Source organism: Cupriavidus lacunae (genome assembly GCF_003353055.1).
GTDB classification, from domain to species: Bacteria; Pseudomonadota; Gammaproteobacteria; order Burkholderiales; family Burkholderiaceae; genus Cupriavidus; species Cupriavidus lacunae.
The window spans coordinates 1-56,587 of sequence record NZ_QKWJ01000044.1 but is presented as its reverse complement, the minus strand read 5'-3'; the positions used below and the strand labels follow the sequence as shown (position 1 = coordinate 56,587).

Here is a 56,587-nt window from a genome sequence, read left to right as displayed (position 1 = left end):
TTGCCGTTCGCCGCCTACCCGGAAGACCTGGCCGCGCCGCTCTCGCGCCGCCATGCGCGCATCTTTGCCGAGCATGGCGCAGTCTACGTCGCGGACCTCGGCAGCAAGAACGGCACGCGCGTGAACGGCGCGGCGGTGGCGCGCCTGCCGGCGCAGCTCAGCGATGGCGACGAGGTGGCCTTCGGGCCGGCGCTGTCGTTCCGGGTCCGGCTGTCGCCGCGCGCGCCGCAGCCCGAGCCGCCGCGGGTGGCGCTGACGCTGGTGCCGGAACGCGATGACGTCGGGCTGCAGCCGCTGCACGTGGATCAGTTCCCATACCTGATCAGCAAGGCCGACGATGCCTTCGCGCGCTATCGCGACAGTTATCCGCACCAGGTCAATTACCTGTCGCGGCGCCACGCGCATGTGTACCTCAAGGGCGGCGTGCCCTTCGTGGAAGACCTGGGCAGCACCAACGGCACCTTCGTCAACGGCAAGCGCCTGGCGGACCACGGCGTGCCGCTGGACGACGGCGACCTGATCGCCTTTGGCGGCAACCACTTCGTCTACAAGGCGCAGGTCCAGCGCACCGGCGATGGCGATGTCACGGCGACGCGTTCGATGCTGCAGCCCATGGCCGCGCCGGACACGCCGCCCGCGTCGCCGGCACCATCCGCGCGCGACGAGGACGACCGCACCACCTTTGTCGGCGCACCCGATTCCTTCCTCGACATCTTCTGCGTCGACTACGCGGCGCATCAGGATGACGAGGTCAACGCCGAGGCCGAGGCCCTGGCCGCGGCGGCCACGGCAGCACACGAAGGCGCGCAGGCACGCGGCAAGCGCAGTCGTGCCGCGCTGCTGCTGGCGGAGGGAGCCAGGCTGTTCGGCCTGGACGATCCGGCGCGCACGCGGCGCGCGGCGCGATGGGGTGGGGCGTTGCTGCTGCTCGCGGTACTGGCGGGCGCGGCGGTCTACTGGCGTGGCGCGCCGGAGCGCGAGGTGCAGGCATTGTTCGCCGCCGGCGACCACGCGGGTGCGGCGCAGGCCGCCGACAGCTACCTGGCGCGCCATCCCGACGATACCCAGATCCAGGGCATCGGCACCGAGGCATTGCTGCGGGCTTACGTGCCCGACTTCGCCGCCAGGCTGAAGTCCGGCGATTTCACCGGTGCCGATGCCGCGCTGGCGCAGATGCGCAAGCTCAGCACGCACAATGCCGATGCGCGGCCGCTGGTGGCAGAGCTCGACTGGATCGGCAGGCTCGAACGCTTCACCGCGCAGCGCGGCGCCGACGCGCCGGTCCGCCTCTACACCGACGAGGCGCCGATCCGGCAACTGCTGGCGTACTGGAACCAGGACACCACCGCGCACCAGCGCGCGCTCGGGCGCATCGCGGGCGATGTGCCGGCCTTCCGCGATCTCTATGCCGATGCGCTCAGCGATGTGCGCCGGCTGCAGAACGACGCCTCGGTCTACCTGGCGGCGATCGACCGGCTCAATGCCACCATCACTGCCGAACTCGGCCGCGACCGCCCGGAGGCCTTGCAGCCGGTCATCGCCGAGTACCGCGAGAAGTACCCGCGCCTGGCGGGGCTGGACCGCGTGCAGTCGGACCTGGACCGCTACACCGCGCTGATGCAGGCGCTGCGCGCGCGTCGGCCCGGGCCGCTGGTGGCGCGGCTGGCCGACAGCCGCTTTGCCACGCCGCCGTTCCAGGCACAGTTCGCCAGCCTGGCGGCGCGCCTGCCGCCGCCGGAGATGGCAAGCCAGTATGCAAGTGTGGCCAGGGCGTGGCAGCAGGGCGACAGCACTGCGGCGATCGCGGGGCTCAGGCAGATCGGCGGCGGCCGGTGGGCCGACGACCTGGCGCGCGACCTGGCGCACAAGCAGAGGGTGGTTTCGCAGTACGCGGAGCTGCAGGCGGCGCGCGGCACCAAGGGCTACGAAGACCGGTTGCTGGGCTTCTACGCCATGCTCGATGCCGATGAGGACCGCTATTTCGCCAAGGCAGTCGAGGCCGACGTCAACGGCGTGCGCGACAGCGCCCTGCGGCGCGCGCGCGAACTGATGACGAGCGCCGTCGCGGCGTGGAAGCAATACCGCAGCAACGGCGTGATCGGCGGCGAGCAGCGGCTCGAGGCCGGCATCTCGCCCAAGTTCCGCGCGCAGGCACGGCTGCTGTCGCAGGCGCAGGACGACGCGCGCCACGGCATGCGCATCTTCACGCAGCTGCGCGCGGGGGAAAGCGCCGACCTGGCGCAGCTGGCCAAGGTCGAGGAAGAAATCCGCGCCGAGGCCGACCAGCAGCGGCACGCCCTGCGCGAACTGCGCACCGTGCTCGATCCGGCCGTGCTCAAGACCAAGCTGGAGCTGATCGGCGGTGAAGACACCGGCAAGGCGCCGGAGCCGGCTGCAGCAGCCGCACCAGCCGCGGCGCCAAAGGAAGCGGGGAAGCCATGAAGGACGATGCCCGCCAGGGCGGTCTCAAGCCACTTTCCGAGGCGCTGGAAGATCATGGCGCCGAAGGCATCGGCCTGCTGAGCGCCGAGCCATCGCGCCTGGGCATGCTGACCATCGTGACAACCTTCGCACTAGTGCTGTGCGGACTGGTATGGTCCTTCGTCGGGCATGCCGATGTCATTGTCACGGCGCCGGGCACGCTGGCGCCGGAATCCGAGGTGCGGCGCTTCTATGCCCCGGTTGACGGCGAGCTCGCCGACCTCTACGTGGCCGAAGGGCAACCCGTGTCCAAGGACGACGTGCTGGCGCGCCTGAATGCGCGCGGCGCGATCGAGGCAGCGGCCAATGCGCTGGAGGCGCAGCTCAAGCTGGAAGACTCCGAGCGCGAGTGGAAGCAGTTCCCCGACAAGAAGGCGCTGATGGAACGCCGCGCGGCGGCGCTCAAGCAGCAGATCGACGTGGCCACGCGCCAGCACGAGACCCGCATCGCCGAAGGCACCACGCGGCTCGCCGAACAGCAACGCGCCCAGTTGCAGGAAGCGCGCAGCAACCTCGAGAACGCCCGCCGCGCGCGTGAGTTCGCGCGCCAGGAGCAGGACCGCTATGCGCGCCTGCTGGCGCTGCCGGGCGGCGGTGGGGTTTCGCAGTCGCAGGTGGACGCCAAGCGCGCCGCGGCGCAGGACGCGGAGAACAACCTGCGCGTGGCGCAGTCGCGGCTGACCGAGCTGGACGCACGCCTGGGCCGCGAGCTCACGCAGGCCAGTTCCGAGCTTGAAAGCAGCGGCCAGGACCTGGCCGGGCTGCGCGTGCAGTACGACGCGGCCCTGCGCGAGATCGCCAACACCGAAGACAAGCTGCGCCTGCAGGTGCAGACCGCCCGGCTGGTGGCGGACGCGGCGGCGCGCATCCGTTTCGAGAATATCGACAAGGACAACTTCCTGCTGATCCTGGCGCCGGTGTCGGGCGTGATCACCGATGTCACCTCGACCCAGCGTGGCGACAAGGTGCAGGCCAATACGCCGCTGGGCGGCATCGCCCCCAAGGATGCGCGCCCGGTAGTGAAGATCGTGATTGCCGAGCGCGACCGCGCCTTCCTGCGCGAGGGGCTGCCCGTCAAGCTCAAGTTCAATGCCTTCCCGTACCAGCGCTACGGGATCATCGACGGCACGCTGGAGTTCATCTCGCCCGCCACCAAGCCGGGCGGGCCTGACAAGCAGCCGGTCTACGAGGGCCGCGTGCGGCTGGCACGCGACTACTATGCCGTGGCCGACAACAAGTATCCGCTGCGCTACGGCATGACCGCCACGGCGGAGATCGTGGTGCGCGAACGCCGCCTGATCGACCTGGGGCTGGACCCCTTCCGCGAGGTGGCTGGCTAGCGTAGCGGGGAAGACTAGAACAGCACGTCTGGACAGCCTGGCCGCGCAACCGCGCCGGGCGTCAAAGGAGCCGAGAAAATGACTGGCATTGTGCGTATCGACGACGAGGTGCTCGGCGTCGAGGAGTTCGTGCGCATGCTCAAGCTGACCGGGCAGTTCGAAGGGCTGGTCGAGCAGATGGTGCGCGACAAGCTGACCGTGCACGCAGCCAGGCGGCAGGGCCTGGCGGTCACGCCGGAGGAGATCCAGGAGCGCGCCGACCAGTTCCGCCGCGTGCAGGGCCTGCACCGCGCCGCCGACATGAATCACTACCTGGATGCGCTGAACGTCAGCCTGGACGAGTTCGAGGCTTTCATCACCGACAGCCTGTACCAGGAACGGATGATGGAGCAGGTGTGCAGCGAGGCCGCGGTGCAGGAGTACTTTGCGCTCAACTCGCCGCGCTTCGACAGCATCGAGGTCAGCCATATCGTGGTCGACAGCGAGGGCAAGGCCAAGGAGCTGATATCGTACCTGCAGGACGACCCCGAGGCCTTTGCCGAGATGGCGCGCGAGCATTCCATCGCCGACACGCGCGAGCGCGGCGGCGAGATCGGCAAGGTGCTGCGCGGCTCGCTCAAGACCGATATCGAGGCCAAGGTCTTCAACGCCGAGCCCGGCGACCTGCTGGGGCCGTTCCCGGCGGCTGACCGCTCGTTCTTCGAGGTCTTCCTGGTGCGCGACAAGCACCCGGCCACGCTCGACAGCGACGTGGCGGTGGAAGTGCGCCGCCTGCTGCGCGAGGACTGGCTGATGGCCAGGGCGCAGGAACATGTCATCGAAGCCCGCTAGCGAGTCCGGCGTGCCCGGCGACGGCGCCGCCGCGACTGCCGCGCAGAAGCCGGAGGCAGGCGGCCCGACCCTGGCCGCCTTCCTAGCTTCCGTCGAGATCCTGTCGGTGCTGGCGCCGGAGGAACTGGCGCGCCTGGCCGACGCCGCGCAGGTGCTGACCTTCGGCTTTGGCGACACCGTCTGCAATGCCGGCGAAGCGGCGCCGGGCCTGTTTATCGTCAAGTCAGGCTCGGTGCGCGTGTTCAACGAGGAGCACGGCAAGGAAATCAGCATGGGCGTGCGCAAGACCGGCGAGGTCTTTGCCGATATCGCGCTGCTGCGCGACTACCGGCATGAGTCGTCGGTGCGCGCCTCGGGCAAGACCGAGCTGCTGATGATCCCGCGCAGCGTGAGCGAGCCCGTGGTGGCGGGCAATCCCGCCGCGCTGGCCTTTATCACCAGCTATGTCGCGATCAGCTCGGCCGGCGGCTTTGTCGCGCGGCTTTTCGACCTGCGCGGCAAGCTCGACAAGCAGGAGTTGGAAGACGCGGTGCGCAGCGTCGGCGTCAAGCGCGTGGCGGCCGGTAAGGAGATCCTGAAGCAGGACGGGCGCGAGGACCGGCGCCTGTACGTGGTGCGCCAGGGCACGGTGCGGATCGTGCGCAGCGAAGAGGACAGCGAGTTCCCGCTGGCCACGCTGGGGCAGGGCGATATCTTCGGCGAGCGCGCCTGCGTGATGCGCCAGGAGCAGCTGGCCTCAGCCATTGCCGAAACCGACGTGCGCCTGCTGGTGATTCCCGAGAAGACCGTGCAGCTGATCCTGGAACGCAACCCGCGCCTGCGCGAGGTGCTGGAGGAGCGGATCCGCGTGCTGGACCGCGAACTGCATCGGCAGAAGAAGCTGGCCGAACGGCGCAAGCGCCCGGTGCTGCTGGACCTGCATTCCAGACCGGAGCTGGGCGAGAAGCTGATCCGCCGCTTCGCGCTGGTGGAGCAGGCCGAGGAAATGGATTGCGGCGCGGCCTGCCTGGCGATGATCTGCCGGCACTACGGCATCCCGATGACGCTGGGCAAGCTGCGCGAGCTGGCCAACGTGACCACCCAGGGCGCCACGCTCGACAGCCTGGCGCGCGCGGGGGAATCGCTCGGCTTCACCACGCGAGGGGTGCAGTGCACGCGGGATTCGCTGATGGGCTTCGAGATGCCCTTTATCGTGCACTGGGAGGGCTACCACTACGTAGTGGTGTACGGCATCTCGTCGCGCTGGGTGTGGGTGGCCGACCCGGCCATCGGCTTCCGCAAGATGAGCGCAGAGGAGTTCGAGCGCGGCTGGAGCGGCACCTGCCTGCTGTTCTCGCCGGGCGAGAGCATGACCCAGCTGTCGGTGTCGCGCTCGCCGTGGCTGCGCTTTATCGGCTATCTCGCCCCTTACAAGAAGATCCTGGCGCACCTGTTCCTGGCCACCTTCGTGATCCAGATGCTGGGGGTGGTGCCGCCGCTGATCATCCAGAACATCCTGGACGGCGTGGTGGTCCACCAGAACGTGGGGCTGCTGCACCTGCTGATCGCGGGGCTGGTCATCTCCAGCGTGTTCTCGCAGCTGATGTCGACGATCCGCGCGTACCTGGCCAATTTCATGGTGCGCAACATGGATTTCGCCATGATGTCGCACTTCTTCAAGCACACGCTGTCGCTGCCGCTGTCGTTCTTTGCCAAGCGCAAGACCGGTGACATCTTTGCGCGCTTCCAGGAGAACCAGACCATCCGCGCCTTCCTGACCGAGTCGACGGTGACCACGGCGCTGAACCTGCTGATGGTGTTTATCTACTTCACCATCATGTTTCTCTACAACGTCAAGCTGACACTGCTGCTGATCGCCTTCGTGATCCCGATCGCGGCACTGACGGTGGTGGTGACTCCCAGGGTCAAGACCTATGCGCGCGAGGTATTCGCCGCCTCGACCGATGCCAAGGCCTACCTGATGGAGACCCTGGGCGGGGCCGAGACCGTCAAGGGCATGGGCATCGAGCGCCCGGTGCGGCTGCGCTGGGAGCGCAAGTACACGAAAGCGCTGGAGGCGCAGTACAAGGCCCAGGCCTTCCATATCCTGGTCGGGCTGGCAAGCCAGCTGCTCAATGCCGCCACCACCATCGCGGTGCTGTGGGTGGGCGCGACGCTGGTGCTGGAGCGCGAGCTGACCATCGGCCAGCTCATTGCCTTCAACGCCTTCATGGGCAGCGTGCTGGCGCCGCTGATGGGGCTGGTGGCGCTGTGGGGCCAGCTCAATGACGCCGGCGTGGCGATGGAGCGCCTGGGCGACGTGCTCGACCTGGAGCCGGAGCAGAAGCCGCAGGACGTGCTGTCGCGCGTGATGCTGCCCGACCTGCAGGGCGAGATCGTGATGAAGGACCTGTACTTCCGCTACGGCGGCGAAGACACGCCCTACGTGCTGGAGAACATCAGCTTCGCCATCCGGCCGGGCGAGATGGTGGCCATCGTCGGGCGCAGCGGCTCCGGCAAGACCACGCTGGCCAAGCTGCTGGTGGGCTTCTACAAGCCCACCGAGGGCTCGATGACGGTGGACGGCTACGACCTGAACGTGATCGACGCGGCCTTCTACCGCGCGCAGGTGGGCTACGTGATGCAGTCCAACCTGCTGTTCTCGGGCACCATCGCCGAGAACATCGCCTGCGGCGACGACAGCCCGGACCGGCGCCGCATCGAGGAGGTGGCGCGCATGGCCGACGCCCACCCCTTTATCAGCAAGCTGCCGCTGGGCTACGAGCAGGTCGTGGGCGAGCGCGGCATCGGGCTCTCGGGCGGTCAGATCCAGCGCCTGTGCATCGCCCGCGCGCTATACCACGACCCGCGTCTGCTGGTGTTCGACGAGGCCACCTCGGCGCTCGACACGCAGTCAGAGAGCAACATCCTGGCCAATATGCAGGAGATCCTGCGCGGGCGCACCGCGGTCATCATCGCGCACCGGCTCAGCACCATCATGCAGGCCGACAAGATTCTGGTGCTGTATGAAGGCGCCATCGTCGAGCAGGGCCGGCACGAGGAGCTGATCGAGCGCAAGGGCATGTATTTCCAACTGGTGCAGAAGCAACTGAGCGCGGCATGAAGCTATATAACCAGGGTGCCACCCCCGCCTCGGTCACCTCGCCGGTGTCGTTCGCCGGGCTGATCGAGAAAATCGAGATCCTGCGCTCCACGCTGCGCTGGTCGTCGCGGCTTGACCGGCCGGAGATCGAGAAGCTGCTCAAGCAGGCCACCACGCTGCGCGACGAAGTGATGGGGCTGTCGCACAAGGAGCGCTTCGTGCAGGCGGCGTCGGCCGAGGCCGCGCCGCCGCAGCCGGAAGTCGAGCGCATGCCGCGCGAGCGCCGGCAGGCGCTGATGGAGCGCAGCTTTATCTTCGAAGGGACCTTTGGCGACAATCCCAAGCTGTTGGAAGCCCTGGAGATCGCCGAGAAGGCGGCGCCGACCGACCTGCCGGTGCTGATCGATGGCGAGAGCGGCACCGGCAAGGAGCTGATGGCCAAGGTGATCCATGCCAATGGCTCGCGCACCGACAAGCCATTTATCTCGGTCAACTGCGGCGCCATCCCCGACAGCCTGCTCGAATCCGAGCTGTTCGGCCACAAGAAAGGCGCCTTCACCGGCGCCAGCAACGACCGGCGCGGCAAGTTCGAGAGCGCACATACCGGCACCATCTTCCTGGACGAGATCGGCGAGCTGCCGCTGCCCGGGCAGGTCAAGCTGCTGCGCGTGCTGGAAGCGCACGAGATCCAGCGCGTGGGTTCGGACGAGGCGATCTCGGTCGATACACGCATCGTCGCGGCGACCAACAAGGACCTGCGCAAGATGAGCCAGGCCGGCACCTTCCGCGAGGACCTGTTCTATCGCCTCAGCGTGATCCACGTCAGCCTGCCGTCACTGCGCGAGCGGCGCGACGAGATCCCACTGCTGGTGGCGTACTTCAGCGACGAGGCCGCGGGCATGCTCAAGCGCGCGCCGGTCAGGCTGACGCCGCGGCTGCGCGACTTCCTGCTGCACTACGACTACCCGGGCAATATCCGCGAGCTGCGCAACCTGCTCTACCGGCTGAGCTGCCTGGCCGGCGACACCGCCGACCTGGCCCACCTGCCACAGGACATCCGGCCGAAGCCCGCCGCGCTGGCGGTGGTGGGCGCGGGCACGGCAGCGGTGGACATCACCATGGCGACCTCGCTGAGCGAGGCCAAGCGCGCCGCCAGCGACGAGGCCGAGCGCGCTTTTCTCGAACGGGGCTTGCAGGAAGTCGGCGGCACCGTCGCCGAGCTGGCGCGGCGCTTCGACATGAACCGCTCGCACCTGCAGATGCTGCTGAAGAAGCACGGCATCCACTCAAAGGACTTCCGCGCCAACCGGCAGGCTGAAGGCGGCAAGGGGTAGGGCGCCGGCGCTGCCGACGGTGCCTCAGGCGTCCAGCTCCGGATTGACCAGGGTCTTGTCCGAGCCGTAGGGATCGGCCGCGCGGAGCACCACGACCGACACGTTGTCGCGCCCGCCGGCATCCAGCGCCATCTGCACCAGTGTCGTCGCGGCCTGCGCCACGTCTTGCTGCGTCAGCACCGCCGCGATATCGTCGTCGTCGACCTCGTTGCTCAGGCCGTCGCTGCACAGCAGGTAGACGTCGCCGTCGGCGACGTCGGCGAGCAACTGCTCCGGCGCCAGCGTCGGGGCCGCGCCGACGGCGCGCGTGATGGTGTTCTGCGCGGGATGGTGGCGCGCCTGCTCCGGGGTGATCAGCCCGCGCGCCAGCAGGCGCTCGACCTGGTTGTGGTCGCGCGTGAGGCGGACCAGCTGGCCGCCGCGCAGCCGGTACAGGCGGCTGTCCCCGGCCCACAGGCAGGCGCAGCGGCGGTCTCCGGCCAGCAGTACCACCACGGTACTGCCGATGCAGCGCACGCCCAGGCGCGCGGCCTCGTCGACCAGCGCCAGGTTCACGCCCTGCAGCGCCGCGCGCGTGGCGTCGACACGGTCTTCCAGCCGGGCCTGTGGCGGCAGCGCGGCCAGCGCCTGCACCACAGCCTGGCTGGCGAAGTCCCCCACGGCATGGCCGCCCATGCCGTCGGCCACCGCCCACAGGTCCTGCCCGGGCAGGTCCAGGCAAGCGTCCTCATTGCGCTCGCGCACCCGCCCGACGTCCGTGCACGCCGCCGAGGTCCACTGGAAATGCGAGTCGAAACCCAATCTTGTCTCCGGTCCGCGTAAAGCCCCGGACGAGCCGGGGCGTTGCCACGGCGGCACTGGCGCATTCAGATCCGCATCAGATCAGCCGGCCGTCGTTCCTTGCGCCCTGGTCGCCACGCACATTGATATTGGCGTTTGGCGCGTTGTTGCGGATATCGATGTTCTGGAACTGGTTGTTCATCTGATCAGCATAGAAGTTGTTGGTGATCTCGTAAAAGTTGATCACCGACCCGAGCGGCAGCGGGGACGACGGCACGAACGGTCGGATCCACCCGAACACCCACTGTCCGCCGGCGCCGCGCACGCGAGCCATGGCGGCGGGAGCAAGTTCGCGGCAGCTGGCGAGGTCGTTGATTGCAAGGGTGGCCATGTTCGGTCTCCGGTGGAAGCGGCGGGGCGCCCGGGGGCGGTACCGGTATTGAGCAAGGCGCGTGCCACCAGGGCGTGCCGGGTATGGGGATGGCTCTAATCCAAGCGTTGGCGCGGCTTTCCGGGTGAGGCGGGGGCAATGCGCCGCCCGCTCGCGGGTCAGCCGCGTTGGCGGCCGCCCGACACCCTTGCGAGCGGGTGTCGGGCCACACCCACCACAGCGTCTCCACGGCGTGAGCCCGCCCGTCGAAGTGCCGAGGCCTCGCGGCAAGCCGCGAATGGTGGCCGCATGCCAACAGACCGGCCGCCGCACGGTTGGCTGGCAGCCGACAGTTGATCCCTGCCAAAACCCTCGGATTTCCCCGGAACCTTTGAGCCGCCGTGGCTCGGTGGCATTGGCATGGTTGATGCGGTTGGGCTGGCATGAAGCAGCAATGCCTGCAGCCACCCGACATACCGAGACCAGCCATGAACATCCAGAACCAACAAGAACGCGAAACCGGCAGCGACAATCGTTTCGCCGACCCGCTGCCGCTCGGCGCGCACCTGGTCACCGAACGCCACGGCTACGCCCACCACGGCATCTATATCGGCGCCGGCCGCGTCATCCACTACGCCGGCTTCGCCCGCGCCCTGCAAGCCGCCCCGGTCGAGGAAACCACGGTTGAGGCCTTTGCTGCCGGCTTCGGCATCGCCGTCAGGCCGGAACCCTGTGCGCGCTTTACCGGCCGCCAGGCCGTCGAACGCGCCCGCTCCCGCCTGGGCGAAAACGCCTACCACCTGCTGACCAACAACTGCGAGCACTTCTGCTCATGGTGCCTGTCCGGCGAAAGCCGCAGCGAACAGGTGGAAGCCTGCCTGCGCCGCCCGCGCGCCGCGCTGCAAACCGCCTGGCTGCTGCTGGCCGCGGTGCTGCAGGCGGAACTGGGCGGCCTGAACCTGACCCTGCGCCTTGCCTGAGCGCACGACCGCAACCGAATCAAGGAGACTGCCATGTCCGGACTGATTGACTGGGAACTGCGCTGCAACCTGCGCGGAAAAGCCTGCCACCGCAGTTGTACCACCGCCGCCAGTTGCGCCCGCGGCCACCACCGCCCGGCGCGCCGGGCCCTGCGCCACGCCGGCCAGCCGGCGCGCCTGCCATCATCCGGGCGCAGCACGGGGCGAGGGCGCCAGGACTGATGCGCTACCGCCGCCGGGCCGGTCGGGTGCGGATTTTGATATACTCCGGCCCGTCTCCAGGATTACCGCGCCCGCGGTTCCCGATCCTGGCAGTCCTGTCCCTCGCCGTAGTTCAATGGATAGAACGAGCGCCTCCTAAGCGCTAGATACAGGTTCGATTCCTGTCGGCGGGACCAGCCCCACTTTCCCTGCATCCCTTCATTTCACCGCAAAGTACCGCAGCGTAAGGCTTGCCGAGGACTTCAGCGCTTTCGGTCACCCGAAAAATCCCACTGTTTTCGATATATTCCTCGCCGCCGTTACGCCGGATTTACGCCTGTGGCGGGCGACCCCCTTGTCTCGCGAGTCGGGCTTTTCCCGTCCAGCAGGCCGCCTTGCGCAGCCCGCACCGCCGCCTCCACTGCCACGCTGAGCAAAAGCGGGCATCGAGCCTGTCGCCAGGATGGCGATCGCGATCAGGGAAAGTAAGCGGGTCTTGCTCATGGGATCCTCCTTTATTCGGTATGTGTTGGCATCGTCAGGCGCTCGCGGGCCCCGCGCCCGCTTGGCCCTGCCAGGCTGGAGGTTAGGGCGCTTTGTACCTTGAGCACTGTAATAACTTGTAATCCGCCGAGGCCTCGCGTTGTAGGAGAAATCCCCTGTTGTGGAAGAACCCATGTCCTACATCCGTCCGTCAATCCAATACATATCCTGAAAAAGACGAAGGTTGAACAGGAGAGCCTGATGAAGCCCAAGCTTGTGCTGCTTGCCACTTCCATTGCATTGCTCAGCGGCTGCGTTGTGGCGCCCTATGGAGATGGGTACCGGGGCGGTGGCGGGTACTATGGCGGAGATGGCAGAGGGGACCACGACCGGGACCACGGCGATCGCGACCGGGGCGATCACCGGGACTACGGTGGCGACAGAGATCGGTGGCAGGGCGGGCAACGATACTAGCGCTTCGCTAGCGAGTGTGCGGGGCCATGTGATGCGAACGCATTACGATTTCGTTACTAGTGGCCTCCGGAGCCCGGAATAGACTGAACAATAAGGCCCTTAATCACATGGGCTTCTGGAGATCGAGATGCGGAAGATCAAGATGATTGCCAGCCTGGCGCTAGCGGCGTGCACGGTCACTTCGGTTGCAGCCTATGCCCAGGACAGGGGCCCTGGCGGCGATGATCGCGGAAGGCCCCCCATGGGGCATGATCAGGGTCAAAATCACGATGACCAGCACGGCTACAACGACCGCGGCCGGGACGGTGACCACGGCCGGCACGGTGACAGAGGTTGGGAAGGTGACAGGAGTAGGGACGGAGGGTACGGCCCTGACCGTCGCGCTGATCGCCCGGGCCCCGGCCATTGGCAAAAGGGTGAAAGGATCCCGTCGGAATACCGACACCGTCAGTACGTGATCGATGACTGGCGCGCCTATCGGCTGTCGCCTCCGCCGCGCGGATACCAGTGGGTGGGGGTTGGCGGGGAATACTTCCTGGTCGCCGTTCCGACCGGCGTGGTCTTCCAGGTGGTCATCGGGCGCTAGATACCGGGCAAAAAATAGCCCACAGACCCCACGCCTGCCGCGCTATCGCCGGTTGCCGCTGCGCAAGCTCAAGTGCCGGTGCGCTCGGCAATCAGCACTTCAGCCGGGATCTTCAGTTCGCGAGTGAGCCGCCGGATCATGGCGAGACTCAGCGCGCGCTTGCCGTTCAGCACTTCATAGACCCGGTTCAGGTTTCCCAGGTAGGGCTGCATGTCGCGCGGCGTCAGGCCTTCCTGCTCCATGCGAAACCGGATGGCGGCCAGGGGGTCGGGCAAGTCCAGCGGGAAGTGCTCGGCTTCATAGCGTTCCACCAGCATGGCAAGGATTTCCAGCTTGTCGCCCTCCGGCGTATCGGGAGCAGGGTCGGCGTCGATCAGGGCGGAGACCGCGGCCAGCGCTTCCTTGTAGTCGGCTTCGGTGTGAAGGGGGCGGATGTCCATGGTGATCACTCCATTTCCACGGTGGCGGCATCGATGCGGTCATAGTCGAGATGGGTGCCGATGAACTTCACATGGACGACGCCCAACCGGTATGCGACAGCGACGATAAGCCGGTACTTGTTCCCGCCGATATTGAAGACCACGCGGTTGCGGCCAACAAAGCTGGTACTGGCGTAGCGTGCCTTGATGCCCCTGGGTGCGATCCAGGCCGCGCAACGGGCTTCTTCATGCCAGGTAAGCAGCGATTGCCTGGAGTCGGGGTGGAATTTGCTGAATTCCAGCAAAGACCTCTTCGCTATGATTCGCATGTGCGATGGTAGTCCCAAAATGGGACTACGGCAAGGGTGGTGAGTGGGATCCACCGCCGAGCATACCCATGCTCAGTGTGCGCTCATCTTCGAAAACAGCTGGATGACGGCCACGCCGCCAATAATCAGACCAATCCCAACACACGCCGCCAGATCCGGCACCTGCCGATACAGCACCACGGCGATCAGCGACACCAGCACGATCCCCGCTCCGCTCCAGATCGCGTAGGCGATGCCGACCGGCACGGTGCGCATCACCAGCATCAGCAGGTAGAAGGCGGCGACATAGCCGGTGACCACCAGCACGCTGGGCACCAGCCGGGTAAAGCCCTGCGAGGCTTTCAGGCTGCTGGTGGCGATGACTTCGGCGACGATGGCGAGGGCGAGGAGCAGGTATCCGTTCATGGGAGTGCAGAAATGGGGCGGGCCGAAACGAGCCGAAGCCGGCATCTTAGCCTCCCCGCATGTTGCGCCAAAGCCGCGTCCCTCCCTTGCGGTGGTTGTGTGAAGCGGCAATGGGGGATTGAATGTGGCGATAAAGACAAAAAGCGGGCGCACGCAGGCCCGCGGTACAAGACAGCCATACAAGGCAGTCGCGGTAATTCGCCCGACCAGGCCGGCACGAATCTGACGATGCCGGCGGCGGGCATGGGGTAAGGGGAGCGGTATGCATCACACTGGCATCGACGACACTGTCGTCTCGACGTCATCCGTGTCCGGGGACGCGGACTTCGCGCCGGATGCGAATCCATGGCAGGACACCATTGCGGCGGCGGACCAGGCGCTGGAAGAGGCCACGCGCATCCAGCGCGGCGTGCAGCACAACCTGAAGCTGATGCAGGAGGTGCGCTCGCTGCGCGAGGAACTGCGCAAGGCGCACGCGGAGACCGACCGGTATCGGGGCATGCACGCCCGGGTGGTGGTCGGCATGCGCCAGCTGGAAGACGAGCACGCCAGCGCCATGAGCCGGCTGCAGGCCGAGAACGAGATGCTGGTGGTGCGGCATCGGGTCTATCGGCTGATGGCCGAGCACTACGCGCGCGTGGGGCTGCGGCTGGACCCGGATACCTTCGCGGAGCACAGGGATCGCGTGCTCCAGCACATCCTGTTCCAGCGCCGCAAGGGCGTTCCGCCGGCGGAGATCAGCCTGTCGGACCTGGCTTTCCTGTTGCTGTAGCGCGTTGCTCCCGGGCGGCAATCAGGCCGCGCGCGGGCGCAGCACGTGGAAGGCCAGCATGCCGCCCACCACGCCCCAGACCGCCGAGCCCACGCCGCCCAGCGTCATGGCGGAGGCCGTGATTATGAAGGTCAGCAGCGCCGCTCCGCGCTCGGCCGCGGTTTGCATGGCCACGGTCAGGCCGTTGGCGATCGAGCCCATCAGCGCGAACGCGGTCACGCCCACCACCAGCGCCTGCGGAAAGGCAGCGAACAGCGCGGCGATGCTGGCGGCCAGCGTGCCCGCGACCAGGTAGCCCGCGCCGCAGACCACGGCAGCGGTATAGCGGCGGTTGCGGTCGGGATCGGCCTGCGGGCCAGTGCAGATGGCGGCGGTGATTGCCGCCAGGTTGATGCCGTGCGAGCCGAACGGCGCCAGCACGGCCGAGGCCAGCCCGATGATCGAGATCAGGCGCTAAGCCGGCACGTGGTAGCCGTCGGCCTGCAGCACGGCCAGCCCGGGAATGTTCTGCGAGGCCAGTGCCACGATGAACAGCGGGATCGCCATGCTGATGAAGGCCGACATCGAGAATGCCGGCGTGGTCCACACCGGCGCCGCCAGTTCCAGCCGTACGCCCGAGAAATCGAGCTGGCCGAGCACACCGGCCACCACCACCCCGGTCAGCAGCACCCCGGGCACCGCATAGGCCGGCCACAGCCGCCGCCCGAGCAGGTAGGCGGCGAACATGGCCAGCAGCAGCACGGTCTGGTGCTGCGCCTGCACGAACACATCCACGCTGATGCGGAACAGGATGCCGGCGAGCAGCGCCGAGGCGATGCTGGCGGGCAGGGCGCGCATCAGCTTGTCGAACCAGCCGGTCATGCCGGCGGCCGTCATCAGCAGCGCGGCCAGCAGGAAGGCGCCGATGGCTTCGGCGTAAGGCACGCCGGGCAGGCTGGCGATCAGCAGCGCCGCGCCGGGCGTGGACCACGCCACCACGATCGGCACGCGCAGCGCCAGCGACAGGCCGATGGTGGTGATCCCCATCCCCATCGACAGCGCCCAGATCCAGGACGAGATCTGCGCATCGGTCAGGTGGGCGGCGTGGCCGGCCTGGATCATCAGCACCAGCGAGCTGGTGTAGCCGGTGAGCGTGGCGACCAGCCCGGCGACGAGCGCGGACACGGACAGGTCGGAGAATTTCAGCGAGGCGGTGGCCATGGGGCCGGCGGCAAGCGCAATGGCACGGTCGACATCTTCGCATGAGTGCCTTGGCCGTACCAATTTGCCCCGGTGGCGCCGGACCGTTGTCTGGCAACCGCCGTTGACGGGACTTTCCCTTACGGACTTGTCCGACTGGAGCGGGTGGGGGGGGCGTTGTTATGCTGGCATCGTGCCTTGCGAGCAGGGCACCGAGGAGAGACTCTTGGGCCCGCAGTGTGCGGGCCCTTCTTTTTTGGGGCCGTCCTTGGCCCCGCCCCGGTCGTCTACAATGCGGGCTGCCGTGCCCTGCCGCCCTGGCAGCGGGGCCGTCCCTCCTTTCTCTCGTCGTCTCGTCTTTCTCCCATGGCCCTGTTTTCCATTACCGACGCCCAGCTTGCCTTCGGGCACGTGGCCCTGCTCGATCACACCGACTTTTCGCTGGAGGCCGGCGAGCGCGTGGGGCTGATCGGGCGCAACGGCTCGGGCAAGTCCTCGCTGCTGAAGATCGTGGCGGGGCTGTCGGCGCCGGATGACGGGCTGATCGCGCGCCAGAGCGGCGTGACCAGCGCCTACGTGCCGCAGGAGCCGCAGTTCGAGCCGGGCATTACCGTGTTCGACGCCGTTTCCCAGGGCATGGGCGACGCGCATGACCTGCTGGTGCGCTACGAGGCCGCCGCCGAGCGCGTGGCCGAGAACCACGACGACGAAGCCGCGCTGGCCGAACTGCACTGGCTGCAGTCCGAACTCGACGCCGCCGGCGCCTGGCAGCTGCGCACTCGGGTGGAAACCACGCTGGCGCGGCTGGGGCTGGATTCGCACACGCGCGTCGACGCACTGTCCGGCGGCCTGCAGAAACGCGTGGCGCTGGCGCAGGCGCTGGTGGCCGAGCCCGACATCCTGTTGCTGGACGAGCCGACCAACCACCTCGACGTGGAAGCAATCCGCTGGCTGGAAGACCTGCTGCTGGGCTTCCGCGGCAGCGTGTTGCTGATCACCCACGACCGCGCCTTCCTGGACCGGGTGGCGACGCGCATCATCGAACTGGACCGCGGCCGGCTGGTGTCCTTCCCCGGCAACTTCGCCGCCTACCAGGCGCGCAAGGAAGAGATGCTGGCCGCCGAGCAGGTCGAGCAGGCCAAGTTCGACAAGCTGCTGGCGCAGGAAGAGGTGTGGATCCGCAAGGGCGTGGAGGCGCGCCGCACGCGCAGCGTGTCGCGCATCCAGCGCCTGGTGGCGATGCGCAACGAGCGCGCCGCGCGCCGCGAAGTGCAGGGCAACGTCAAGCTGGAGGTGTCGCAGGCCGACCGCTCCGGCAAGCTCGTGTCCGAGCTGGTCGATGTCAGCAAGGCCTATGGCGACAAGGTGGTGGTGCGCGACTTCACCGCCACCATCATGCGCGGCGACAAGGTCGGGTTGATCGGCCCCAACGGCGCGGGCAAGACCACGCTGCTGCGGCTGATCCTGGGCGAACTGGCCGCGGACAGCGGCACCGTGCGCAACGGCAGCAACTTGCAGGTGGCGTACTTCGACCAGATGCGCACCGCGCTGGACCTGGAGAAGTCGCTGGCCGACACCATCAGCCCGGGCAGCGACTGGGTCGAGGTCAACGGCCAGCGCAAGCACGTGATGAGCTACCTGGGCGACTTCCTGTTCGCGCCGGAGCGCGCGCGTTCGCCGGTCAAGTCGCTGTCGGGCGGCGAGCGCAACCGGCTGCTGCTGGCGCGCCTGTTCGCGCGCCCGGCCAATGTGCTGGTGCTGGACGAGCCGACCAACGATCTGGATATCGACACGCTGGAACTGCTGGAAGAACTGCTGCAGGACTACGGCGGCACGGTGTTCCTGGTGTCGCACGACCGCGCCTTCCTGGACAACGTGGTGACCTCGACCCTGGCAGCCGAGGGCGATGGCGTGTGGCGCGAGTCGGTGGGCGGGTATTCCGACTGGGTCGAGCAGTCGGCCCGCAGCGCGGCGCTGCAGGCGGCGCGCAAGCCCGAACAGAAGGCGGCGGACCCGGCCCGCGGCAAGGACTCGCGCGAGGCGCGCGGCGCCAACCGGACCGTCAAGCTGTCGTACAAGGAGCAGCGCGAGCTGGATGGCCTGCCGGAGCGCATTGCGTCGCTGGAAACCGAGCAGAAGACGATCTCGGCGCAGCTCGAGGATGGGTCGCTCTATGTCAGCGATGCGGCCAAGGCCGCGCTGCTGGCCACGCGGCACGACGAGATCGAGATGGAACTGCTGGAGGCGCTGGAGCGCTGGGAAGTGCTGGAAGCGAAGTCGAAGGGCGAGGGCGCCTGAAGGTCAGCCAGGGGTGCGTCTTACCCGCACCACGCCAGTACCATATTGGTCAGGTCGACGATGAATCCCGGCCGCAGGTAACCCACGAACCCAAGCGCCAGCAGCCCGGCCAGCACTGCCAGCCCGGCTGCCTTCGCCACGCGGACGCGGGCTGCGGCCATCATGCCGCCGCCGGCTGCGCGCGCACCAGCGCCTGTTCGCGGATCGGCAGGTTCACCAGCGCGGCCAGCACGCCCAGCGCGATCGAGATCAGCCACACCGTGTTGTAGCCGCCGGTGCGGTCATAGAGGTAGCCGCCCAGCCAGGCGCCCAGGAAGCTGCCGATCTGGTGCGAGAAGAACACCACGCCGGACAGCATCGACAGGTACTTCACGCCGAACACCTGGGCGATGATGCCGTTGGTCAGCGGCACGGTCGACAGCCACAGGAAGCCCATCAGCGCGGCGAACACCCAGGTGCTCGCCACCGTCAGCGGCAGCAGCAGGTAGCCGGCGATCACCACCGAGCGCGTCAGGTAGATCGCGGACAGCAGGTAGCGCTTGGGCAGGCGCTGGCCCAGCGCTCCCGCGGTATAGGTGCCGAACACATTGAACAGCCCGATCAGCGCCAGCGCCACGACGGCGACCTTCGGGTCGGTCAGGCCCTGGTCCTTCAGGTACGGTGCCAGGTGCACGCCGATAAAGACCACCTGGAAGCCGCACACGAAGTAGCCCAGCGTCAGCAGCTGGAAGTTGCGGTTGCCGAAGGCTTCATGGATGGCCTGGCCGATGGTCTGGTGGTGGCCGCCGGTGTGGGCCGCCTCGCGCGGCTCGCGCAGCGTCAGCGTCAGCGGCAGCATCACGCAGGCCATCAGCGCCATCACGTACAGCGCGTTCTGCCAGCCCAGGCCGGAGATCAGGCCCTGTTCCACCGGGATCATCAGGAACTGGCCGAACGACCCGGCCGCGGCGGCGATGCCCATGGCCCAGACCCGCTTCTCGGGGCTGGCCACGCGGCCGATCACGCCGTAGACGATGCTGTAGGTGGTGCCGGACTGGGCAATGCCGATCATCACGCCGGCGCCGGTGGCGAAGGCGGTGCCGCTGGTGGCCAGCGCCATCACCACCAGCCCGGCCACGTACAGGGCCACGCCGATCAGCATGATGCGCAGCGCGCCGAACTTGTCGGCCAGCGCCCCGGCAAAGGGCTGGCTGGCGCCCCACATCAGGTTCTGCAGCGCCAGCGCGAAGGCGAAGGTCTCGCGGTTCCAGCCGTGGGCCTGGGTGATCGGCAGGTTGAACAGGCCGAAGCCGTGCCGGATGCCCATCGAAAGCGTCACGAGCAGTCCGCCGCACACGAGGACGGTGGTCAGGGAGAGTTGTCGGTTCTGCATGTCTTGGCTCGGTGTGCGGCAGCCCGCCGGGTAAGGCGGCGCCGACAGGGATTGTGTGTGCTTGTTGTTGTTGTCCGTGCCGGGACGGCAATCAGGCTTGCCGGGGCCGGGTGGTGGCGAGTTTACTCCGGCTCGGGAAAACGCGTACGCCGGCGCCCACCTTGCCGGCACCCCGGCAAAAAGTGGCGGCGGCCCGGCAAACCGGTGCCGGCGCGGGCTGGCGGGGCGGGCGCCTTTTTGGCGGGATTGCCGTCGCCCGCTTCCATTACAATGCAGTGCCCGGTGCCCCGGCGCGTGCACAGTTGTGCGCCTCGCGGCAGCCGGGACCATCACTTTCGTAGCGACTCCATGGCGAGCAAAACCAGTCAGTACAGCGAATCTTCCATCCGGGTCCTGAAGGGCCTGGAGCCGGTCAAGCAGCGTCCCGGCATGTACACCCGGACCGACAACCCCCTGCATATCGTGCAGGAGGTGATCGACAACGCCTCGGACGAGGCCCTCGGCGGCCATGGCTCCGAGATCCTGGTGACCCTGCATCGCGACGGCAGCCTCAGCGTGGAGGACGACGGCCGCGGCATCCCGGTGGGCATCCATCCGGAAGAAGGCGTGCCGGTGGTCGAGATCGTCTTTACCCGGCTGCATGCCGGCGGCAAGTTCGACAAGGGCAAGGGCGGCGCCTATGCCTTCTCGGGCGGCCTGCACGGCGTGGGCGTGTCGGTGACCAATGCCTTGTCGACGCAGCTGGACGTGACCGTATGGCGCGACGCCATGTGCTCGACGCTGACCTTCTCCGGCGGCGACGTGACCGTGCCGCTGGCCTCGCGCAAGATCGAGCGTGGCGAGAAGAAGAGCGGCACCCGCGTGCAGGTGTGGCCGGATGCCAAGTATTTCGATTCGGCCGCGATCCCGCTGGCCGAGCTGCAGCGCCTGCTGCGCAGCAAGGCGGTGCTGCTGCCGGGCGTCAAGGTCACGCTGGTGACCGAGAAAACCGGCGAGCGCCAGACCTGGCAGTACGACCAGGGCCTGAAGGGCTACCTGGTCGAGGCCCTGGCCCAGGGCAGCGGCGCGGAACTGGTGATCCCGATGTTCGAGGGCGAGCACTTCGCCGACCCCGACGCCAATCCCGGCGAGGAAGGCTTTGCCGAGGGCGAAGGCGCCTCCTGGGTGGTGGCCTGGACCGAAGACGGCGCGCCGGTGCGCGAGTCCTACGTCAACCTGATTCCCACGCCGGCCGGCGGCACGCATGAGTCCGGCTTGCGCGAAGGGCTGTTCCAGGCGGTGAAGAGCTTTATCGAGATGCACGCGCTGCAGCCCAAGGGCGTCAAGCTGATGAGCGAAGACGTGTTCGCGCGCGCCTCGTTCGTGCTGTCGGCCAAGGTGCTGGACCCGCAGTTCCAGGGGCAGATCAAGGAGCGCCTGAACAGCCGCGACGCGGTGCGGCTGGTGTCCACCTTCAGCCGCCCGGCGCTGGAGCTGTGGCTGAACCACCATGTCGAGTACGGCAAGAAGCTGGCCGAGCTGGTGATCCGCCAGGCCCAGGCGCGCACGCGCGCGGCGCAGAAGGTCGAGAAGAAGAAGGGCTCCGGCGTGGCCGTGCTGCCCGGCAAGCTGACCGACTGCGAGTCCACCGACGTGACCCGCAATGAACTGTTCCTGGTCGAGGGCGACTCGGCCGGCGGTTCGGCCAAGATGGGCCGCGACAAGGAATTCCAGGCCATCCTGCCGCTGCGCGGCAAGGTGCTCAATACCTGGGAAACCGAGCGCGACCGCCTCTTTGCCAACAACGAAGTGCACGATATCGCCGTGGCCATCGGCGTGGACCCGCATGGCGCCAACGACGAGCCCGACCTGTCCAACCTGCGTTATGGCAAGATCTGCATCCTGTCCGATGCGGACGTGGACGGCGCGCATATCCAGGTGCTGCTGCTGACGCTGTTCTTCCGCCACTTCCCCAAGCTGATCGATACCGGCAACGTCTGTGTGGCGCGTCCGCCACTGTTCCGCGTCGACGCGCCCGCGCGCGGCAAGAAGCCGGCGCAGAAGCTGTACGCGCTGGACGAGGGCGAACTCGTGGCCATCCAGGACAAGCTGCTCAAGGATGGCGTCAAGGATGGCTCGTGGCAGATCTCGCGTTTCAAGGGCCTGGGCGAAATGAGCGCCGAACAGCTCTGGGAAACCACCATGAACCCCGATACGCGGCGCTTGCTGCCCGTATCGCTGGGCGAATACGACCTGCCGCAGACCGTCGAGATGATGAACATGCTGATGGGCAAGGGCGAGGCCGCGCAACGCCGCAGCTGGCTGGAAGAGAAGGGCAACGAGGTCGAAGCCGATATCTGAGCGATACGGGAGGAAGCGGCAGCCAGGGATTGGGTAGATAATCCCCAGTCTGCCTGGCCGCCATTCCCGACGGCCGCCAACGGACAGCAATCTGGAACGCACGATGACGACGAGAAACCCCGGCAAACCATGGCGCAAGGCGGCGGCAGCCGTCGTGGCGCTGGCCGGGCTCGCCTTCGTGCCGGCGGCGCATGCCGAGCTGTGGGGCTATATCGATGCCGACGGCGTGGCGCACTTTGCCGACCAGAAGCTCGACGCGCGCTACAAGCTGTTCATGCGGGACGGCGGCAAGCTGGATACCGCGCGCCTGGCCGCGCGGCAGGCGCAGGCCGCCGCCGGCGCTGACATCGACCTGGAACAGCACAAGCTGTACCGCTACGTCGTCAACCATCCCAACATCAAGACGGTCGAGCCACTGATCCACCAGATCGCCGGCAAGCAGGACGTGGACCCGGCGCTGGTCAAGGCGGTGATGGCGGTGGAGTCGGGCTTCAACCCGGCGGCGGTGTCGCCCAAGGGCGCGATCGGCCTGATGCAGGTGATCCCCGACACCGGCGCGCGCTTTGGCGTGAGCGCCGATGCGCGCCGCACCGTCGAGCAGAAGCTGGCCGATCCGCGCACCAATATCACCGCGGGCGTGCGCTACCTGAGCTGGCTGATGCAGCTGTTCCCGAACAACCTCGAGCTGGTGCTGGCTGCCTATAACGCCGGCGAGGGCGCGGTGCAGCGCTACAACAACCGCATTCCGCCTTACCCGGAGACGCAGCAGTATGTCAGCACCGTGCTGCAGTTCTACCGGCTGTACCAGCCGCAGCAGGGCGCGGTGCTGACGCGCGCCAGCGCCAGCGCTGACGGCCCGCGCGTGAAGATGGTCATCAGCGGGCGCCGTCCCATGCCCTGACCGGCACAACCGAACAACAAGCAACCCGGCGCGCCGGCAGTTCATCGTGGCGCGCCGAATTCTTGCCTATCCATGGAACAACAAGACATCACGTTTCAACCTGAAGAGCCGGCCGATTCGCTGACGCTGGCGCGCTACGCCGAGCGCGCCTACCTGGACTATGCCGTCAGCGTGGTCAAGGGCCGCGCGCTGCCCGAGGTGGCCGACGGCCAGAAGCCGGTGCAGCGGCGCATCCTGTTCGCGATGCACGAGATGGGCCTGCGCGCCGACGCCAAGCCGGTCAAGTCCGCGCGCGTGGTCGGCGACGTGCTGGGCAAGTTCCACCCGCACGGCGACCAGTCCGCCTATGACGCGCTGGTGCGCCTGGCGCAGGACTTCTCGCTGCGCTATCCGCTGATCGACGGCCAGGGCAACTTCGGCTCGCGCGACGGCGATGGCGCCGCGGCGATGCGCTACACCGAAGCGCGCCTGACGCCGATCTCGCGGCTGCTGCTCGACGAGATCGACGAAGGCACGGTCGATTTCGCCCCCAACTACGACGGCTCGATGCAGGAGCCCAGGCTGCTGCCGGCGCGGCTGCCGTTCGTGCTGCTCAACGGCGCCTCGGGCATCGCGGTGGGCATGGCGACCGAGATCCCGCCGCATAACCTGCGTGAAGTCGCTGCGGCCACGGTGGCGATGATCCGCAACCCGAACATCACGCTGGCCGAGTTGCTGGCGTTGATGCCGGGGCCGGACTATCCGGGCGGCGGCCAGATCATCTCGCCGGCGTCCGATATCGCCCAGATCTACGAGGGCGGCCGCGGCAGCCTGAAGGTGCGCGCGCGCTGGACCATCGAGGAGATGGCGCGCGGCCAGTGGCAGCTGGTGGTGACCGAGCTGCCGCCGAACACGTCGGCGCAGAAGGTGCTGGAAGAGATCGAGGAAATCACCAACCCCAAGATCAAGACCGGCAAGAAGGCGTTGACGCAGGACCAGCAGCAACTGAAGGCCAGCATGCTGGCGGTGCTGGACGCGGTGCGCGATGAATCCGGCAAGGACGCGCCGGTGCGCCTGGTGTTCGAGCCCAAGAGCAAGAACATCGCCCAGCAGGAATTTGTCCAGACGCTGCTGGCGCATACCAGCCTGGAGTCGGGTGCGCCGATCAACCTGGTGATGATCGGCACCGACGGGCGCCCGCGCCAGAAGGGCCTGCGCGAGATCCTGTCCGAGTGGATCGCGTTCCGCTTCGACACCGTCACGCGCCGCACGCGCCACCGCCTGGCCAAGGTCGAGGACCGCATCCATATCCTCGAAGGCCGGATGCTGGTGCTGCTCAATATCGACGAGGTGATTCGCATCATCCGCGAGAGCGACGAGCCCAAGCCGGCACTGATCGAGGCCTTCGGCCTGAGCGACCGCCAGGCCGAGGACATCCTGGAAATCCGCCTGCGCCAGCTGGCCCGCCTCGAATCGATCAGGATCGAGAAGGAGCTCAAGGCGCTGCGCGACGAGCAGGCCGAATTGGACGTGCTGCTCAAGTCCGAGACCATGATGCGCCGTCGCATCATCAAGGAGATCGAGACCGACGCCAAGCAGTACAGCCCGGAAGACAAGGACCCGCGCCGCACGCTGATCCAGGAAGAACGCCGTGCCGCCGCCGAAGTGCGCGTGGTCGACGAGCCGGTGACGGTGGTGATGTCGCAGAAGGGCTGGGTGCGCACGCGCCAGGGCCATGCCCACGATGCGCAGCAGTTCACCTTCAAGGCCGGCGACGCGCTCTATGGCACCTTCGAATGCCGCACGGTCGATGTGCTGCTGGCCTTCGGCACCAACGGCCGGGTCTATTCCGTGCCGGTCGCCAGCCTGCCTGGCGGGCGTGGCGACGGGGTGCCCATCACCACGCTGATCGAGCTGCAGTCCGGTAGCCAGGTCGCGCACACCTTTGCCGGCGCCGCCGAGCAGCGCATGCTGATCGCCACCGCGGGCGGCAATGGCTTCCAGACCAGGGTGGGCGACATGATCAGCCGGCAGAAGGGCGGCAAGTCGTTCCTGACGCTCGATGACGGCGACACCTCGCTGGCGCCGGCGCCGCTGGGCGACGAAGCTACCCATGCGGCCTGCCTTTCCGGCAACGGCCGCCTGTTGCTGGTGGCGCTGGATGAGGTCAAGGTGCTGTCGGCCGGTGGCCGCGGCGTGATCCTGATGGAGCTGGAGCCCAAGGAGAAGCTGCTGCAGGCCGTGGGCGTCGGCGCGCCGGGACTGATGCTGTCGGGCGCAGGGCGCGGTGGCAAGCCGACCTCGCAGAAGCTGGCAGGCGTGGCCTTGCAGGCCTACGTGGGCAAGCGCGCGCGCAAGGGCAAGGCGATCGAGGCTAAGCTCAAGGAACCGCGCATCGATCCGGTACGCGTGGAGCCGCCGGCTGGCAACTGATCCGGCAACTGAGTTCGCTGCCGGTTTGCTCCCCTCTCCCGCTTGCGGGAGAGGGGCCGGGGGAGAGGGCAGGCGCTGGCATACCACTGGCAGTACTTCGTGGATACACCGGCCCTCTCCCCAACCCTCTCCCGCAAGCGGGAGAGGGAGCAAGCAATTGGCAGGTGCCACGCCTGCGGTTCCCCGCATACGGGAAATGTAGCCGGCCAGAATCAACAAAAACCAAGTAGCGCTCGCCTCGTCCTGCATGTCCGTCCTCCCACTTTCCGATCTCGCCCCAGCGCCCGGTCCCCGCCAGCTCTTCATCGAGTTCGCCCGCATGGGCCTGTCCGGCTTCGGCGGCGTGCTGCCCTTCGTGCGGCGCGCGGTGGTCGAGCGCAACCGCTGGCTGGACGACCGCGACTTTGTCGAACTGCTGAGCCTGGGGCAGGTGCTGCCCGGCCCCAATGTCATCAACCTGGCGGTAATGTTGGGGCTGCGCTTTGCCGGGTTCCGGGGCGCACTGGCGGCGTTCTCGGGGCTGGTCATGGTGCCGATGGCGCTGGTGCTGGGCCTGTTGCTGCTATACCAGCACTACCAGGACGTTGCCGCCGTGCAGCGCATGCTGACGGGCATGACCGCCGTATCGGCCGGGCTGATGCTGGCAACCGGCGTCCGGCTGGCACGCAGCCTGTCATGGTCGGCACGCGCGTTGCTGACCGGCGGCGCTGCCTTCGTCACCATCGGGCTGCTGCGCTGGCCGCTGTTGCCGGTGATGGCGGTGCTGGTGCCACTGGCGTTGCTGTGGGAATGGCGCACGGACCGGGACAGGCAGCCATGAGCACGGGTGAAATCCTCGCCAGCCTGCTGGCCCATTTCAGCGCGCTGTCACTGCTGGCCATCGGCGGTGCCAGTTCGACGCTGCCTGACATGCATCGCTACCTGGTCGAAGCCAACGGCTGGCTGACCGATGCGCAATTCTCCGCCATGTACGCGATCTCGCAGGCCGCGCCGGGTCCCAACGTCCTCTTTGTCTCGCTGTTCGGCTGGCAGGCGGCGGGCTTTGCCGGGTCGCTCGTGGCCATGCTGGGCATGTGCGGCCCATCCAGCCTGATCGCGCTCGGCTTTGAGTATTTCTCGGGACGCGCGCCGCACGCGCGCTGGCCCGGACTGATCCGGCGCGGGCTGGCGGCACTGACGATTGGCCTGGTGTTTGCCTCGGGCTGGGTGCTGGCCCGCAGCGTGGATCATCATCACTGGCCCGCCATGGCCCTGACCGCGCTGACGGTGCTGCTGATGCTGAAGACGCGGTTGCATCCACTGGTGCTGGTGGCGATCGGCGGCGCGGCCGGCCTGCTCGGATTCATCTAGCCCTGCAGGCGGATTAGTCCACCCCCACGAATCCCCCGGTCTGGTGCGCCCACAGCCGCGCGTACAGTCCGCCCTGCGCCAGCAATTGCGCGTGCGTGCCGCTTTCCACGATATGCCCGTTGTCCAGCACCACCAGCCGGTCCATGCGCGCGATCGTCGACAGCCGGTGCGCGATGGCGATCACGGTCTTGCCCTGCATCAGGGTTTCCAGGCTTTCCTGGATTGCCGCTTCCACTTCCGAATCCAGCGCCGAGGTGGCTTCGTCCAGGATCAGGACCGGCGCGTTCTTGAGCAGCACGCGCGCGATGGCAATGCGCTGGCGCTGTCCGCCTGACAGCTTCACGCCACGTTCGCCGACCTGCGCCTCCAGCCCGGTGTTGCCGTGGGCGTCGACCAGGTGCGGGGTGAATTCATCGGCGCGGGCGCCGTGCAGCGCTTGCGCCAGTTCGGCCTCGGTGCTGGAGGGCTTGCCGTAGAGCAGGTTCTCGCGGATCGAGCGGTGCAGCAGCGAAGTGTCTTGCGTGACCATGCCGATCTGCGCGCGCAGGCTCTCCTGCGTGACCGCGCCGATGTCCTGGCCGTCGATCAGGATGCGGCCGCTTTCAACGTCATAGAGGCGCAGCAGCAGGTTGACCAGCGTCGACTTGCCGGCGCCGGACGGGCCCACCAGCCCGATCTTCTCGCCGGGCCGCACGGTCAGGTTCACGCCTTCGATGACGCCGGAGCCCTTGCCGTAGTGGAAGCCCACCTGCTCGAAGCGGACTTCGCCCTGCGTGACGCGCAGCGGTTGCGCGCCGGGGCGGTCGGTCACCTTGCGCGGCACGGCAATGGTCTTCATGCCGTCCTGCACCTGCCCGACGTTCTCGAAGATGCCGTTGACCACCCACATGATCCAGCCGGACATATTGTTGATGCGGATCACCAGCCCGGTGGTGAGCGCGATCGCGCCGGTGGTGACATGCCCCTCGCTCCACAGCCACAGCGCCAGCCCGGTGGTGCCGGCGATCAGCGCGCCGTTCATGGCGGTGATGGTGATGTCCATGCCGCTGACCATGCGCCCGGCCATGCGCGTCTTTTCGGTCTGCTCGGCCATGGCGTCGCGCGCATAGTCTTCCTCGTGCCGGGTGTGCGCGAACAGCTTGAGCGTGGTGATATTGGTGTAGCCGTCGACGATGCGACCCATCAGCCGCGAGCGCGCTTCCGTGGCCACCACCGAACGCTGCTTCACGCGCGGCACGAAATGGAGCAGGGCGGCCACGTAGCAGACGATCCACAGCAGCAGCGGGATCATCAGCCGCCAGTCGGCCTGGGCGAACAGCACCAGCGAGCTGACCGCGTAGATCACCACATGCCAGAGCGCATCCACCGCCTGCACGGCGGAATCGCGCAACGAGAAGCCGGTCTGCATGATGCGCTGCGCGATGCGCCCGGCAAAGTCGTTCTGGAAGAACGACAGGCTCTGCTTGAGCACGTAGCGGTGGTTCTGCCAGCGGATCAGGTTGGCCAGGCTGGGGTTGATGACCTGGTGCACCAGCACATCGTGCAGGCCGAAGAAGATGGGTCGCAGCAGCACCGCCACCACCACCATCCACAGCAGCTCATTGCGGTGCCGGCTGAAGAATTCCGCGCCGGGCGTGGTCTGCGCCATGTCGACCAGCCGGCCGAGGAAGCTGAACAGCGCCACCTCGATCAGCGCGCCGACCAGGCCCACCAGCAACAGCAGGGCGAACACGCCCCAGACTTCGCGCAGGTACCAGATGTAGAAGCGCCAGACCTGGCCGGGCGGCTCATGGTCGGGCATGCCCCGGAAGGGGTCGATCAGTCTTTCCAGGCGACGCAACATGGCAGGTTCCCGTTGTGCCCGGCATGCCCTGGCGTCTTTGTGGGAGGCAGGGCGCGCGTGCGGCGGATCAGACGCACCATGATACGCGCCTTGCAGAACGGAAAAGCCCCGCCAGTGGCGGGGCTTTGTCTGAACCGCGGTGTGGAAATTGCCGAAGGGGCAGGTTCAGTGGATCACCATATGCGTGAACGGCGGCACGTAGGCCTGCAGCGTGACGAAGATGCCGACCAGGATCGCCAGTGCGATCGAGTGGAAGAACACATAGCGCAGGATGTCGCCCTCGTGGCCGTACCACTTGGTCGCCGTGGAGGCCACCACGATCGACTGGGCGTCGATCATCTTGCCCATCACGCCGCCCGAGCTGTTGGCCGCCGACATTAGCACCGGCGACAGCCCAAGCTGCTCGGCCGTGGTCTTCTGCAGGCCGCCGAACAGCACGTTCGAGGCGGTGTCCGAGCCGGTCAGTGCCACGCCCAGCCAGCCCAGCATGGTGCCGAACAGGGGGTAGAGCACGCCGGTCTGGGCAAAGGCCAGGCCCAGCGTCGCATCCAGTCCCGAATAGCGCGTCAGGTAGCCGATGCCGAACATGGCGCTGATGGTCAGCAGCGAGAACTTGGTCAGCTTGATGGTTTCCCAGTATTCCCTGAGCATGCGCGGGATCGAGTAGCCCATCAGCAGTCCGCCCACCAAGGCGGACACCAGGATGCCGGTGCCGGCCATCGACAGCACGTTGAACAGGAACACGGCCGGTTCGGCGATTTCCTTGGGCGTGACCGGCGGATGCTTGATGATCGCCTTGTCCAGGCCCGGCACCGGGAATTTGAACTGCCACAGGGCGTCCATCATCTTCTTGAACTCGGGGATGCCCCACACGAAGACGAACACGGTCAGGATGACCCACGGCATCCAGGCCTTCACCACCGAGATCCCGGCCGAAGCGGCGGTGGCGCGGGCGTCGGCTTCCAGCGCTTCGGGGTGGTCGACCTTGGACTCGTCGTGGCGGCCGAGGATCTTGGTCGAGGTCCAGATTTCCTTCGGATGCCAGACCTTCAGGAACAGGGTCAGGCAGCCCATCGAGACCAGCGACGAGATCACGTCGACTAGCCATGGGCCGTGGAAGTTCGATACCAGGAACTGCGGGACGGCGAACGTCACGCCGGCCACCAGGATCGCCGGCCAGATCGCGAGCATGCCGCGCAAGCCCGCGAAGGCCCAGATCAGCCAGAACGGCACCAGCACCGAGAAGAACGGAAGCTGGCGGCCGATCATGGCGGACAGCGTGACCTGGTCGATGCCGGTCACCGACGACAGGCCGATGATCGGGGCGCCCAGCGCGCCGAATGCCACCGGCGCGGTGTTGGCGATCAGGGCCAGGCCGGAAGCCGCCAGCGGCGAGAAGCCCAGGCCGATCAGGATGGCGCCGGTCACGGCCACGGGGGTACCGAAGCCGGCGGCGCCTTCAAAGAAAGCGCCAAAGCTGAAGGCCACCAGCAGCAGTTGCAGGCGGCGGTCTTCGGTGACGCCGGAAATGGAGGTCTGCAGGACCTTGAAGGATCCGTTCAGGGTTGTGAGCCGGTGCAGGAAGATGATGTTGAGAACGATCCAGCCGATCGGGAACAGGCCGGAAATGATGCCCAGCCCGGCTGCCTTGCCGGCCATGGCCGACGGCATGCCAAACACCGTGGAAGCCACCACGATGCCTACCACCAGCGCCAGGCCGGCGGCAAGATGCGCCTGCATATGAAAGAACGCCAGTGCGACCAGCAGCACGGCGACGGGTATCCCCGCGGCAATAGTGGACAGCGCCATATTGCTTAGCGGGTCATAGACTTGACTCCACACGATGGAAATCCTCCTCTGGTTTGGCTCAGGTGCCCGGGCGATCTGCGTGCCCTGGACATCCCGCAGGCGCTTTGCACCGGCGTGCGGCTGCCGCCGCGCATCGGCAAAGAACAGGGATTTTAAGAACGGGTTCCTTCGTGGCTGCCGTACATCGCGTCATGCCTGCCATGAGCCACATTCAGGGATCAGGGTTTGCCCCGGGGGGGGCATGACAGCGCACGTGGGGCCTTGCCGCCACACTGTCCAGAGTACTCTAAACGGCGCCTGTTGCAAAAGTATGCGCACCGGTTGCGATGCAGCATGACCGGCCGATGTGGCCATCTGGTGCCGGCTGGCGCGAGCGCCGCTGTCAAGCCATACTGGCAGGCAGCGCGCGGGGCAGAACGCCCGCGCCAACCATTTCGAGGCGAGGTATCCCATGACCGAATTCCTTCCCCCGTGGCCGTTGCTGACCGCGTTCGTGCTGGCCAGCCTGGCGCTGGCGATTACGCCTGGTCCAGCCGTGGTTTATATCGTCACGCGCACGCTGGCGCAGGGCCGGCAGGCCGGGCTCGCGTCGATCGGCGCGGTGGCGCTGGGCAACCTGGGCAATGCGTTTGGCGCCTCGCTCGGGCTGGCGGTGCTGTTCTCGGTGTCGGCGCTGGCGTTCACGGTGGTCAAGTACGCGGGGGCGGCCTACCTGATCTGGCTGGGCATCCGCGCGTTGCGCGGTGGCGGGGCGGCGGCCGGCGGCGACACGCCGGAAGTGGCGCCGCGCAGCCTGCGCCAGGTGGTGCGCGACGGCTTCGTGGTGGCGCTGCTCAACCCCAAGACCACGATCTTCTTCGCGGCCTTCCTGCCGCAGTTCATGAACCCGGCGGGCTCGGCACTGACGCAGAGCCTGGCGCTGGGCGTGGCCTTCGTGCTGATCGCCGCGACCACGGACGCCTGCTACGTGATGGCCGCCGCCGCGGTGATGCCGGCGCTGCGCCGCGCCGGCCGGGCGCGCGCGTTCGGCCGCTACCTGACAGGCGCGGCGTTTATCGGACTGGGGGTATTTACCGCGACGTCGGGCTCGCGCGCGCCGAAGTAGGGCAGGGCAGCGGGGAAGAACGCGGTAAAGACCGCGGGAAGAAAAAACTGCCGCGGCTCAACGCAGCGGCAGTTCCAGGATGCCGCCCGCCGCGGGGCGGGCGCGCATCGCGCTCAGCCAGCGCTCCAGGTCGGGGCGTGGCTGGTGCCTGAGCGGCAGCCCCATCCAGCGGTGCGCGGCGCAGGCCAGCGAGATGTCGGCCATGGTGAAGCGGTCGCCGCCGATGAACTCGCGTCCGGCCAGCGCCTTGTCGAGCAACGCGGCCAGCGGCTCGGTGCGCTCGCACGACGCCTGGATGGCGGCCTCGTCGCGCTCCGCCGCGGGTTTGCGCGCCAGGTTCAGGAACGCCGTCACCATGGCCGGGCTGAAGGCGGTGGTCTGCCAGTCCATCCAGCGGTCGGCCGAAGCGCGCGCCTTGACATCCTCGGGCCACAGCGTGCCTTCGCCGTAGCGCGCGCACAGGTAACGCACGATCGCATTGGATTCCCACAGCACGAACGGCTCGCCGCCGACATCGGTGCCGCGAAAATCTTCGATCACGGGGATCTGGCGGTTCGGGTTCAGGCGCACATAGGCCTCGGTGTCGAGGTCGCCCTTGGTCACGCCGATATCGACGCGCTCATGGTCCAGGTGCAGCTCGCGCGCGCACCAGACCACCTTCTGCACGTTGATGGAGGAGAGTCGGCCCCAGATACGCAACATGGCAGCTCCAGTGGTGAGGCGCGCCCGGGCTTCAGGCCGCGCGCGGTTGCTTGGCGGCGGCCGCGGCGATGACTTCGCGGAACAGCTCGCCGAGGATCGCCACGCCCTGCTCGATGCGCTCGGCCGACACCGTGACAAAGGCCAGGCGCAGCGCGTTGCGCTTCGGGTTGCTGGCGTAGAACGGCGCGCCCGGCACGTAGGCCACGTTGCGCTTCACCGCTTCTTCCAGGATCACCATGCTGTCCAGGCCCTCGGGCAGCTCCATCCAGATGAACATGCCGCCTTCAGGCGCGTTCCAGCTCACGCCCTCGGGCATATGGCGCTTGAGCGCGTCCAGCATGGTCTGGCACTGCTTGCTGTAGAGCTCGCGGATGGTCGGGATGTGCGTGTCGAGCAGGCCGTCGCGGATGGTCTCGTAGGCCACGCGCTGGGTGAAGGTCGGCGTATGCAGGTCCGACGCCTGCTTGGCCTGGCACAGCTTGAAATGCAGCTCGGGCGGGGCGATCACGTAGCCCAGGCGCATGCCGGGGGCCAGGATCTTCGAGAACGAGCCCATGTAGATCACGCCGTCGGGGTTCATCGACAGCAGGCTGGGCAACTGGTCGCCGGTGTAGCTGAGCGCGCCGTAGGGATCGTCCTCGACCAGCAGCACGCCCTGTTCCTTTGCGCGGGCCACCAGCGCCTCGCGGCGCTCCAGCGGCAGGCGGCGCCCGGTCGGGTTCTGGAAGTTGGGCAGGGCGTACAGGAAGCGCGCGCCGGCGGTCAGTTCGGGCGTCAGCGACTCGGGCAACAGGCCCTTGTCGTCGCTGGGGATCGAGACGAATTCAGGTTCGAACAGCGAGAACGCCTGCAGCGCGCCGAGGTAGCTGGGGGTTTCTACCAGCACCTTGCTGCCCGGGTCGATCATCACCTTGGCGATCAGGTCCAGTGCCTGCTGCGAGCCGGTCGTGATCAGCACGCGCTCGACCGGAGCGCCATGACGTTTGGCGACGAACTCGCGCAGCGGCAGGTAGCCTTCGGTCGCGGCGTATTGCAGCGCCGCCTGCGGGTTGTCAGCGAATACGCGGGCCGTCGCCGCCTCCATCGCCGCTACCGGGAACGAAGCCGGCGACGGCAGGCCGCCGGCGAACGAAATGACTTCCGGACGCTCGGTGACCTTCAGGATTTCGCGGATGGCCGAGCTGGTCAGTTGCTGCGCCCGGCGGGAGATGGCCCATTTCATGATGTGTCTCTTGTGGTCTTGGGGGGATTCTGGAACGAGCGGCTGGTGCCGCTCAGTCAACGATAAATAGTCTTGCGCCCTTCGGCGAGGACGAACGGTGCGCCTCCGCCTGGTCGGCAACCTGGTAGCTGGTACCCGCGCCGAGCACGAACTGCCGCCCGTCTTCCAGCTCGGTATGGAGCTCGCCGTCCAGCACGAACAGGATATGGCCCTTGCTGCACCAGTGGTCGGCCAGGTAGCCGGGCGAGTATTCGACCATACGTACGCGGATGTCGCCGAACTGGCGCGTGCGCCAGGTGGCCTCGCCCTGCTCGCCGGGGTGGCGGGTGGGCGCGATCGCCGACCAGTCGGTGGTGCCGAAGGGCAGGTTGTCGATGCGCATGCAGTCCTTAGCCCTGCACTTCAGCGATCATTTCGATCTCGACGCAGGCGCCCAGCGGGATCTGCGCCACGCCGAAAGCGCTGCGCGCATGCTTGCCCTTGTCGCCGAACACTTCTGCCAGCAGCTCCGAGGCGCCGTTGGTGACCAGGTGCTGCTCGGTGAATTCGGGGGTCGAGTTGACCAGGCTCATCACCTTGACGATGCGGGTGACACGGTTCAGGTCGCCCACGTGCGCATGCAGCGTGGCCAGCAGGTCGATGGCGATGGCGCGCGCGGCGGCCTTGCCAGACTCGGTGTCGATGTCCTGGCCCAGCTTGCCGGCCCATACCTTGCCGTCCTTGCGGGCGATATGGCCCGACAGGAACACGGTGTTGCCGGTTTGCGCGGCCATGACATAGGCGGCGGCGGGGGCGCTGACGGCCGGCAGTTCGATGCCGAGGCGGGCAAGGGTGTCGTAGACCGAGATTTGGGACATGTAGGCTCCAGTCAGTGAATGCGTCCAGGGAGGATCGGTGGCGTTTCCGGGGCGGGGACGCGGGCAGGTGCGCTTTGCTGCACGGCGGCGCGGCGGCCAAGGGCCACGACGGCGATCACCGCCACCGCGAAGGCGATGGTGGGGGCGTCAAGCGGCTCGGCCAGGATCAGCGCGCCGCCCGCCAGCGTCAGGAACGGCTGCAGCAATTGTATCTGGCCGACGCGGGCCACGCCGCCTTTTGCGAGGCCGGCGTACCAGAAAAGGAAGCCGACAAACATCGAAAACACCGAAACATAGGCCATGCCGCCCCACGCGCGCGGCGACGCCGCGGCGATCGCCGGCAGATCGTGCAGCGCCAGCCAGGCCACCACCGGCGCCAGCACCGGCAGCGACACCGCCAGCGCCCAGCTGATGGTTTCCAGCCCGCCCAGCTCGCGCGACAGCTTGCCACCCTCGGCATAGCCCAGCGCGCCCAGCACCACGGCGGCAAACAGGTACCAGTCGGCATGCTGCAGGCCGCCCGCGCCCTGCCACACGGCAAAGCCCACCACCAGCGCGCTGCCGGCCACGGCCGATAGCCAGAACGCCGGCGACGGCCGCTCGCGCCCGAGCCAGGCGGCGAACACCGCGGTCGCCAGCGGCAGCAGGCCGATCACGATGGCGCCATGGCTGGCCGGCACCTCGCGCATGGCCAGCGAAGAAAACAGCGGAAAGCCCGCCACCACGCCCAGCGCGGTCACGGCCAGCCGCGGCCACTGGCCGCCGCGCGGGCGGCGGCCGGCGGACAGCGCGCCGCGCCAGGCCAGCAGCACCAGCGCCAGCACCGCTGCCAGCACGGCACGCGCCAGTGCGACAAAGATCGGGTCCAGCTCCGCCACCGCCATGCGCGTGAACGGCAGCGTCTGGCTGAAGATGGCTACGCCGACAAAGCCCAGCAGCATGCCGCCAGAGGCCGGCGCGGCAGGCGCCAGGAGCGGTGAAGCGGGGCGGCTGGTGGCCAGGGTTGGCCTCTTGGTTGTCATGGTCCGAAATCCGGTTGGATGGTCCTACTGCACGCCCGGTCGGGCACTGATGGCAATCCACAGCGCGGTCAGCGCCAGCGCCGCGCCCATGGCGCGGTTGAACCAGCGCACGCGCTGGCCCTGTTGCAGCCATTGCCGCAGCGATGCGCCCAGCACGCCGTACACGCTGTTGCTGACAAAGCCGAGCACGCCGAACACACCGCACACCAGCAGCGCGCGCTGCGCCGGCGAGGCCGCGCCGGCCATGTACGAAGCAGCCACCGCCAGCGCCAGCATCCACGCCTTGATATTGGCGTACTGCAGCACTGCCGACTGCCACACGCTCAGCGGGCGCAGCACCTGTTTCTCAGCCAGCGCCGTGCTGCGCGCGATCTTCCATGCCAGCCACAGCAGGTAGGCCACGCCGGCCACGTGCACGACGGCGGCCAGCGCGGGCTGGCCCAGGATCAGCGCGCCCACGCCCAGTGCGCACAGCGCCAGGATGCTGGCAAAGCCGAAGGCCACGCCCACGCAGTGCGGCAGCGTCGCGCGCAGCCCGAAGTTGGCGCCGGTGACCGCGGCAATGGTGGTGTTGGGTCCGGGCGTGAACAGGCCGACCGTCAGCAGGGTCAGCAGGGCAAGGAATTGCGCGGCCGTCAGGCCGGTGAGCAGGCCGGACGCCATCACGCGAACGCGACCACCACGCGCCGGTTGGTGCGGCTCTTCTTCTCGATCTTGGTCACCACGACCGCGCCGATCTCGCTGGTGTTGGCCACGTGCGTGCCGCCGCAGGGCTGGCGGTCCACGCCCGGGATCTCGATGATGCGGATGCTGGCCGTGCCCGCCGGCGGCGCGGCGCCGATGGTGCGCACCAGCTCGGGCTGGGCGGCAAGTTCCTGCGGCGAGATCAGCGTGGTGCGCACCGCGGTGTTGGCGTGGATCAGCGCGTTCAGGCGCTCGGTCAGGTCGGCCTTGTCCAGCGTCGATTCCGGCAGGTCGAAGTCGATGCGCGCCGATTCCGGCGAGATGCCGCAGCCGGTCACCGGCACCGGGATCAGCGAGCCCAGCAGGTGCAGGCAGGTATGCAGCCGCATCAGTTTGTGGCGGCGCGCCCAGTCGATGGTCACGGTGACGCGCTCGCCTATGCGCGGCAGCGGCGCGTCCGGGGCCGGCACATGCAGGATGCGGCTACGGTCGTCGGCGTAGACGGTGTCGGCGATGACCACCGTGCGCCCGTCGGCCAGCGCCAGCGTGGCGGTGTCGCCGGCCTGGCCGCCGCTGCGCGCATAGCACACGGTTTCGTCGAGTTCGATCCCTTCGGCGCTGGCCGCCACCACGGTGGCGGTGCAGTGGTCGAGGTAGGGGTCTTCGTCGAAGCGCTTGCGGGTGGCGGACATCGGGGGTCTCCTGGTGGGCTTGTTCTGGGTGTGGCTAGCGCAGGGTACGGATGCCCTGCGTGATTTCGATTTGATCGAGGGCGAGCGCCATCCTGGCTTGATGGTAGACAAGGTAGTCGGTACAGTACCGGTACAGTTCAGCGGATCGTATTCAGTACAGTTGCGGGAGCAGCACATGGACGCCAACAGCAGGGACGACGGGACTGGCAGCGATACCGCCACTGTCGCGCATCAGAAGGATAACGGAAGCGGCGCACAAAGCACATCAGGGCAAGCGTCCGGCCGTTCGCTGCGGCTGGTGGTGCCGCCCACCGAGCGCCTGCCGGACCCGATTCCCTCGGCGCAGATGACGCTGGTCGAGCAGCTGACCGAATGGGCCCGCATGCGCATCGACGAGCGCGTGTTCCGCGCCGGCATGCGCATGCCGTCGATCCGGCAGCTGGCGCACGAGAAGGGCATCTCGCGCTTTACCGTGGTCGAGGCCTATGAGCGGCTGGTGGCGCTGGGCTACCTGGAATCGCGCCGCGGCTCGGGCTTCTACGTGCGCGAGCGCGCCGCGGCCGCGCCCGCCGCGCCGGTGTCCGGCAACGTGGCGGTGGCACGCAATATCGACGTGACCTGGCTGCTGCGCAGCATGTTCCATACCGCCGAGGCGCACAAGGCCCCCGGGCTGGGCTTCCTGCCCAACGACTGGCTCGACGGCGAGCTGATCGCCAGCGCGCTGCGCGGGCTGGGCCGCCAGCCCGGCAACCATTTCCTGGCCAGCGGCACGCCGCAGGGCTTCCTGCCGCTGCGCCAGCAACTGCGTACCCGGCTGGAAGAGCTGGAAATCGGCGCCAGCGCCGAGCAGATCGTGCTGACTTCGGGCATCACCCAGGCGCTGGACCTGATCGCGCGGCTCTACCTGCAGCCCGGCGACGCCGTGCTGGTGGGCGACCCGGCCTGGTTCGTGATGTTCGGCCGCTTTGCCGCGCAGGGCGCGCAGGTGATCGGCGTGCCGTACACCGCCGAGGGGCCGGACCTGGAGGCGCTGGAGCGCATCGTGCAGGCGCGCCGGCCAAAGCTGTTTGTGATCAACTCGGTGCTGCACAATCCCACCGGCACCTCGCTGTCGGCGGCCAAGGCCTTCCAGCTGCTGCGCCTGGCCGAGCAGTACGACTTCCTGATCGTCGAGGACGATATCTACTGCGACCTGTGCCCGCCCGGCCATGCCGCCACCCGGCTGGCCAGCCTGGACCAGCTGCGCCGGGTGATCTACCTGGGCAGCTTTTCCAAGACCCTGGCGGCCAACCTGCGCGTGGGCTTTATCGCCGCGCCCCCGGAGATGGCGTCTGCGCTGACCGACAGCAAGCTGCTGGCGGGGCTGGCCACGCCCGAGATCAACGAGCGCGTGCTGTACAAGGTCCTGACCGAGGGCCACTACCGCAAGCATGTGGAACGCGTGCGCACCCGGCTGGACCGCGCCCGCGACGACACCCGGCGCGAGCTGGAGCGCCTGGGCCTGCGCCTCTTTCCCGGCCAGCATGCCGGCATGTACCTGTGGGCCGATACCGGCCGCGATACCAACGCGATCGCCACCGCCGGCCATGAAGAGGGCTACCTGTTCGCCCCGGGCAGCCTGTTCTCGCCGTCGCAGATGCCGTCGGGCTGGATGCGCTTCAACGTGGCCAGCAGCGGCCACCCGGACATGCTGGCCTTCCTGGCACGCCAGCTCGAACGCATGTAAGCCACGCCGCCGTTGCACCCCGGGCCTTGAAAAATGGCCCGGGCGGCCCTATTTCTGGCGGCACCGGCCACGTTGGCGTGGCCCACCCATTTTCCAGATTCGCCAGTTTCCAAGAGGAGAACCATGACCGCACCGCACGAGACGATGAGCTTCCAGGCGGAAGTGAAGCAACTGCTGCACCTGATGATCCACTCGCTGTACAGCAACAAGGAAATTTTCCTGCGCGAGCTGGTCTCGAATGCTTCGGACGCCACCGACAAGCTGCGCTTCGAGGCGATCGCGAACCCGTCCCTGCTGGAAAACGACGCCGACCTGGCCATCCGCATCGAGGCCGACCCGCAGGCGCGCACGCTGAAGATCACCGACAACGGCATCGGCATGAGTCGCGACGAGGCCATCCGCAACCTCGGCACCATCGCCCGCTCCGGCACCAAGGAATTCTTCCAGCAGCTGTCCGGCGACCAGCAGAAGGACGCCGCGCTGATCGGCCAGTTCGGCGTCGGCTTCTACTCGGCCTTTATCGTCGCCGACAAGGTCACGGTGGAAACGCGCCGCGCCGGCCTGGGCGCCGAAGACGCAGTGCGCTGGGAAAGCACCGGCGACGGCGAGTTCACCATCGATGCCATTGCCCGCACCGAGCGCGGCACCGCCATCACGCTGCACCTGCGCGAGGGCGAGGATGATTTCCTGTCGGCCTGGCGCCTGAAGAGCATCATCCAGAAGTACTCGGACCATATCTCGCTGCCGATCCGCATGCACAAGGAGGTGTGGGACGCTGAATCCAGCACCTACAAGCGTACCGACGAGTGGGAAAGCGTGAACCAGGCCAGCGCGCTGTGGACCCGCGCCAAGTCCGACATCACCGACGAGCAGTACACCGCTTTCTACCAGCACATCGCGCACGACAACGAAGTGCCGCTGGCGTGGACCCACAACCGCGTGGAAGGCCGCAGCGAATATACCCAGCTGCTGTATATCCCGGCGCGCGCGCCGTTCGACCTGTGGGACCGCAACCACAAGGCCGGCCTGAAGCTGTACGTCAAGCGCGTCTTCATCATGGACGATGCTGACCAGCTGCTACCGGGCTACCTGCGCTGGGTCAAGGGCGTGGTCGATTCCGCCGACCTGCCTCTGAACGTATCGCGCGAACTGCTGCAGGAAAGCCGCGACGTCAAGGCCATCCGCGAGGGCTGCACCAAGCGCGTGCTGTCGATGCTGGAATCGCTGGCCGACAGTGAAGAGGAAGCCGAACGCGCCAAGTACACCACCTTCTGGCAGCAATTCGGCCAGGCGCTCAAGGAAGGCATCGGCGAGGACCAGGCCAACCAGGAGCGCGTGGCAAAGCTGCTGCGCTTTGCCTCCACGCACAACGACACTTCCGAGCAGAACGTGGCGCTGGCCGCGTACGTCGGCCGCATGAAGGAAGGCCAGGACAAGATCTACTACGTGACGGCCGATACCTGGTCCGCCGGCAAGAACAGCCCGCACCTGGAAGTGTTCCGCAAGAAGGGCATCGAAGTGCTGCTGCTGACCGACCGCGTCGACGAATGGATGCTGTCGTTCCTGCGCGAGTTCGACGGCAAGGAACTGGTCTCGGTGGCGCGCGGCGACCTGGACCTGGGCAAGCTCGCCGACGAAGCCGAGAAGGCCGAGCAGGAAAAGGCCGAGGCCGACTGGAAGGACGTGGTCGAACGCGCCAGGGCCGTGCTCGACGGCAAGGCCAAGGACGTGCGCGTGACGCTGCGCCTGACCGCATCGGCTTCGTGCCTGGTCTCCGACGAAGGCGACATGAGCGGCTACCTGCAGCGCCTGCTCAAGCAGGCCGGACAGAAGGCGCCGGACGCCCAGCCGATCCTGGAGCTGAACCCGGAGCACGCGCTGGTGCAGAAGCTGCGCGATCTTCCCGAGGGTGATGCCTTCAGCGACCGCGTTCAGGTGCTGTTCGACCAGGCGCTGCTGGCTGAAGGCGGCATGCTGGAAGATCCGGCCGCCTACGTGCAGCGCGTGAACAAGCTGCTGGCCTGACCCCGGGCAAGAGTACCCCCGCTGCGCAAGCAGCGGGGAGATCGATCCCATTGTGTCGTAACGGAGCGCGTGGCCGATGACGCTGAAGCGGTGCTTCCCGCCCGTGGTCGATGCCGACACACGGGTTCTGATCCTCGGCAGCCTGCCGGGCGAAGTCTCACTGGCGCAGAGCCAGTACTACGCGAACCGGCAAAACCGGTTCTGGCACCTGCTTGGGGACATACTGGGCATCGATCTTGTTGCCATGGACTATCCAGTGCGCCTGCAAACGCTGCTGGCACACCATGTCGGTCTCTGGGACGTGGTGGCGCAAGCGAAGCGTGAGGGCAGCCTGGACAGCAACATCCGTGATCACGCCGGCAATGACCTGGCGAGCCTGGTCGAATCACTGCCCAGGCTGGCTGTCATCGCCTTCAATGGTGGCACTGCCGCGCGCATTGGTTTGAAGGCCCTCGCGCAGCATGGCGACCATCACACAATCCTCAAGCTTCCTTCCAGCAGCCCGGCTCATACCTTGTCCTACCCGGAAAAACTGCGGGCCTGGCAAGCATTGGGGGCATGGCTGAACGACGCCGGACGCTAGTGTCATGAGTAGCAAGTTCGTTGCATAAGTCTGCCGATAAGACGCATGATCCGTCGTCGCGAATGCTCGCAAGGCTTCAGCCTTGCTGCGCTTCGCTCCTAGTCTCATACGCCTTCTCGACAGACTTATTTCCGCAACGAACTTCCAACTCATGACACTAGGGTCTGCTCACCTATGTGAACAGACCCTGCAGTCCTGTGCTCAGCCCAACTGCGGCTGCGTGGCCGCATAGCTCGGCCGCTCGCGCATGACGGATTGCCCGCGCCGCACATTGGGATACTTCTCCAGCAATGCGGCTCCTTCGGGGAACATGCCGACGTACATCAGGATCGGCGCGAGGAACAGGTCGGCCATCGACAACACGCTGCCGACCAGGTAATCGCGGTCGCCATAGGCTTCGTCGAATACGGCGAGGTGCTTGTCGATATCCGGCACCGCAGCGTCGATGACAGCACGGTCGGGCTGTCCGTTCTCACCCTTGGGGAAGACGTACTGCAGCACGTAGCGGCGGACCATCGCATCGTAGCCGTGGCAGTTGATCAGGCTGATCCATTGTTCGCCGCGCGCGCGGGCGGTGACACCCCATTGCGGCAGCAGGCTTGGCCCTTCGAACGCCTCTTCGATGTAGCCAAGGATGGCGCGGGTTTCGTAGAACGAGATCGGGCCGTCGGTGAACGCTGGCACGCGGCCGAACGGGTTGTGGGCGAGCACCTCCGGCGAGTGCGGGGGCACGGGATCCAGCGTGTAGGCCACGCCTTTTTCTTCCAGTGCCATGCGCACCGTGCGGCAGTAGCTGCTGCGCGGATCGCCGAAGACGGTCACGGTGCCCGCGCTGCCCTTCGGGTCCAGGTAATCGCTGAGGCGGTTGAACACGGATTGCCAGCCGCCCATGTGCGAATCGCGCGCCTGCGCGTTCGGGAAACCGCTGTGGCGCATGTGCAGGTGAGTGCCGTCCTCCTGCTCGGTCAGCGTGACCTCGATCAACGTCTTGAGATCGGGCGGCAGCGAGCCCGATTCCCAGGCCCAGGTGTAGGCAAGGAAATCGGCGCGGTCGATGGCCTGGTATTCGCCGCCGACAATGTGCTGCGAGCCGTCGCGTCCGCCCATCACGATGCGGTAGCTGCCGCCGACCCGCGCATCGGCGCTTGCCTCCAGCACGCTCATGCCGCGCGGGCAATGCCACGCGGCCAGCGCGGCCTGGTTGGTAAAGGCATCGAAGACCCGCTCGCGCGGCGCGCGGATCAGGCGGGTCATTTCCAGGTGGAAGGTGGCAGCTTGGTCCATGGTGTTGTCCCTCAGTCCTTGGTTGAGTCGTCCGGGCCCTTGGCAGATGCGGCCGCGTGGGTTCGTTCGACGAATTCGACGAGCCGGTCGAGGTTGCCTTCCCAGTGGCGGCGATAGGTATCCAGCCAGTCGTGTGCATCGCGCAGGGCGTTGGCGCGCAGATGGCAGATGCGCCAGCGCGCGTTGATCTCCCGCTCGATTAGCCCGGCTTCGGCCAGCACGCGCAGGTGCTTTGAGATCGCCGGGGCCGACATCTCGAACGGGCGCGCCAGCTCGCTCACAGGGGCCTCGCCCTCCGACAGCCGGCCCAGGATCGCCCGCCGGGTGGGATCGGCCAGGGCGGCGAAGATGCTGGAGAGGGTGTCGGGCGTGGCAGGCATGGGTTCATTTAACCAATTGGTTAAATGAAAGTCAAGTAAGGAAATGGGCACACGTGCACGCCGGGGGCGGACATTGGACCTGTCTGAATCGGCATTCCGCAAGGCTCTCACGCTGGCGCGGGACATGGGGGCGCGTACCACCGCGGTGCGCGTCTGCCCGAACTACCACGTGCTGACCTACCAGGTCGAGATGCTGGAGGACACTGCGAAACCTACGTGAAGCAAGCCTGGGAAGAAGCGACCCGCTACCTGCGCGGACTGGCCGACGAAGCCGGCGCCAACGGGCGTGCCCTGTGAAACGGCATACGTCGCCAACGACCATCCCTACGAGGCCACCATCAAGACGGCCGAGGACACGGGCTGCGACCTGATCGTGATGGCTTCGCACAGGCGGCGCGGGGTCCAGGGTATGCTGATCGGCAGCGAAACCCTGAAGGTGCTGACCCACAGCAAGATTCCGGTGCTGGTGTACCGGTAGGCGGCGCCTAGCGCCGCCGGCGCAGCGCGCCCGCCTGCACGCGTTGCCGCATCCGCGCCGCCAGGCGCGGCAGTGAGCCTGTGCGCCAGCGGCTGCGCAGGTCGTCGGTCAGCGGCACTGCGATCAGCGCCAGCAGCAGAGCGGCCAGCGGCAGCGTGGCGCTGAAACCCAGATGCTTGAACCCCAGCGCGCCGGCGACGCCGCCGGCAAAGAACAGCGTGACCAGCACCACCAGCAGGCGCAGCTTGCGCCGGTTGGCGAGCACGCGGGGCAGGGGGCGCGCTTGTGTGCGTGATGGCGTGCGCGCCGGCGCGGCTGCGTTCCAGTAGCACAGCTTGCCCAGTTCGATGCCGATATCGGTGACCATGCCAGTGAGGTGGGTGGTGCGGATCTCGGCGTTCGAGAGCTTGGTGATCATTGCATTCTGCAGCCCCATGATGAAGCACAGCAGCATCACTGTGGCTGGCACGAACAGCCACTGGTGCTGCGCCAGGTTGCCGCCGATCAGGCCAAAGCACAGCAGCAGCCCCGCCTCCAGCGCCAGCGGCAGCGCGTATTCACTGTGCCGCCGCTCGCGCCGCCCCCAGTTGACCAGCACCGCCGAGCACGCGGCGCCGCCGAGAAACGACAGCAGCGCCCCGACCCCGTCCAGCACCAGCGCGAAGCTGCTCAGCGCCAGGTTGTCGGCCATGGCTGAGACCACGCCGGACATATGCGAGGTGTATTGCTGCACGGCCAGGAAGCCGCCGGCATTGATGGCGCCTGCGACAAAGCAGAGGTAGCCGGCCAGGTGCCGGTTGGCGTGGGGGCTGCGCCGCTTCCCGGTCAGCTTGCGCAGGTACAGGATCGGCATGGCGTTGGGGCGGCGTCTGGAGGATTGGGGCGGGAGGCGGAGGACCTGCGTTGTCGCTACAGGGTGTCCCGGGGCCGGGCAAGGGCGTGCCAGGCGTAGGGGTCGGCGGCAACCTGCTCGCCGCGCTTCATGCGGCGGGCAGTCGGTATCAGCTTCAGCGCATGCATGGCTTCCAGCACCCGTGCGCGTGCCAGCAGCGTCTGCAGCGACGGCAGCGTCTGCAGCGACGGCAGCCGGGGCAGGCCTTTCCAGGCAAACAACGTGTAGTTGCAACTGTCCTCGGCGCGCGCGACCGACATCGAGGCCCCGAACACGGCGCGCACCGCGCCCAGGTAGTGCGGCATGCCGCGGTCGCTTGCAAGGAAGTTGGCCACCAGCACGCCGTCGTCGGCCAGCCGCGCGTGGCAGGCCGCGTAGAAGCCGGCGGAGCCTAGCTGCAGCGGCATGCCGTTAGCCAGGAAGCCGTCGACGAGGATGACCTCGGGGCGCGCTTCCCGGCCCCTGACGTACTCGGCGCCATCGGCGCAGACCACCTGCAGGCGGGCATCGTCGGGCGGAATCCGGAAGCGCTCGCGCAGCGCGATCACCGCGGGGTCGATCTCGACAGCGACCACCCGCGTGGCAGGCAGGTGCCGGTAACAATACTTGACCAGCGAGCCTCCGCCGAGCCCGATCACCGAAATCCGTGCTGGCGACGGATGCAGCAGCAGGAATCCCATCATGGTTCGCGTGTAACCCAGCACCAGCCGGTCGGAATCGCGCCGCGACATGAAGCTCTGCGTGGCCAGCACGTCGAAGTGCAGCGACAGGGCAGTCTCGATCTCCAGCACCACGGGCGTGCCGTCGCGTGGGGCCTCGGCCAGGAACCGCATATAGGACTCAAAAGACGTGCGGCCGCTATCCGCGGCGATGCCGGTGCCGGCGTCCGGTTTGCGTTTGTTCATGGCTGGCCGTCCCCTGGTCCGAGCAGTTGTGCGATGGCCCTGACCGCGGCGACTTCGTCCGGGCCGTCGGCCTGGATGCGCAGTACCGTGCCAGGCGGCGTGCGCAGGCGCATGACGGCCATCACGTCGTGCGCATCGGCCGAGCCGGAGTCCGTGACCAGCACAATGCGGCTGGCAAAGCGGCTGGCCACCAGGCTCACGCGCGCCGAGCCACGTCCCTGGAAACCCTTGCCGGCGGCGATGTTGAGGGTGGCCTCGATCACGGCAGCCTTGCGCAATGCAGGACCCGGGGGGCGGGACCGGTCGGCTGGCTGGGGCGGGCAAGGTGGCGGGCGGCGCTCCCGGGTATGGCGGACATCGGGGACATCGGGGACATCTGTTGCAGTCACATATGATGTTAATCGTATTATCATATCTCAGCACCCGCGCCAGTGGCTGCATCCGGCCGGGAAATGCCATGCCCGGTCCCGCGATTGTGGAGAAACCGCACTTTGCGGGCTGTGCCAGGCCGCCTGCCCATCCCGGAAACTGGATCTGTGGCGTGCGCTTCTGGCATCCTGACGGTCTGTCCTGATGCCCGGCCTGCCCGGAACACTGCCATGCCACTTTCCGACTGGACCCATGAGGCCATCCGCAAGATCGAAGCGGATTTCAACCGTTGCGCCGACACCCACCTGATTCCGCTGGACCTGCCGGGTTACCCCGATATCCGCTTCTATTTCAAGGACGAGTCCAGCCACCCGACCGGCAGCCTCAAGCACCGGCTGGCGCGGTCGCTGTTCCTGTACGCGCTGTGCAATGGCTGGCTGCATGAGGGCAGCACGGTGGTTGAGGCATCCAGCGGCTCTACAGCGATCTCCGAGGCTTACTTTGCGCGGCTGCTCGGGCTGCCGTTCGTGGCGGTGATCCCGGCGGGCACATCTGGCGCCAAGATCGAGGCGATCGAGTTCTACGGCGGGCACTGCCACCTGGTGGACAGCCCGTCCGAGACCTATGCCGCCTCGCACCGCATCGCGCAGGAGACGGGCGGGCACTTCATGGACCAGTTCACCTATGCCGAGCGCGCCACCGACTGGCGCGCCAACAACAATATCGCCGAGTCGATCTTCAAGCAGATGGCGCACGAAGAGCATGCGGTGCCGGCGTGGCTGGTATCGAGCGGCGGCACTGGCGGCACCATCGCCACGCTCGGGCGCTACGTGGCCTACCGCCGGCACAAGACCCGCGTTCTCTGTGCCGACCCGGAGAACTCGGTGTTCTTCGACTACTTCCGCAGTTGCCTGGACGGCAAGCCGCAGCCCGACCTGTCACTGCCGGTGGGCTCGCGCATCGAGGGGATCGGCCGGCCGCGCGTGGAGCACTCGTTTATCCCGACCTGCATCGACGCCATGCTGAAGGTGCCGGATGCGCTCTCGTTCGCGGCGATGCGCTACCTGGCCGGGCGCTTCGGGCGGCGCGTGGGTGGATCCACCGGCACCAACTTCGTCGGCGTGCTGTACCTGGCCCAGCAGATGCACGCGGCGGGGCAGGGTGGCGCCATCGTCAGCCTGCTGTGCGACAGCGGCGAGCGCTACGGCAACACCTATTACGATGATGCCTGGTACGCCGCGCAGGGCATCGCCATCGAGGCGGCCGATGCGCTGGTGGCGCGCGCGGTCAATGGCGAGGCCGTGCTGACGCCGCAGGCCGTGGGCGGCGTGCAATCGGCCGGCGCCGGCATTCCGGCGGGCGGCTGAAACCTGTCGCCGCACCTTTCTGTCACAATGCCGGCGGCTGGCGCGCCGGCATTGATTCAAAGGTGACTTCCCTATGCGTATCTTCGGTATCAGCATCCATATCATCGTTGCACTGTTCTTCGCGGTGCACGCGGTGCGCACGCACCAGAACATGTATTGGCTGCTGATCTTGTTTTTGTTCCCGGGGCTGGGCAGCGTGGTGTATTTCTTTGCGATCTACCTGCCCGAGTTGCGCCAGTCGCGCGGCGCGCGTGCGGCCACGCGTGTCATCACGCAGCTGGTCGATCCGAACCGCGCGGTGCGCGAGGCCCGCTCCGACTTTGACCGGGCCCCTACGGTGGCGCACCGCATGCGCCTGGGCGCGGCCTTGCTGGCGGCCGGTGAGCCGGCAGAGGCCTTGCAGCACTACCAGGCCGCGGCCAACGGCCCGTTCGCGACCGATCCCGCGCTGCTGCAGGGCCTGGCGCAGGCGCAGTTCGCCACCAACGATGCCGCCGGCGCGCTGGCGACGCTGGAGAAGCTGTTCGCGGCCAATCCGCAGTCGCGCCAGCAGCCCGATCCGGCCTTGCTGTATGCGCGGGTATTGGCAGCCACTGGCGCGGCCGGCACGCGGGCCGCCTTTGAGCAGGCGCTGACCAGTGCCAGCGATGCGGCGCCACGCTGCCTGTTTGCCGACTGGCTGGCGGCGCAGCCCGACGCCGCTGACCGCGAACGCGCGCAGCAGCTCTATGCCGATATCGTCCACGACGCCCGCCACTGGCCGCGCCACGCCCGCGAACACAATCGCGAATGGCTGCAGCGCGCGCAGGCGGCGCTGGGCAAGTAATCCGCGTCCGCCCATCCATGCTGGGCCGGGTGCTGAACGCCTTTCTCGACAATATGACCCTACTGAAACGCAAATCGATTGAAGCCGTGGCCTCGCGCCGTCCGGCACGTGGCAACCGCACCCGTGGCGAGGCGCCTGCACGTGAAGAGAAACGCATGACGCCGCGCTTCGCGCCGGTGACCTTCTCGGAAATGGAAGGGGTGCGCTACCTGCACTTCGGCACCGAGTGGGTGCAGGGCGCGATGCGCCTGCGCAAGCCCGATGCGATCGAGCTGGAATACGCGCAGCAGATGATGGCCTGGCTGCTGTTCCTGTCGCCGTCGGTCGAAGAATTCCACGTGGTCCAGCTGGGCCTGGGCGCCGCGGCGCTGACCAAGTTCTGCCACCGGCAGTTCAACCGCGCGCGCGTGACCGCGGTCGAGCTGAACCCGGCCGTGATCATCGCCGGGCGCAGCATGTTCGGCCTGCGCGAGGATGACGCGCGCCTGACGGTGCGCGAGCAGGACGCCTGGGACTACGTGATGGACGGCGCCCACACCGGCGCCATCGACGTGCTGCAGGTGGACCTGTATGACGCCACCGCGCGCGGCCCGGTGCTGGACACCACCGCGTTCTACCGCGCCTGCCGCCGCACGCTGAAGGGGCCCGGCGTGATGACCATCAACCTGTTCGGCGACCACGACAGCTTTCCGAAGAACATCGAGCGCATCTGCGATGCCTTCGACAACCGCGTGCTGGTGTTCCCGGAAGTGCATGACGGCAACATCATCGCGATGGCCTTCAACGGGCCGGATATCGATGTGTCGTGGGAAGCGCTGGCGGGGCGTGCCGAGGTCGTGGAGAAGACCACCGGACTGCCGGCGCGCGACTGGGTGCAGAAGCTGCGCGCGGCGAATGCGCGGCAGGAAGAGCGGTTGAAGATCTGAGGTACTGAGGAACGGTCCCTCTCCCGCTGTGCGGGAGAGGGAAGCAGCGGTCCCTTACTGCTTGTGGAAGAACTGCGCCAGCGACCACTCGTCCGTGCGCGCCTCGTACCTCAGTTCCTTCTTCATCGCCCACATTGCCAGCTGGCTGTGCGACGGAATGATCGCGTGGTCGGCCAGCGCAAATTTTGCCGCGGCGCGGGCATTGTCCTCGCGCGTCTTGTCGCTGCTGACCGTGGTGAGCGACTTCTCGATCAGCTGGTCCAGTTGAGGGTTGCTGTATTTGCCCCAGTTCCAGGTGCCGTAGCCGGTCTTGGGGTTGGGGGTGCCGGTGATCGAGCGCAGCGCCACGTCGGCAGCGGCCGAGCCCCAGCCCAGCATCTGGAAGGCAAACTCGCCCTGGCGCGCGCGCGTGAAGTAGGCCGCCACCGGCAGGGTTTCCACCTTGGTCTGGATGCCGATGCGCGTCAGCATGCTGGCGGTGGCCTGTGCCACCGCGGCGTCGTTCAGGTAGCGGTTGTTGGTGGCGTGCAGCGTCAGGCCGAAGCCGTCGGGGTAGCCCGCGGCGGCCAGCAGCTTCTTCGCGCCTTCGGGGTCATAGGCCTCGGGCCTGGTGCCGGGATGCCCGAAGATCTGCGGCGACACGATCGATGATGCCGGCACCGCCAGGCCTTCCATGATGCGGCTGACGATGGCGTCGCGGTTCAGCGACTTGCTGATTGCGGCGCGCACGCGCGCATCCTTGAACGGGTTCTTGCCCAGCGGCTTGCCGGCCTTGTCAGTGACGAAGGGCGGGTTGTCGCGCGACTGGTCCATCTCCCAGAAGATGGTGCGCCACGACACCTGCTGCTCGATCCTGAACTTGGGGTTCTGCCTGAGCCTGGCCACATCGGCCGAGGGCACGCTCTCGATCACGTCGACGTCGCCCGCCAGCAGCGCGGCACTGCGCGCGCCGTTGTCGGTGATGATGCGGAACACGGCGCGGTCCCACTCGGGCTTGGGGCCCCAGTAGTTCGGATTGCGCTCCATCACGATCTCTTGCCCGCGCGCAAAGCGCACGAACTTGAACGGGCCGGTGCCGATCATCGCCTTGCCCGAGTCGAAGTCCGCCTGCGTCAGCGTGGCGGCGACCTTTTTCGGCATGATCGGCACGCTGTTCAGGTCGTTGGGCAGGTTGGCGTAGTTGGGCACGCTCATGGTCAGGCGTACCGTCAGCGGGTCGGGCGTGTCGATGCGCGCGATCGGCTTGGTGTAGCTGGTGAACGAGCCCGGGCTGTTGGTGAGCTTCTCCGGCCGCTCCAGCGAGGCCTTGACGTCCTCGCTGGTAAAGGGCGAGCCGTCGTGCCACTTCACGTTGGGGCGCAGCTTGATTTCCCAGGTGATGGCGTTGACGGGTTTCCATGACAGCGCCAGGCCCGGGATGTAGCGGGCGTTCTTGTCCAGGAACACCAGCGACTCGAAGATATGCAGGGCAATGGCGTTGTTGGGGCCGGCATTGTTCCAGTGCGGATCCATCGACGTGACGTCGGCCGACAGGCCGATGCGCAGGTCTTCGGCATGGGCGGCGCCGGCCGGCAGCAGCGTGAAGGCGGTGCTGCCCAGCACCAGCGCCGCGGCGGCGTGGAGTACCGCGCGGCGCGTGAGGTGAGCAAGGCGGCGGGGCGGGCGGGTCGGTGTCATCTGGCTGGGTCCTCGTACGGGTCCGCGCGGGCGCGGACAGGTTCTCAGGCGGGTTTGTCCCGCATTGTGCCGCTAAAGTGGCATGGCTGCACCGTTCGCGGGAGTGCCGGTCCCCGACCGGTAAAATGCCGCCATGTTTGCCAATTCCCGCACCATTGTCTCGGCACAGGCCGATGTCCACGAGCACCTGGCCGCGCGCGTCGCGCGCCACCTCGCCGAACCGTTCCGCAAGCCCATCGGCGAGCCCAGCAGGCGCGAACTGGCCGCGGCGCTGCAGAGCTGGCAGCAGTCCGGCGGCGCGCCGCTGATCCTGGATGCGGGCTGCGGCGTGGGCGAAAGCACGCTGCGCCTAGCGACGCAGTTCCCGGACCATTTCGTGATCGGCATCGACCAGTCCGAAAAGCGCCTGGCGGCCGGCAAGGACTGGTGGGGCGAGGCGCCCATGCCAGCCAACTTCTGCTGGGCCCGGGCTGACCTGGTCGACGTCTGGCGCCTGCTGCAGGCCGAGGCGGTGCCGGTGGCGCGCCACTACGTGTTGTACCCGAATCCGTGGCCGAAGATCGGCCACCTGGGGCGGCGCTGGCAGGGCCATGCGGTGTTCCCGGCGCTGGCGGCCTGCGGCGATTACCTGGAGTGCCGCAGCAACTGGCGCATCTATATCGATGAGTTCGCGCAGGCGCTGACACTGGTCGGGCGCCCGGCGCAGGTCGAGGCCTGGGCGCCGGCGCAGCCGATGACGCCGTTCGAGCGCAAGTACGGGGCATCGGGCCACGGCTTGTGGCGCTGCGTCAGCGAGCGCACGCCCGTCTGACCAGCACACCAATGAAAAACGGCCCGCGCATGCGGGCCGTTCTCCGGTCTGGCGCAGCGCGTCAGTGGAACAGCGGCTGCTGCGTCGGCGCGTCCTCGGGCAGTTCGGCGTGCACGATCTCGCCGTTGCGGTCCGCGTACAGCGGCGTGCCGCAGTCTTCGCAGTACTCCGGATCGAACAGCGCGGCATGGCGGAAGATGTCTTCCACGCCGGCGTTGCGCAGTTCCTCGCAGATCTGCTCGAGCGGGTTGCCCTTTTCATCGGCGTCGACCTCGCCGGCTTCGCGGCCGTAGACCGGCCAGACGATGCCGTAGATCACATCCTTCTCGCCGCGCATGGTGAAGCCAACGCGGTATTCCTCGACCACTTCCTCGCCGAAGGCGGCCACCACCGCGGCCAGCTGGCCGGCGGAGATATCCAGCGTGCCGCACAGGTAGTTGACGGCGGCGCGTACGGTCAGCGGGCGGATGCTCTTGTCGGACTCGCGGCAGGACAGGAAGAAGGCGTCCGGCAGCAGCAGCTCGAACTCGCAGCCCGGCAGCAGCAGCGCCACCGACGGCTGCACCTGGGTGCGCCATTGATCGAGGCAGGTCGAGCGCTCGGCGTGGTGCTCCTTGGCGTCTTCCTGCCAGCGGAACAGCGCCTGCTCGTGCGGGGCCACCACCACGGCCAGCAGGTAGCGCGGATCGGCCAGGATCGGCGCGGTCTCGGGCAGGTCGCGCAGGTCGACCTTGGGTACCGCGCCGGCCAGCGCAGCCGCGGCCAGCTTGTGCGTCAGCGCGAAGGTGTCGCTGTGCGTGCGCGGCAGCTGGTCGATGCTGTACAGGTAGGGCGACAGCGACACCTTGGTGCCGGTGGCCAGGACGTGTGCCTGCAGGTGCACGGCCAGCGTCTGCGCCAGCTCCGGCTTGAGCGCGCCGGAAGGAATGGCGTAGCGCGTGTGCGCCAGGATCGGGGCGGCGATCAGCAGCGCGTCATAGAGCTGGCCGTCGACTTCGATGGTGGCGGATTCGGCCAGTGTCTCGGCCTGCTCGGCCAGCACGTCGGAGGCGTCTGCATTGTGCTTGAACAGGTGCTCCAGCGCCGCGTCGAGTGCGGTCTGGCTCCCGTTCTTCAGCAGGCGGCCCAGGCGCTGCGAGAGCCGCCGTTCCCAGTATCCGTCCTCCATGCGGCTGCCCGATGCGTCGAGGGCGAGCGCGTCGGCCACCAGACGCTCGGCGTCGGGGGAGAGTCGTGGGGAAGCCTTGGGGCGAAAACCTGCCATAGAAAGAAACCGTCCGTTTATGCGTAAAACGGTATTCTACTCGCTGCGTTGACACGCAGGCCGCTATATGCGTGCGGCCGGCGCGGAGGCTGGTCGGGGCGTGTGGCTTATTTCTCGGCCGGAGCGGAGGCGGGGGCAGCGGGGGCGTGGCTTTCGACGCTGTGCGACTCGCCGGAAATGGTAACGTCGGCGCCGCCCTTGGTCAGCAGGTAGAGGGTCGCGCCGGCGATCACGATGAATGCAATAAGGATCTTAACCACGGTGTCTCCTGATTCTGGATGATGCCGGGGGGGGATCCCGGCCTGCGGTCGTGCGACCGCCGTTCTTGTGGGACACAGTGTGGCAGCGCTGGCTTGCGTGGAACTTACACGCGCCGGACCTCGTGCCGGGTGATTCATGGGGCGCAGGCGCCAATGAAAAACGCCGCCTGCCGCGGCCCCGGGGCAGGGGCCAGGCAGGCGGCGCCGATGGCGCAGCTGACGCTCAGGCGGCCAGCAGTTGGCGCAGCACGAACGGCAGGATGCCGCCGTGGTTGTAGTAGTCGACCTCGATCGGCGTATCGATGCGCAGCAGCACCGGCACGCGCTGCACGTCGCCGTTGGCGCGATGGATCACCAGCACCACGTCCTGCTGCGGCTTCAGTTCGCCCTCGATGCCTTCGATGTCGAAGGTCTCATCGCCGGTGATGCCCAGCGTCTGCGCACTGTCGCTGCCCTTGAACTGCAGCGGCAGCACGCCCATGCCGACCAGGTTGGAACGGTGGATGCGTTCGAAGCTGCGGGCCACCACGGCCTTCACACCCAGCAGTTGCGTGCCCTTGGCCGCCCAGTCGCGCGACGAGCCGGTGCCGTACTCTTCGCCGCCGAACACCACCGTGGGCGTGCCCTCGGCGACGTACTTCATGGCCGCGTCATAGATCGACATCTGTTCGCCGGTGGGCTGGTGGATGGTGATGCCGCCTTCCACGCGCGCGCCGTCCGCCGTCAGCGGGATCATCAGGTTCTTGATGCGCACGTTGGCGAAGGTGCCGCGCATCATGACTTCATGGTTGCCGCGGCGCGAGCCGTAGCTGTTGAAGTCGGCCTTGAGCACGCCGTGCGCCAGCAGGTACTTGCCGGCGGGCGAGGTGTCCTTGATCGAGCCGGCCGGCGAGATATGGTCGGTCGTCACGGAATCGCCAAAGATGCCCAGCGCGCGCGCGCCGCGCACGCTGCCGCTGGTGGCGGCGGGCTGCATGCTGAAGTCCTGGAAGAAGGGCGGCTCGGCGATGTACGTCGACTTGGGCCAGTCGTAGACCTGGCCCTTGGTGCCCTTGATGCCGGCCCACAGCTTGCTCGGCTTCTTGACCTGCTCGTAGTTGCCCTTGAAGGTCTTGGCGTCCATCGCGTACTTCATCAGCGCATGGATTTCTTCGGAGGTCGGCCAGATGTCGCCCAGGTAGATGTCGCGGCCCTTCTTGCCCTTGCCCACGGGCTCGGTCATCAGGTCGCGCGTGACATTGCCGGCGATGGCGTAGGCCACCACCAGCGGCGGCGAAGCCAGGAAGTTTGCGCGGATGTTCGGGTGGATGCGGGCCTCGAAATTGCGGTTGCCGGAGAGCACGGCGGCGGCCACCAGGTCGTTCTTGGTGATGGCCTCGTTCAGCTCGGGCGTCAGGTCGCCGGCATTGCCGATGCAGGTGGTGCAGCCATAGGCGGTCACGCCGAAACCCAGCTTCTCCAAGTACGGCAGCAGGCCGGCGGCCTTCAGGTATTCGGTCACCACGCGGCTGCCCGGTGCCAGCGAGGTCTTGATGTGCGGCGCCACCGTCAGGCCGGCTTCCACCGCCTTCTTGGCCAGCAGGCCGGCGCCCAGCAGCACGCTCGGGTTGGAAGTGTTGGTGCAGGAGGTGATGGCGGCGATCAGCACGTCGCCGTTCTTCACCTCGAGGCCGTCGGTGGTGGTATAGGCGCGGTCCAGGTCGGCCGCATCCTTGTTGAAGCCGTTCTCGGCCACCGGCTGGCTGAACAGCGAGGCAAAGGTGCTCTTGACGTTGCCGATCTCGATGCGGTCCTGCGGGCGCTTCGGGCCCGCCAGCGACGGCGCCACGGTGCCCAGGTCCAGCGTCACCACCTTGCTGTAGTCGATCTCGCCGGCCTTGGGGATGCCGAACATCTTCTGCGCGCGGAAATAGCCCTCGAACGCGGCGATTTCCTCTTCGGTGCGGCCGGTGCCCTTGAAGTACTCGATGGTCTTCTCGTCGACCGGGAAGAAGCCCATGGTGGCGCCGTATTCGGGCGCCATGTTGCCGATGGTGGCGCGGTCGGGCAGGGCCAGGCTGGCGGTGCCTTCGCCGAAGAACTCGACGAACTTGCCCACCACCTTTTCCTTGCGCAGCATCTCGGTGACGGTCAGCACCAGGTCGGTGGCGGTGACGCCTTCGCGCAGGCGGCCCTTCAGTTCCACGCCGACCACGTCCGGCGTCAGGAAGTAGACCGGCTGGCCCAGCATGCCGGCCTCGGCCTCGATGCCGCCGACGCCCCAGCCGACCACGCCGATGCCGTTGATCATGGTGGTGTGCGAATCAGTGCCGACCAGGGTGTCAGGGTAGTAGACACCATCCTTCTTGTGCACGCCGCGGGCCAGGTATTCCAGGTTGACCTGGTGCACGATGCCGAAGCCCGGCTGCACCACGCCAAAGGTGTCGAAAGCCTGCATGCCCCACTTCATGAATTGGTAGCGCTCGTTGTTGCGCTTGAATTCCAGCTGCATGTTCAGGTCCAGCGCCTTCTTCTCGCGGAAGTGGTCGACCTGCACCGAGTGATCGACCACCAGGTCCACCGGCACCAGCGGCTCGATCTTCTTGGGATTCTTGCCCATCTTCTCGGCGACGTTGCGCATCGCCGCCAGGTCGGCCAGCAGCGGCACGCCGGTAAAGTCCTGCAAGACCACGCGCGCCACGACGAAGGGAATCTCGTCGACGCGGTCCGCGTTCGGCTTCCAGCTGGCCAGCTGCCTGACGTGTTCTTCGGTGACTTTCTTGCCGTCGCAGTTGCGCAGCACCGATTCCAGCACCACGCGGATCGACACTGGCAGACGCGCGATGTCCAGGTCCAGCGCCTCGCCCAGCTTGGGCAGGGAGTAATACTGGCCCTTGCCGGAAGAGCCGATCTTGAATTCTTTTAGCGTGTTCTTGAGGTTGTGGGGCATTGCCGTACTCCGATCGAAGGATGATGCGATGGCATTTGGCTCGGACCTGAATCGAGACCCCGGTGCGCTGCCGCGGCGTTTGACCGCGGTCCGAGGCCGGCAGCGCACTGCAACTCCATACTCTAACCGGGGCGCGGCTTTGCCGCCACCCGGTTCGGCATCCAGCCGGCCACAACGACGCCGGCTCGACAGCATGCCCGCCCGGGATTGCCCCCCGGCAAGGCAAAAAGGGCGCTGGGGCCGTTGAATTCCGGCCGCCAGCGCCCCGGTACGGGCTTACTGCTTGGGTGCGGCGGACTGCTGGGTGCCTGCCGGCTGCAGCGGCTGGCCACCCGGCACCTGCGTCGGGCCGCCCGGGGGCGTGACCAGCAGCGGGGCGGTCACCGGGGCGCGCAGGCCGCCGGCCTGGGTCGGGGCGGCCGCGCCGGCCTGCATCGCGGCGGTCTGGCATTCGTCGGCCAGGCGCTGGCCCAGGTTCTTGTTGAACAGCATGGCCTTGCTCGGGATCACCACTAGGTCCAGCCCGGTGCGGCCGTCGAAGTAGCGGTCGGCGCCGGTCACCGTGGTCTGGCGCGGCAGCTTGTAGTCCTTGCCCTGCCAGTGCACGGTCAGGACTTCGTCGCGCAGCATGTCGCCGGCGATATACAGGCTGTTGCCCAGTTCACACTGCCACTTTTCGCCGTTCGGGGTGACCGCGGCAGCAGTGCCGGCCGCTGCGGCGGTGCCGGCAGCCGCTTTCTTCTTGGTCGAAGACTTCTTGGCGGTGGTCTTCGTGGCGGGTTCCTGCGCCATCACGGCGGTGGCGGTGGTCAGGCTGAATGCGCCGATGCAGGCGGCCAGGACAAGATGTTTCATTTTGTGAGTGCCTTTCGGATACTGAAATCGATTGATGTTTCATTCGCCGCCGTGGGATCGGGGCGGCACCGGGACAATTTCCGCCGCTATTCTCTACGATTTGGCCAAGGCAGCGTAGTGCTCTGGTCTTTGGTTACATTATCGGCGCCGCTGTTGGCCCGGCTTCACTTGCGCTTGCCGATCGGCACGAACTTCAGGTCCTCCGGGCCGGTGTAGTTGGCACTCGGGCGGATGATCTTGTTGTCGATGCGTTGCTCGATGATGTGCGCGGCCCAGCCCGAGGTGCGCGAGATCACGAACAGCGGCGTGAACATCGCCGTCGGCACGCCCATCATGTGGTAGCTCACCGCGCTGAACCAGTCCAGGTTCGGGAAC

At 67.4% G+C, this 56,587-nt stretch carries 50 protein-coding genes, 1 tRNA gene and 3 pseudogenes (1 of these 54 cut by a window edge); 25 read left to right on the top strand and 29 right to left on the bottom strand.

Annotation, left to right across the window (positions count from 1 at the left end; translation table 11 throughout):
* The 5 genes from DN412_RS26940 to DN412_RS26920 form a co-directional block, all read left to right on the top strand.
* A protein-coding gene (locus DN412_RS26940; RefSeq protein ID WP_115214373.1) for an FHA domain-containing protein crosses the window boundary here: on the top strand, positions 1-2,442 show its 3' portion. 177 nt of this gene lie to the left of the window's left edge; only the last 2,442 of its 2,619 coding nucleotides appear in the window; the start codon falls outside the window, past its left edge; the stop codon is at positions 2,440-2,442.
* Positions 2,439-3,821: a beta-barrel domain-containing protein gene (locus DN412_RS26935; RefSeq protein WP_115214372.1), complete on the top strand. Its 1,383-nt coding sequence runs from the start codon at positions 2,439-2,441 to the stop codon at positions 3,819-3,821. The genes DN412_RS26940 and DN412_RS26935 overlap by 4 nt, the downstream gene beginning before the upstream one ends.
* Positions 3,822-3,899: 78 nt before the next feature.
* A complete protein-coding gene (locus DN412_RS26930; protein WP_078197226.1) occupies positions 3,900-4,652 on the top strand; it encodes a peptidylprolyl isomerase in 753 nt (250 codons plus the stop codon).
* Positions 4,633-7,755, top strand: a complete 3,123-nt coding sequence (locus DN412_RS26925) for a peptidase domain-containing ABC transporter (protein ID WP_244222797.1) — start codon at positions 4,633-4,635, stop codon at positions 7,753-7,755. The genes DN412_RS26930 and DN412_RS26925 overlap by 20 nt, the downstream gene beginning before the upstream one ends.
* The gene (locus DN412_RS26920) at positions 7,752-9,068 is read left to right on the top strand and encodes a sigma-54 interaction domain-containing protein (RefSeq protein ID WP_115214370.1); all 1,317 of its coding nucleotides are present in this window, start codon (positions 7,752-7,754) and stop codon (positions 9,066-9,068) included. Before DN412_RS26925 ends, DN412_RS26920 begins: the two co-directional genes overlap by 4 nt.
* A 24-nt stretch (positions 9,069-9,092) precedes the next feature.
* Here the strand turns inward: DN412_RS26920 and DN412_RS26915 are convergent, their stop codons facing one another.
* Positions 9,093-9,869, bottom strand: coding sequence for a PP2C family protein-serine/threonine phosphatase (locus tag DN412_RS26915; RefSeq protein WP_115214369.1), 777 nt, complete (start codon positions 9,867-9,869; stop codon positions 9,093-9,095).
* A 76-nt stretch (positions 9,870-9,945) separates the two neighbouring features.
* Positions 9,946-10,239 (bottom strand): hypothetical protein, encoded by a 294-nt coding sequence (locus DN412_RS26910; protein WP_078197221.1) that lies wholly within the window; start codon positions 10,237-10,239, stop codon positions 9,946-9,948.
* Positions 10,240-10,706: 467 nt separating this feature from the next.
* Between DN412_RS26910 and DN412_RS26905 the strand changes: the two genes are divergently transcribed.
* The 3 genes from DN412_RS26905 to DN412_RS26895 all read left to right on the top strand — a co-directional run bounded on the left by DN412_RS26905 (position 10,707) and on the right by DN412_RS26895 (position 11,596).
* The gene (locus DN412_RS26905; protein WP_115214368.1) at positions 10,707-11,198 is read left to right on the top strand and encodes a lecithin retinol acyltransferase family protein; all 492 of its coding nucleotides are present in this window, start codon (positions 10,707-10,709) and stop codon (positions 11,196-11,198) included.
* Positions 11,199-11,231: 33 nt separating this feature from the next.
* Positions 11,232-11,420: a hypothetical protein gene (locus tag DN412_RS26900; protein ID WP_115214367.1), complete on the top strand. Its 189-nt coding sequence runs from the start codon at positions 11,232-11,234 to the stop codon at positions 11,418-11,420.
* 101 nt (positions 11,421-11,521) lie between these two features.
* Positions 11,522-11,596 (top strand) — tRNA-Arg (locus tag DN412_RS26895).
* Between the two features lie 79 nt (positions 11,597-11,675).
* Here DN412_RS26895 and DN412_RS43090 read toward each other — a convergent pair.
* Entirely contained in the window at positions 11,676-11,903 is a 228-nt protein-coding gene (locus DN412_RS43090) for a hypothetical protein (RefSeq protein ID WP_133303088.1), read from the bottom strand.
* A 580-nt stretch (positions 11,904-12,483) separates the two neighbouring features.
* Here DN412_RS43090 and DN412_RS26885 point away from each other — a divergent pair.
* Complete coding sequence (locus tag DN412_RS26885; RefSeq protein WP_115214365.1) at positions 12,484-12,942, top strand: RcnB family protein; 459 nt, start codon at positions 12,484-12,486, stop codon at positions 12,940-12,942.
* A 68-nt stretch (positions 12,943-13,010) separates the two neighbouring features.
* On the opposite strand, the gene DN412_RS26880 is transcribed toward DN412_RS26885, so the two are convergent.
* The 3 genes from DN412_RS26880 to DN412_RS26870 form a co-directional block, all read right to left on the bottom strand.
* The gene (locus tag DN412_RS26880) at positions 13,011-13,382 is read right to left on the bottom strand and encodes a helix-turn-helix domain-containing protein (RefSeq protein WP_115214376.1); all 372 of its coding nucleotides are present in this window, start codon (positions 13,380-13,382) and stop codon (positions 13,011-13,013) included.
* A gap of 5 nt (positions 13,383-13,387) precedes the next feature.
* Complete coding sequence (locus DN412_RS26875) at positions 13,388-13,690, bottom strand: type II toxin-antitoxin system HigB family toxin (protein WP_115214364.1); 303 nt, start codon at positions 13,688-13,690, stop codon at positions 13,388-13,390.
* 72 nt (positions 13,691-13,762) lie between these two features.
* A complete protein-coding gene (locus DN412_RS26870) occupies positions 13,763-14,095 on the bottom strand; it encodes a DMT family transporter (protein WP_115214363.1) in 333 nt (110 codons plus the stop codon).
* Between the two features lie 262 nt (positions 14,096-14,357).
* On the opposite strand from DN412_RS26870, the gene DN412_RS26865 reads away from it, so the two are divergent.
* Positions 14,358-14,867 (top strand): hypothetical protein, encoded by a 510-nt coding sequence (locus tag DN412_RS26865; protein ID WP_115214362.1) that lies wholly within the window; start codon positions 14,358-14,360, stop codon positions 14,865-14,867.
* Between the two features lie 21 nt (positions 14,868-14,888).
* On the opposite strand, the pseudogene DN412_RS26860 reads toward DN412_RS26865, so the two are convergent.
* Positions 14,889-16,067 (bottom strand): annotated as a pseudogene (locus DN412_RS26860) (benzoate/H(+) symporter BenE family transporter).
* A 345-nt stretch (positions 16,068-16,412) separates the two neighbouring features.
* Between DN412_RS26860 and DN412_RS26855 the strand changes: the two are divergent.
* On the top strand, positions 16,413-18,344 hold the full coding sequence (locus tag DN412_RS26855; protein WP_115214361.1) for an ATP-binding cassette domain-containing protein: 1,932 nt from the start codon (positions 16,413-16,415) through the stop codon (positions 18,342-18,344).
* A 20-nt stretch (positions 18,345-18,364) separates the two neighbouring features.
* Here the strand turns inward: DN412_RS26855 and DN412_RS43515 are convergent, their stop codons facing one another.
* Positions 18,365-18,508, bottom strand: a complete 144-nt coding sequence (locus DN412_RS43515; protein ID WP_161564049.1) for a hypothetical protein — start codon at positions 18,506-18,508, stop codon at positions 18,365-18,367.
* Positions 18,505-19,716: an MFS transporter gene (locus DN412_RS26850; RefSeq protein WP_115214360.1), complete on the bottom strand. Its 1,212-nt coding sequence runs from the start codon at positions 19,714-19,716 to the stop codon at positions 18,505-18,507. The genes DN412_RS43515 and DN412_RS26850 overlap by 4 nt, the downstream gene beginning before the upstream one ends.
* A 348-nt stretch (positions 19,717-20,064) precedes the next feature.
* On the opposite strand from DN412_RS26850, the gene DN412_RS26845 reads away from it, so the two are divergent.
* The 5 genes from DN412_RS26845 (at position 20,065) to DN412_RS26825 (ending at position 26,719) form a co-directional block, all read left to right on the top strand.
* Complete coding sequence (locus tag DN412_RS26845) at positions 20,065-22,056, top strand: DNA topoisomerase IV subunit B (protein ID WP_115214359.1); 1,992 nt, start codon at positions 20,065-20,067, stop codon at positions 22,054-22,056.
* Positions 22,057-22,159: 103 nt separating this feature from the next.
* A complete protein-coding gene (locus tag DN412_RS26840) occupies positions 22,160-22,957 on the top strand; it encodes a lytic transglycosylase domain-containing protein (RefSeq protein WP_115214358.1) in 798 nt (265 codons plus the stop codon).
* A 72-nt stretch (positions 22,958-23,029) separates the two neighbouring features.
* Positions 23,030-25,369 carry a DNA topoisomerase IV subunit A gene (gene parC, locus DN412_RS26835; RefSeq protein WP_115214357.1) on the top strand — a complete coding sequence of 780 codons (2,340 nt, stop codon included), beginning with the start codon at positions 23,030-23,032 and terminating at the stop codon, positions 25,367-25,369.
* Between the two features lie 247 nt (positions 25,370-25,616).
* Positions 25,617-26,189: a chromate transporter gene (locus DN412_RS26830; protein WP_115214356.1), complete on the top strand. Its 573-nt coding sequence runs from the start codon at positions 25,617-25,619 to the stop codon at positions 26,187-26,189.
* Positions 26,186-26,719, top strand: a complete 534-nt coding sequence (locus DN412_RS26825) for a chromate transporter (protein WP_078197192.1) — start codon at positions 26,186-26,188, stop codon at positions 26,717-26,719. The genes DN412_RS26830 and DN412_RS26825 overlap by 4 nt, the downstream gene beginning before the upstream one ends.
* A gap of 13 nt (positions 26,720-26,732) precedes the next feature.
* Here the strand turns inward: DN412_RS26825 and DN412_RS26820 are convergent, their stop codons facing one another.
* Positions 26,733-28,562: an ABC transporter ATP-binding protein gene (locus DN412_RS26820; RefSeq protein ID WP_078197191.1), complete on the bottom strand. Its 1,830-nt coding sequence runs from the start codon at positions 28,560-28,562 to the stop codon at positions 26,733-26,735.
* Between the two features lie 165 nt (positions 28,563-28,727).
* The gene (locus DN412_RS26815; protein ID WP_115214355.1) at positions 28,728-30,404 is read right to left on the bottom strand and encodes an L-lactate permease; all 1,677 of its coding nucleotides are present in this window, start codon (positions 30,402-30,404) and stop codon (positions 28,728-28,730) included.
* A gap of 418 nt (positions 30,405-30,822) precedes the next feature.
* On the opposite strand from DN412_RS26815, the gene DN412_RS26810 reads away from it, so the two are divergent.
* Positions 30,823-31,476: a LysE family translocator gene (locus DN412_RS26810; RefSeq protein WP_115214354.1), complete on the top strand. Its 654-nt coding sequence runs from the start codon at positions 30,823-30,825 to the stop codon at positions 31,474-31,476.
* 57 nt (positions 31,477-31,533) lie between these two features.
* On the opposite strand, the gene DN412_RS26805 is transcribed toward DN412_RS26810, so the two are convergent.
* The 7 genes from DN412_RS26805 to DN412_RS26775 form a co-directional block, all read right to left on the bottom strand.
* A complete protein-coding gene (locus DN412_RS26805) occupies positions 31,534-32,178 on the bottom strand; it encodes a glutathione S-transferase family protein (protein ID WP_115214353.1) in 645 nt (214 codons plus the stop codon).
* Positions 32,179-32,209: 31 nt separating this feature from the next.
* A complete protein-coding gene (locus DN412_RS26800) occupies positions 32,210-33,400 on the bottom strand; it encodes an aminotransferase-like domain-containing protein (RefSeq protein WP_115214352.1) in 1,191 nt (396 codons plus the stop codon).
* 52 nt (positions 33,401-33,452) lie between these two features.
* Complete coding sequence (locus tag DN412_RS26795; protein WP_010813560.1) at positions 33,453-33,782, bottom strand: DHCW motif cupin fold protein; 330 nt, start codon at positions 33,780-33,782, stop codon at positions 33,453-33,455.
* Positions 33,783-33,789: 7 nt separating this feature from the next.
* Positions 33,790-34,257, bottom strand: a complete 468-nt coding sequence (locus tag DN412_RS26790; RefSeq protein ID WP_115214351.1) for a RidA family protein — start codon at positions 34,255-34,257, stop codon at positions 33,790-33,792.
* An 11-nt stretch (positions 34,258-34,268) separates the two neighbouring features.
* Positions 34,269-35,198: a DMT family transporter gene (locus tag DN412_RS26785; RefSeq protein ID WP_115214350.1), complete on the bottom strand. Its 930-nt coding sequence runs from the start codon at positions 35,196-35,198 to the stop codon at positions 34,269-34,271.
* A 105-nt stretch (positions 35,199-35,303) separates the two neighbouring features.
* Positions 35,304-35,942: a LysE family translocator gene (locus DN412_RS26780; protein WP_115214349.1), complete on the bottom strand. Its 639-nt coding sequence runs from the start codon at positions 35,940-35,942 to the stop codon at positions 35,304-35,306.
* Positions 35,942-36,655 (bottom strand): alanyl-tRNA editing protein, encoded by a 714-nt coding sequence (locus tag DN412_RS26775; RefSeq protein WP_115214348.1) that lies wholly within the window; start codon positions 36,653-36,655, stop codon positions 35,942-35,944. Before DN412_RS26775 ends, DN412_RS26780 begins: the two co-directional genes overlap by 1 nt.
* Before the next feature lie 175 nt (positions 36,656-36,830).
* Here DN412_RS26775 and DN412_RS26770 point away from each other — a divergent pair, with 175 nt between their 5' ends.
* The 3 genes from DN412_RS26770 (at position 36,831) to DN412_RS26760 (ending at position 40,989) form a co-directional block, all read left to right on the top strand.
* Positions 36,831-38,381: an aminotransferase-like domain-containing protein gene (locus DN412_RS26770; RefSeq protein WP_115214347.1), complete on the top strand. Its 1,551-nt coding sequence runs from the start codon at positions 36,831-36,833 to the stop codon at positions 38,379-38,381.
* Between the two features lie 123 nt (positions 38,382-38,504).
* Complete coding sequence (gene htpG, locus DN412_RS26765) at positions 38,505-40,406, top strand: molecular chaperone HtpG (RefSeq protein WP_115214346.1); 1,902 nt, start codon at positions 38,505-38,507, stop codon at positions 40,404-40,406.
* A 76-nt stretch (positions 40,407-40,482) separates the two neighbouring features.
* A complete protein-coding gene (locus DN412_RS26760; protein ID WP_115214345.1) occupies positions 40,483-40,989 on the top strand; it encodes a DNA-deoxyinosine glycosylase in 507 nt (168 codons plus the stop codon).
* A 201-nt stretch (positions 40,990-41,190) separates the two neighbouring features.
* Here DN412_RS26760 and DN412_RS26755 read toward each other — a convergent pair whose 3' ends face one another.
* Together DN412_RS26755 and DN412_RS26750 are read right to left on the bottom strand one after the other, a co-directional pair.
* Entirely contained in the window at positions 41,191-42,273 is a 1,083-nt protein-coding gene (locus DN412_RS26755) for an SRPBCC domain-containing protein (RefSeq protein ID WP_115214344.1), read from the bottom strand.
* A gap of 11 nt (positions 42,274-42,284) precedes the next feature.
* Positions 42,285-42,653: an ArsR/SmtB family transcription factor gene (locus tag DN412_RS26750; protein ID WP_115214343.1), complete on the bottom strand. Its 369-nt coding sequence runs from the start codon at positions 42,651-42,653 to the stop codon at positions 42,285-42,287.
* Positions 42,654-42,696: 43 nt separating this feature from the next.
* Here DN412_RS26750 and DN412_RS45720 point away from each other — a divergent pair.
* Positions 42,697-43,131: pseudogene (locus DN412_RS45720) on the top strand (universal stress protein).
* A 43-nt stretch (positions 43,132-43,174) separates the two neighbouring features.
* Here DN412_RS45720 and DN412_RS26740 read toward each other — a convergent pair.
* From DN412_RS26740 to DN412_RS26730, 3 genes and pseudogenes are all read right to left on the bottom strand, one after another.
* Positions 43,175-43,984: pseudogene (locus tag DN412_RS26740) on the bottom strand (YoaK family protein); the annotation flags it as partial.
* 56 nt (positions 43,985-44,040) lie between these two features.
* The gene (locus tag DN412_RS26735) at positions 44,041-44,928 is read right to left on the bottom strand and encodes a spermine/spermidine synthase domain-containing protein (protein WP_115214341.1); all 888 of its coding nucleotides are present in this window, start codon (positions 44,926-44,928) and stop codon (positions 44,041-44,043) included.
* The gene (locus tag DN412_RS26730; RefSeq protein WP_244222794.1) at positions 44,925-45,191 is read right to left on the bottom strand and encodes an HPr family phosphocarrier protein; all 267 of its coding nucleotides are present in this window, start codon (positions 45,189-45,191) and stop codon (positions 44,925-44,927) included. Before DN412_RS26730 ends, DN412_RS26735 begins: the two co-directional genes overlap by 4 nt.
* 336 nt (positions 45,192-45,527) lie before the next feature.
* Between DN412_RS26730 and DN412_RS26725 the strand changes: the two genes are divergently transcribed.
* The 3 genes from DN412_RS26725 (at position 45,528) to DN412_RS26715 (ending at position 48,416) form a co-directional block, all read left to right on the top strand.
* Positions 45,528-46,664, top strand: a complete 1,137-nt coding sequence (locus DN412_RS26725; protein WP_115214339.1) for a PLP-dependent cysteine synthase family protein — start codon at positions 45,528-45,530, stop codon at positions 46,662-46,664.
* Between the two features lie 73 nt (positions 46,665-46,737).
* Positions 46,738-47,490, top strand: a complete 753-nt coding sequence (locus DN412_RS26720; protein ID WP_115214338.1) for a tetratricopeptide repeat protein — start codon at positions 46,738-46,740, stop codon at positions 47,488-47,490.
* Between the two features lie 53 nt (positions 47,491-47,543).
* Complete coding sequence (locus tag DN412_RS26715; protein ID WP_206363329.1) at positions 47,544-48,416, top strand: class I SAM-dependent methyltransferase; 873 nt, start codon at positions 47,544-47,546, stop codon at positions 48,414-48,416.
* 54 nt (positions 48,417-48,470) lie between these two features.
* On the opposite strand, the gene DN412_RS26710 is transcribed toward DN412_RS26715, so the two are convergent.
* Positions 48,471-50,093 carry an ABC transporter substrate-binding protein gene (locus DN412_RS26710; RefSeq protein ID WP_115214337.1) on the bottom strand — a complete coding sequence of 541 codons (1,623 nt, stop codon included), beginning with the start codon at positions 50,091-50,093 and terminating at the stop codon, positions 48,471-48,473.
* A 133-nt stretch (positions 50,094-50,226) separates the two neighbouring features.
* Here DN412_RS26710 and trmB point away from each other — a divergent pair, with 133 nt between their 5' ends.
* Positions 50,227-50,904: a tRNA (guanine(46)-N(7))-methyltransferase TrmB gene (gene trmB / locus DN412_RS26705; RefSeq protein ID WP_115214336.1), complete on the top strand. Its 678-nt coding sequence runs from the start codon at positions 50,227-50,229 to the stop codon at positions 50,902-50,904.
* Between the two features lie 61 nt (positions 50,905-50,965).
* Here trmB and DN412_RS26700 read toward each other — a convergent pair whose 3' ends face one another.
* The 5 genes from DN412_RS26700 to DN412_RS26685 form a co-directional block, all read right to left on the bottom strand.
* Positions 50,966-52,168, bottom strand: a complete 1,203-nt coding sequence (locus DN412_RS26700; RefSeq protein WP_078197167.1) for a DUF2863 family protein — start codon at positions 52,166-52,168, stop codon at positions 50,966-50,968.
* Between the two features lie 107 nt (positions 52,169-52,275).
* A complete protein-coding gene (locus DN412_RS43835) occupies positions 52,276-52,428 on the bottom strand; it encodes a hypothetical protein (RefSeq protein WP_167471135.1) in 153 nt (50 codons plus the stop codon).
* A gap of 223 nt (positions 52,429-52,651) precedes the next feature.
* Positions 52,652-55,357, bottom strand: coding sequence for an aconitate hydratase AcnA (gene acnA, locus DN412_RS26695; protein WP_078197166.1), 2,706 nt, complete (start codon positions 55,355-55,357; stop codon positions 52,652-52,654).
* Positions 55,358-55,633: 276 nt separating this feature from the next.
* Entirely contained in the window at positions 55,634-56,212 is a 579-nt protein-coding gene (locus DN412_RS26690; protein ID WP_115214335.1) for a hypothetical protein, read from the bottom strand.
* 164 nt (positions 56,213-56,376) lie between these two features.
* On the bottom strand, positions 56,377-56,587 hold a 211-nt coding region (locus tag DN412_RS26685; protein WP_279635242.1), incomplete at its 5' end, for a citrate/2-methylcitrate synthase.

Coding starts and splice junctions, on each gene's coding strand:
- DN412_RS26900 (WP_115214367.1), top strand. CDS start 11,232: ATGTCCGGACTGATTGACTGGGAACTGCGCTGCAACCTGCGCGGAAAA.
- DN412_RS26865 (WP_115214362.1), top strand. CDS start 14,358: ATGCATCACACTGGCATCGACGACACTGTCGTCTCGACGTCATCCGTG.
- DN412_RS26735 (WP_115214341.1), bottom strand. CDS start 44,928: ATGAACAAACGCAAACCGGACGCCGGCACCGGCATCGCCGCGGATAGC.
- DN412_RS43515 (WP_161564049.1), bottom strand. CDS start 18,508: ATGATGGCCGCAGCCCGCGTCCGCGTGGCGAAGGCAGCCGGGCTGGCA.
- DN412_RS26920 (WP_115214370.1), top strand. CDS start 7,752: ATGAAGCTATATAACCAGGGTGCCACCCCCGCCTCGGTCACCTCGCCG.
- DN412_RS26720 (WP_115214338.1), top strand. CDS start 46,738: ATGCGTATCTTCGGTATCAGCATCCATATCATCGTTGCACTGTTCTTC.
- DN412_RS26820 (WP_078197191.1), bottom strand. CDS start 28,562: ATGTTGCGTCGCCTGGAAAGACTGATCGACCCCTTCCGGGGCATGCCC.
- DN412_RS26750 (WP_115214343.1), bottom strand. CDS start 42,653: ATGCCTGCCACGCCCGACACCCTCTCCAGCATCTTCGCCGCCCTGGCC.
- DN412_RS26785 (WP_115214350.1), bottom strand. CDS start 35,198: ATGCTGCTGGGCTTTGTCGGCGTAGCCATCTTCAGCCAGACGCTGCCG.
- htpG (WP_115214346.1), top strand. CDS start 38,505: ATGACCGCACCGCACGAGACGATGAGCTTCCAGGCGGAAGTGAAGCAA.
- DN412_RS26800 (WP_115214352.1), bottom strand. CDS start 33,400: ATGAAATGGGCCATCTCCCGCCGGGCGCAGCAACTGACCAGCTCGGCC.
- DN412_RS26825 (WP_078197192.1), top strand. CDS start 26,186: ATGAGCACGGGTGAAATCCTCGCCAGCCTGCTGGCCCATTTCAGCGCG.
- DN412_RS26840 (WP_115214358.1), top strand. CDS start 22,160: ATGACGACGAGAAACCCCGGCAAACCATGGCGCAAGGCGGCGGCAGCC.
- DN412_RS26755 (WP_115214344.1), bottom strand. CDS start 42,273: ATGGACCAAGCTGCCACCTTCCACCTGGAAATGACCCGCCTGATCCGC.
- DN412_RS26870 (WP_115214363.1), bottom strand. CDS start 14,095: ATGAACGGATACCTGCTCCTCGCCCTCGCCATCGTCGCCGAAGTCATC.
- parC (WP_115214357.1), top strand. CDS start 23,030: ATGGAACAACAAGACATCACGTTTCAACCTGAAGAGCCGGCCGATTCG.
- DN412_RS26715 (WP_206363329.1), top strand. CDS start 47,544: ATGACCCTACTGAAACGCAAATCGATTGAAGCCGTGGCCTCGCGCCGT.
- DN412_RS43090 (WP_133303088.1), bottom strand. CDS start 11,903: ATGAGCAAGACCCGCTTACTTTCCCTGATCGCGATCGCCATCCTGGCG.
- DN412_RS26885 (WP_115214365.1), top strand. CDS start 12,484: ATGCGGAAGATCAAGATGATTGCCAGCCTGGCGCTAGCGGCGTGCACG.
- DN412_RS26700 (WP_078197167.1), bottom strand. CDS start 52,168: ATGGCAGGTTTTCGCCCCAAGGCTTCCCCACGACTCTCCCCCGACGCC.
- DN412_RS26710 (WP_115214337.1), bottom strand. CDS start 50,093: ATGACACCGACCCGCCCGCCCCGCCGCCTTGCTCACCTCACGCGCCGC.
- DN412_RS26830 (WP_115214356.1), top strand. CDS start 25,617: ATGTCCGTCCTCCCACTTTCCGATCTCGCCCCAGCGCCCGGTCCCCGC.
- DN412_RS26690 (WP_115214335.1), bottom strand. CDS start 56,212: ATGAAACATCTTGTCCTGGCCGCCTGCATCGGCGCATTCAGCCTGACC.
- DN412_RS26790 (WP_115214351.1), bottom strand. CDS start 34,257: ATGTCCCAAATCTCGGTCTACGACACCCTTGCCCGCCTCGGCATCGAA.
- DN412_RS26850 (WP_115214360.1), bottom strand. CDS start 19,716: ATGCAGAACCGACAACTCTCCCTGACCACCGTCCTCGTGTGCGGCGGA.
- DN412_RS26775 (WP_115214348.1), bottom strand. CDS start 36,655: ATGTCCGCCACCCGCAAGCGCTTCGACGAAGACCCCTACCTCGACCAC.
- DN412_RS26910 (WP_078197221.1), bottom strand. CDS start 10,239: ATGGCCACCCTTGCAATCAACGACCTCGCCAGCTGCCGCGAACTTGCT.
- DN412_RS26935 (WP_115214372.1), top strand. CDS start 2,439: ATGAAGGACGATGCCCGCCAGGGCGGTCTCAAGCCACTTTCCGAGGCG.
- DN412_RS26930 (WP_078197226.1), top strand. CDS start 3,900: ATGACTGGCATTGTGCGTATCGACGACGAGGTGCTCGGCGTCGAGGAG.
- DN412_RS26805 (WP_115214353.1), bottom strand. CDS start 32,178: ATGTTGCGTATCTGGGGCCGACTCTCCTCCATCAACGTGCAGAAGGTG.
- DN412_RS26810 (WP_115214354.1), top strand. CDS start 30,823: ATGACCGAATTCCTTCCCCCGTGGCCGTTGCTGACCGCGTTCGTGCTG.
- DN412_RS26795 (WP_010813560.1), bottom strand. CDS start 33,782: ATGCGCATCGACAACCTGCCCTTCGGCACCACCGACTGGTCGGCGATC.
- trmB (WP_115214336.1), top strand. CDS start 50,227: ATGTTTGCCAATTCCCGCACCATTGTCTCGGCACAGGCCGATGTCCAC.
- DN412_RS26905 (WP_115214368.1), top strand. CDS start 10,707: ATGAACATCCAGAACCAACAAGAACGCGAAACCGGCAGCGACAATCGT.
- DN412_RS26845 (WP_115214359.1), top strand. CDS start 20,065: ATGGCGAGCAAAACCAGTCAGTACAGCGAATCTTCCATCCGGGTCCTG.
- DN412_RS26760 (WP_115214345.1), top strand. CDS start 40,483: ATGACGCTGAAGCGGTGCTTCCCGCCCGTGGTCGATGCCGACACACGG.
- DN412_RS26725 (WP_115214339.1), top strand. CDS start 45,528: ATGCCACTTTCCGACTGGACCCATGAGGCCATCCGCAAGATCGAAGCG.
- DN412_RS26925 (WP_244222797.1), top strand. CDS start 4,633: ATGTCATCGAAGCCCGCTAGCGAGTCCGGCGTGCCCGGCGACGGCGCC.
- DN412_RS26875 (WP_115214364.1), bottom strand. CDS start 13,690: ATGCGAATCATAGCGAAGAGGTCTTTGCTGGAATTCAGCAAATTCCAC.
- DN412_RS26855 (WP_115214361.1), top strand. CDS start 16,413: ATGGCCCTGTTTTCCATTACCGACGCCCAGCTTGCCTTCGGGCACGTG.
- acnA (WP_078197166.1), bottom strand. CDS start 55,357: ATGCCCCACAACCTCAAGAACACGCTAAAAGAATTCAAGATCGGCTCT.
- DN412_RS26770 (WP_115214347.1), top strand. CDS start 36,831: ATGGACGCCAACAGCAGGGACGACGGGACTGGCAGCGATACCGCCACT.
- DN412_RS26780 (WP_115214349.1), bottom strand. CDS start 35,942: ATGGCGTCCGGCCTGCTCACCGGCCTGACGGCCGCGCAATTCCTTGCC.
- DN412_RS26880 (WP_115214376.1), bottom strand. CDS start 13,382: ATGGACATCCGCCCCCTTCACACCGAAGCCGACTACAAGGAAGCGCTG.